The organism is Paenisporosarcina sp. TG20 (assembly GCF_000286315.1).
Classification (GTDB): domain Bacteria; phylum Bacillota; class Bacilli; order Bacillales_A; family Planococcaceae; genus Paenisporosarcina.
In genome coordinates this window covers 1-48,073 of the sequence record NZ_ALJG01000359.1, presented here as the reverse complement: position 1 = coordinate 48,073, position 48,073 = coordinate 1, and the positions used below count along the sequence as shown (strand labels likewise).

Sequence of the window (48,073 nt, the reverse complement as noted above, 5' to 3'; positions counted from 1 at the left end):
GCCTGTAACGGAAATCATACCGTAAACCAAGGTGATACTGTGACTTTCTTAAAAGGACCGGGCAAACTTAGCCTGGTTTTTTTATTTGCTCTTTTTTGGTGAAAAGTGTATATTTAAAATGAAGTGGGACATAAAATAATGTATAGGGACAAAAGGTGTCCAGGGTTTAATGCGTTTAAGTGAAATTAGACTTTAACGGAAACATATTGATCTAAACAAAGGACAATTTGTTTTTAAAGAAGGAGAATGCAATGAATCAATTACTGGGAGCTCAACAAAAACTTTTACCAGAAATGACTGTACTTCTTCAAAAAAGATATAGATTATTAATGACGATTCAGTTATCCGGGATAATAGGTCGTAGAGCATTAAGTGAAATGGTCCATGCTACTGAACGGGAGACGAGAAGAGAATTGGACATTCTTCGAGCACAGGGATTAATTGAAGTATTAGCAAATGGGATGGAAATTACTCAAGAAGGTAATAATGTGTTAGTCACATTAAAAGAATTAGTACACGAATGGTCTGGATTAAATGCTATGGAATTACAACTGGAGAAAGCTTTTAAGTTAGCTCGGGTCATCATCGTTCCAGGAGACAGTGAAGTTGAAAGTATTTCAAAATCGTTAATTGGACAGGAAGCGGCCAAGCAACTTGAACTATTATCTAAAAAAGATGACATTATAGCTGTTACAGGCGGGAGCTCAATTGCTGCTATTACTAATCACTTATCTGTTCATATCAAACCGAAGAGTTTAGTATTTGTTGCAGCACGAGGCGGTATTGGGGAAAATGTAGAACTGCAAGCTAATCATATTGCTTCAGCATTTGCAGTTCAAGCAAGCGGAACTTCTCGCACACTTTATCTACCGGATCATTTAAGTGAAAAGGCATATAAGACAATGATTAAAGAACCTGTAATTAAAGAAATGATGGACTTATATGATAATACGAACATTGTCATACACGGTATTGGAGACGCTAAAGAGATGGCTCTACGTCGAAACTCGAGTGAACAGGAGTTAGAAAAAATAGCGCAGATGCAAGCTGTTGGGGAAGCGTTTGGTTACTACTTTAACGAACAAGGAAAAGCAGTTCATCGTATTCGAACAGTAGGGATTCAATTAAAACAACTGAAACAAGCGCAACATTTACTTGCAGTAGCAGGTGGAGCGTCTAAGGCTCAAGCTATTCTTTCATACTTAAACCATGCACCTCAACAGACGGTACTAATTTCTGACGAAGGTGCAGCAAAGAAATTAACACAACTTATGCAAAAAGAAAATTAGGAGGAAATTTAAATGACATTAAAATTAGCGATTAACGGATTTGGACGAATTGGACGTGTGGTTTTTCGCGAAGCATTGAAGAATAAAAAAGTTGAGGTAATAGCAATTAACGACTTAGCTGATGCAGAGATGTTAGCACATTTACTTAAATATGATTCAGTACATGGAGTTTTTGATGCAGATGTATCTTTTGAAGGGGATTACTTAGTCGTAAATGACAAAAAGGTTCGTGTTTATGCAGAAAAAGATCCTTCTGCAATCCCTTGGGGCAAACATGAAATAGATATCGTTGTAGACGCAACAGGTATTTTCCGTGACACCGAATCAGCTGGAAAACATATAGAGGCTGGTGCCAAAAAAGTAATTATCAGTGCACCTGGTAAAAGTGGTGTGCCAACATTTGTTATGGGTGTGAACCATGAATCATATAATGGGAAAACGGATCATGTTGTATCAAACGCATCATGTACGACAAATAGTCTTGCACCAGTTGCAAAAGTACTTCATGATAAATTCGGAATTAAACGAGGTATGATGACAACAATTCATTCATACACAAATGATCAACGAATTTTGGATTTTCCACATGAAGATTACCGACGTGCTCGTGCTGCGGCTGAATCGATGATTCCAACTTCAACAGGCGCTGCTGCATCAGTGGCATTAGTCATTCCTGAATTGAAAGGCAAGTTAGATGGGATGGCAGTTCGCGTTCCTACGCCAAATGTTTCAATTGTTGATTTTGTAGTGGAATTAGAGAAGGATGTATCAATTGACGAAGTAAATGGAGCTTTAAAATTAGCAGCTGAAAATGAATTAAAAGGTTTCTTAGAATATAATGAGATACCATTAGTATCTCGTGATTATAACGGCAACCCGGCTTCATCTACTGTAGATGGATTGTCAACGATGGTTCTTGATAAAAACATGGTTAAAGTTTTATCTTGGTATGACAATGAAACAGGCTACTCGGCACGCTGTATAGACCTTGCATTACACATGTACAAAAGCATTTAAGCTTATTAAGTAACTAGGAGTAACTTCGTTAAAAAGTAATCTCCTTTTGTAGTCTTAACATAGCGATTAAATGTAACAACATCTATAATAGAGGTAAGTAATAAGGAACGGAGTAACGAACTCCGTTCCTTATTTTAAATACTGAAGGAGGAGATTCTTCATGAAACAGAAAAAAACAATGAATCAGCTAGACTTAACAGGTAAAAGGGTATTTTGTCGTGTGGATTTTAACGTTCCAATGAAAGATGGAAAAATTACAGACGACACACGAATTCGTGCGTCACTCCCGACCATTCAACAATTAATAGACAATGGTGCGAAAGTAATATTAGCGAGTCATATGGGGAGACCTAATGGGGAAGTAAATGAAGAGTTACGCTTAACCGAGGTGGGTAAACACTTAAGTGAGCTTTTACATAAGCCCGTTCAAAAAATGGACGAGTCAATCGGCGAGCTGGTTGAACAAGCAATATCTCTTATGGAAGAAGGCGACATTGTCTTACTCGAAAATGTCCGTTTCCACCCAGGGGAAGAAAAGAATGATTCAGAATTAGCCGAACAATTTGCTAAACTAGCAGATGTATACGTAAACGATGCTTTTGGAACTGCACATCGTGCGCATGCTTCAACCGAAGGAATTGCAAAACATATACCAGCAGTTTCTGGATTGTTAATGGAAAAAGAATTAGATGTTTTAGGAAAAGCATTATTTGAACCGAAGCGTCCATTTACGGCAATTATTGGTGGAGCTAAAGTGAAAGATAAAATAGGTGTTATTGATCATTTATTGGACAAGGTAGATAACCTTATCATCGGTGGTGGTTTATCCTATACGTTTCTAAAATCTCAAGGTTACGAGATTGGAAAATCATTGTTAGAAGAAGATAAAATAGACCTGGCCAAATCATTTATCGACAAAGCAAAAAATAAAGGCGTTAATTTAATGTTACCAATCGATGCTGTCATAGCTAGTGATTTTTCAAAAGATGCTGAGACAAAAGTGGTCGATGTCCATGAAATTCCTGCTGATTGGATGGGCCTTGATATTGGACCTAAGACAACTGCTCAATATGCAGATATCATTGCCAACTCACAACTAATTATCTGGAATGGACCAATGGGTGTATTCGAAATGCCACCTTTTGCAAATGGAACGAGAGGTATTGCGAATGCCATGGCAATGACACAAGCCTATACGGTAATCGGCGGTGGTGATTCGGCTGCAGCAGTAGAAAAATTCGGAGTAGCGGATAAAATGGACCATATTTCCACTGGTGGCGGTGCCTCACTAGAGTTTATGGAAGGCAAAGATTTACCAGGAGTGGTTGCATTAAACGATCAAAACTAGGAGGAATTCAAATGCGAAAACCGATTATTGCGGGCAATTGGAAAATGTATAAAACATTATCAGAAGCGAAAACTTTTGTGGAAGAAATAAAAGGTTTAGCACCGGATTACGAAAAAGTTGATACGGTTATTTGCGCACCAGCACTATTTCTAGAGCAATTAACACAGGAACTATCGGGTTCTAATATTCATGTAGGTGCACAAAATATGCATTATGAAAATGAAGGTGCTTATACTGGGGAAGTCAGTCCGGTTCAATTAGCAGACATAGGTGTTGATTACGTGATTTTAGGGCACTCTGAACGTCGTCAATATTTTAATGAAACAGACGATGGCGTAAATAAAAAAGTACTAGCAGCTTTTGCGAATTCATTAACGCCTATTGTTTGTGTTGGTGAAACGCTTGATGAACGAGAGACAGGAAACACGACATCTAAAGTAGAAGGACAAGTAGAAAAAGGACTTGCAAACTTGACTGAAGATCAAGTGAAACAAACGGTCATCGCGTATGAGCCAATATGGGCGATTGGCACTGGAAAAACCGCAACATCAGAAGATGCGAATGAAGTGTGTGGGGCTATTCGTTCAAAAGTAGAATCGTTATTTGGTCAACAAGTGGCGGATGCTGTACGGATACAATATGGTGGCTCAGTCAAACCTGAGAATATTAGAGAATTGTTAGCTATGGAACATATTGATGGTGCTTTGGTAGGTGGTGCAAGCTTACAATCATCATCATTCTTGAAATTACTAGAGGCTGGTGCCAATGTCTAAAGCTCCTGTTGCATTAATTATCATAGACGGTTTTGCACTTCGCAATGAAGTTTTTGGAAATGCTGTAGCTCAAGCAAAAAAACCGAATTTTGATCGCTACTGGCAAGATTACCCTCACGCATCTTTAATTGCTTCAGGTGAGTCAGTAGGACTCCCTGAAGGACAAATGGGGAATTCAGAAGTTGGACATTTAAATATTGGTGCTGGACGTATTGTTTATCAAAACTTAACACGCATTAATAAATCGATTGTGGATTCTGATTTCTTTAATAATGTTGCGTTTTTGGAAGCCATTGCACATGTGAAAACGCATGGTTCTAAGATCCATTTAATGGGTTTGTTATCAGATGGTGGTGTTCACTCACATTACGAGCATTTATTTGCATTATTGCAACTGGCAAAAACACATGGTCTTGAAGATGTATTTATCCATGGCTTTTTAGATGGGCGTGACGTCGGACCAAGAACTGCACTTGCTTACGTCGAAGAAACCGAACTTCAAATGTCAACAATCGGTATCGGGAAATTTGCGACTATTAGTGGTCGCTATTATGCATTAGACCGTGATCGTCGGTGGGAGCGGGTAGAAAAATCCTATCACTCCTTAGTTGACGGTGTTGGAAAACAAGCAACTTCAGCTGTTGAAGGAATACTTGCTTCTTATAAGGATAATGTAACAGATGAATTCGTAGTACCGTTCGTCATCTCAGAAAATGAACAACCTATTGCAAAAATTGAATCAGATGATGCCGTGATTTTCTTTAATTTTAGACCGGACCGAGCAAGTCAATTATCATCTATCTTAACAAATCCAACTTGTGATAATTCAGTCTCTCTGAGTGCTAAACATCCTCAGAATTTAAAGTTCATTACATTTACATCTTATAATGAACAAGTCTTTTCATCCATTGCATATGAAAATGACAACTTAGTTAATACTCTAGGGGAAGTTCTTTCAGTAAATGGGAAAACACAATTGCGAATAGCTGAAACAGAGAAATATCCACATGTGACTTTCTTTATGAGTGGCGGAAGAGAAAAACGTTTCCCAGGTGAAGAAAGAATATTAATTAGTTCACCAAAAGTTGCAACCTATGATTTACAACCAGAAATGAGTGCTTATGAAGTAACAGATGCATTAGTAGAAGCCATTGAATCCAATCGTTTTGACGGGATAATATTGAACTTTGCGAACCCTGATATGGTAGGTCATAGTGGAATGCTTGAACCTACGATTCGAGCCATTGAGGTGGTTGACGAATGTTTAGGACGAATTGTGGAGGCACTTATCGCACAAGGGGGTTCAGCCATAATCACGGCTGATCATGGTAATTCGGATGAAGTAGTAACTATTAATGGTGAACCAATGACTGCGCATACTACGAACCCAGTGCCTGTAATTGTTACAAAAAAAGGAATAGAGTTACGTGAGAATGGCATTTTGGCTGATTTAGCACCAACCATGTTACACTTATTAGGAATTAAGGCACCATTTGAAATGACAGGAAAAACATTACTAAAAACTGAGGAGACTTAAAACATGTCAATTATTACACAAATACAAGCTCGTGAAGTATTAGATTCTCGCGGAAATCCAACAGTTGAAGTAGAAGTATTTACTGAAAGTGGTGCAATTGGTCGTGCGATAGTACCTTCTGGCGCATCTACTGGCGAACATGAGGCAGTAGAGCTACGTGACGGGGACAAAGGACGCTACCTCGGTAAAGGTGTGTTAAAAGCTGTTGAAAACGTCAATGTCGTGATTGCTGCCGAACTTGAAGAAAAATTTTCTGTTTTAGATCAAGTATCAATTGATCAAGCAATGATTGAATTAGATGGTACAGATAATAAAGGTAAACTCGGAGCTAACGCTATCCTTGGTGTCTCCATGGCCGTTGCACATGCAGCAGCTGATTTCTTAGATATTCCTTTATACCAATACTTAGGTGGCTTTAACGCAAAACAACTACCGGTTCCAATGATGAATATCTTAAACGGTGGTGCTCATGCAGATAATAATGTTGATATTCAAGAATTTATGGTGATGCCTGTCGGGGCAGAAACTTTCAGTGAAGCACTCCGAATGGGAACTGAAATCTTCCATAGTTTGAAATCAGTATTAAAGGAAAAAGGATTGAACACTGCAGTAGGTGATGAAGGCGGATTTGCTCCTAACTTAGCATCTAATGAAGAAGCTATTACAACGATTTTGACAGCGATTGAAAAAGCTGGATACAAACCTGGTGAACAAATTTTACTAGCAATGGATGTAGCTTCTTCAGAATTCTTTAACAAAGAAGATGGTAAATACCACTTAGTTGGAGAAGGTATTGTGAAATCATCCGAAGAGATGGTGGACTGGTACACAGAACTATGTGACAAATACCCTATTATTTCTATTGAAGATGGATTAGATGAAAATGACTGGGCTGGCCATAAGTTATTAACTGAACGCTTAGGTGATCGTGTTCAGCTGGTTGGTGACGATTTATTCGTAACGAATACCACAAAACTTGCTCAAGGAATCAAAGAAGGTGTTGGCAACTCAATTTTAATCAAAGTTAATCAGATTGGTACCCTAACAGAAACTTTTGATGCAATTGAGATGGCTAAACGCGCAGGATATACAACAATCATTTCTCATCGCTCAGGTGAATCCGAAGATGCAACGATTGCAGATATCGCAGTAGCGACAAATGCTGGTCAAATTAAAACGGGTGCACCATCAAGGTCAGACCGTGTTGCAAAATACAATCAATTGCTACGTATCGAAGAACAACTTTACGATACAGCTCAGTACTTAGGATTGAAAACATTTTATAACCTAAATAAATAGAGTATGAAGCCGCACGGTGGTTTTGGACTATCAGCGGCTTATACCTAATTGGTTGTTTTACCCTTAAAAGAATAAAATACTTCAAAAATTCATTACTTTCATCAAAATGATAGATGATTTAAAGGTATTTTCTCCAGCTTATTGTACTTACCTGTATTATTTGGTAAAATAGTTCTTGTTGTGATGTTTCTGATCGGGAGGTGGAACAAATGCATGCGTTATTATTGACTTTACTTGTCATCAATTCGTTAGCATTAATCGTTGTTGTGTTGTTACAATCAGGGAAGAGTGCAGGTTTATCAGGTGCCATCTCTGGCGGGGCTGAACAACTTTTCGGAAAGCAAAAAGCAAGAGGAATGGATCTTGTCTTGCACCGAGTAACGATAGTATTAGCCGTTTTATTTTTTATTTTGGCAATTGCCGTAACAAAATTATAATAATCAACATTGATCCGCCTGGCCGAATGAACTGGTTAGGCGTTTTCTTATACATACTATTAATTTGTATAATGTTGGATGTCAGTATAATCTAAAAGATGGAGGTTTCTAAATGCGAATCGCGCAACCTAAACCGTTTTTCTTTGAAGTGGGTAAAAGAGCCGTACTATTACTCCATGGATTTACAGGTAATTCTGCTGATGTACGTATGCTTGGACGATTTTTAGAGAAAAATGGCTATACATCCTTAGCACCTCATTACAAAGGTCATGGAGTGCCACCTGAAGAACTAATACAAACTGGACCTAATGATTGGTGGAAAGACGTCATGCGCGGTTATGACCAATTAAAGTCAGCTGGCTATGAAGAAATTGCAGTTGCTGGATTATCATTAGGTGGTGTTTTTTCGTTGAAATTAGGGTATACCGTTCCTATTAAGGGAATTATCACAATGTGTGCTCCGATGTCGATGAAAACGACAGAAATCATGTATGAAGGCGTTTTAAAATATGCACGGGAATATAAACGTTATGAAGGAAAAGACTCCAAGGTTATCGAAGAAGAAGTAGAAGCATTGCAAAATCAGTCGATGGAGTCATTACCAGATTTGCGAAAACTTGTGTATGATGTTCGTGATCATGTGGATCATGTCTATGCTCCACTTTTCGTTGTCCAAGGACGGCAAGACAGTGTCATTGACGTATATTCTGCCAATATCATTCATGATGAGGTTGAATCATTTGATAAAAGTATCAAGTGGTACGAAGAATCAGGACATGTGATTACACTTGATAAAGAAAAAAATCAATTACATGAAGATATTTTAAAGTTTTTAGAGTCTTTGGAATGGAAAGAGTAAAATTCGCCTTAATCGCACACTCTGTATAGAAGGAGGGATGAAAGATGGAACAAAATTTAAAACAACGTTTACTTGATTTTATGCTAAAAGAAGAATACAGACCTTTAACTGTCCAAGAAATTGAAAGCCAATTTGGATTTGAAGATTCAGATGAATTTAAAGAATTAATAAAAACACTTGTCCATTTAGAAGAGAAGGGATATGTAATTCGTTCTAAATCGAATCGTTATGGTGTCCCTGAACGAATGAACCTGCTACGAGGCAAATTCATTGGACATGCAAGAGGGTTTGGATTCGTTGCCCCTGATGAAGAAGGTATGGATGATATTTTCATTCCACCTACTGAAGTTAATGGAGCTATGAACGGTGACATCGTTCTTGCACGTGTTTCAAATGCCAGCTCTGGGGACCGTCGTGAAGGAGCGGTTACGAAAATCGTACAACGCGGTATTTCAAAAGTGGTTGGTCAGTTCCAAGACAATAAAGGTTTTGGTTTTGTACTTGCAGACGATAAAAAAATCTCTATGGATATTTTCATTGCAAAAGAAGATACGCTTGGTGCAATTGATGGTCATAAAGTAGTAGTTGAAATTACAGGATGGCCAGAAGGACGAAAATCTGCCACTGGAATGGTAACACAAATTCTCGGGCATAAAAATGACCCAGGTGTTGACATTCTATCCATCATTCATAAACATGGGATTGAAACTGAATTTACACAGCCAGTTTTAGATCAAGCAAATGCAGTTCCTGATGAAATTGCTGTGTCTGATTTAGAAGGTCGACGTGACCTTAGAAATGAAGTCATTGTAACCATTGATGGTGCAGATGCAAAAGATCTAGACGATGCAGTCACTGTAACAAAGAATGCAGATGGTACGTACAAACTTGGTGTTCATGTTGCGGACGTGAGTCATTATGTTACGGACGGATCACCGATGGATTTAGAGGCGTATGATCGTGCAACAAGTGTCTATTTAACAGACCGAGTAATCCCAATGATTCCACACCGTTTATCGAATGGTATATGTTCGTTAAACCCGCAAGTCGATCGATTAACTTTGTCTTGTGAAATGATTATTGACGGTAGTGGAACAGTGGTATCGCACGAAATTTTCCAAAGTGTTATCAAGACAAAAGAACGTATGACATATACGGATGTCTATAAAATTGTAGAGCAAAAGGATGAAGCTTTAATTGAGCGATACAGAGATTTAGTTCCAATGTTTGATCTAATGGTGGAGCTAGCTGCTGTTTTACGTGAAAAACGTGCTACTCGTGGAGCAATTGATTTTGATTTTAAAGAATCAAAAATTCTTGTAAACGAGGAAGGTTGGCCAACAGATGTTGTCATTCGAGAACGAACTGTAGCTGAACGATTGATTGAGGAGTTCATGTTAGCTGCTAATGAAACAGTGGCAGAACATTTCCATTGGATGGAAGTGCCTTTCATTTACCGTATTCATGAAGATCCAAAACCTGAGAAACTTCAGAAATTCTTTGGATTCTTAACAAATTTCGGAATTGTCGTAAAAGGATCTGGTAATGAAATTCATCCTGGTGCATTACAAGACATCGTAGAATCAATTAAAGGGATGCCTGAAGAACCGGTTATCTCAACAATGATGTTACGCTCTATGCAACAAGCTAAATATTATTCGGAAAGCCTGGGACATTTTGGTTTATCAACAGACTACTATACACATTTCACTTCACCTATTCGGAGATATCCAGATTTAATCGTTCATCGATTAATACGGACCTATTTAGTGAACGGAGATGTATCCAAACCAACGATTGCCCATTGGGAGGCTGTGATGAATGAGATTGCGGATCATACATCATCACGTGAACGACGGACAGTCGATGCAGAACGCGATACAGAATCATTAAAAAAAGCACAATATATGGTGGACAAAATTGGTGAAGAATTCGAAGGTATTATAAGCTCGGTTACAAACTTTGGTATGTTTATTGAACTAGAGAATACAATTGAAGGACTAGTTCATGTCAGTAATATGACAGATGACTATTACCGATTTGATGATCGTCAAATGATGATGCTGGGTGAACGTTCTGGTAAACAGTTCCGCATCGGTGACGAAGTAACAATTCGTGTTACTTCTGTAAAACCAGAAGAGTCAGCTATTGATTTTGAAATTGTTGGGATGAATAAGGCAATCCAACGTACACGTAAAGAAACACCAAAAGTAATACATGCTCAACGAAAAGAAGGATCAGGAAGAAGTTCTTCTAAGGGTTCAAAACCTGGAGAGAAAAAAGAAGTAAAACAAAAGAAAAAATATTATGAAGGTGTTGCTAAAAAGAAGCAACAAGGTCGTAAACGAAAGAAAAAGTAAAAAAATTGAGCGGTTAATAGCCGCTCTCTCTTGAACAGAGAGGTGTAGTCATATGGCAAAAGGACAAGGGAAAGTTGTAGCACAAAATAAAAAAGCTAATCATGACTTCTTTATTGAAGACACGATTGAAGCGGGTATCGTATTGCAAGGTACCGAGATAAAATCCATTAGAAAAAGTAAAGTTCAATTAAAAGATGCGTTTGTTCGAATTCGGAACAATGAAGCATGGATTTCAAATATGCATATTAGTCCATATGAACAAGGAAACCGATTTAATCATGAACCTTTACGTTCTAGGAAACTATTACTTCATAAAAAACAAATTAATGAGTTAATCGGCTTATCAAAAAGAGATGGATTTTCAATCATTCCAATTAAAATGTATTTAAAAGATGGCTTTGCCAAAGTGTTAATTGGATTGGGTAAAGGGAAAAAGACTTACGACAAACGTGATGATTTAAAGAAAAAAGAAGCTAAACGTGATATCGAAAGAGCATTTAAATCTCGAAATCAAGAATAATTATACTTGAAGTTTGACCAATTTTGTCTTATAATAGAATTACTACTTTGCCAGATAAACATGTAGTTCACCGAACTTCCATTAAGAGTTCAAGAAGGAACAAAAATTAGCGATAGCCATTTTTTGAGTATGCCTTTTTGATCATCCTTTATTAAGGGGACGTTACGGATTCGACAGGGATAGTCTGAGCTTAAGTTGCGCGTCGGAGGGCTCGGCTCCGTATCAACGGCACTTTATAATAACTGGCAAAAACCAAAACCTAGCATTCGCAGCGTAAGCTGACGATGTTGCTTGTCTTGGCCATCACCCATGTGGTCATGTACGAGCTCACTCTTAGTGGGATACGATCGTCGGTGCAACTTGAGCCGCCGGTAAGAGATTTTCAAGTTAGCGCACAAGACGCCCGCTTGTCGGCATAATGCTGCGCGAAATCTAATAGGCAAGATACACGCGTAGAAGCTTAAGTGTTGGAGTTTCTGGACGCGGGTTCGATTCCCGCCGTCTCCATTGAAAAATGGCTGCTAAACACAGTCATATCAATGGTTTGTTACACTAGGGAGTTTGAACGGGAGTTGAACTAGGGAGGAAACTCCCTAATAAACACCCTAACGAATTTGCGACAATTGACCTTCTAATTTATTAAAATTAGGAGGTTTTTTGTATGGGCAGAAAACATGGTATTTTTTCCATTCAAACAGAAGAAGTTAACATTGCTACAAAAACAAAAGAAATAAAAAGAAGCGGGACACCTATTCCACAAGCATTAGAAACCATTTATCAGCAAATGCGAATCGCAGGAAACCGAATCAGAACAATTGAAAGCTACGACTATATTATTAATCAGTTTATAAAGTTTAATAAACTGGAATATGTAGAGGATATTAAAACAGACAGTATTTACAATTACTTAGATTCAATAGATGTTTCTAATCAAACTAAGCTAATACGTTTGAAATCCATTAAGGCTGTATTAAGTAAGTTCCATAACAACGGTTGGATTAAACAAAAGTTCTGGAGTAGCATTCACATCAAGATTGATAAGGAAGTTAAAAAAGGTGCTAAGGAAAGCGATATTGAAGCTTTACTATCACTCATAGACAAGAACACGTTTATCGGCTTTCGGGACACTGTAGCGATTCTGACAATGTACAAGACAGGTATTCGTATTCGAACAGTAGGTGAGTTGAAGGAGAGACACATTGACTTCCAAAACCTATGCTTCAACTTAGACGGCTCGATTTTAAAGAATCATAAATTTTTAAAGCTACCTATAGACCAAGAACTAGCAGACCTGTATAAAGTATTGATTAAGCAAAACGATAAAATTCGTGATTACTATAATACTGATAACACGAATATCTTCATCACTCAGAACGGCTTGCAAATTAACGATAGTAAATCATCTAGTAATGCTATAACAAAACAGTTATGCAAATATGCCAAGCGTTACGGCTTTGAGAATATCAACGCACACGCTATACGCAGAGGATACGCTAAGAGCCTATTAGACAAGGGTGCAAGCATTGCACTTATCTCAAAGGCACTAGGTCACTCAGATTTAGCCGTAACAACGCAATATTTAGATTTAGATATTGAAGAAGTGGCTACTAGTTTAAGGGACTTTTTGTAAGATGCAAATGAAGAAGAATATAATGGCAACCTTTAGTAGTGAACTTCCAATTCAATCAGATAAATTCGAAAAAATGAACGAATTATTTAAGGACAATTCTTATTGCAATGTCACAATAGTAACAGCAACAGGAGAAAAAATGGAGATGACCGTTTACAATCCTAAATTTGAGAATAGTATCGGTTAGAATAGAAAAGCACTATACTTACCTCATAAATTCAAGTTGTTTATGGGGTTTCTTTATTCTGTACTTCCAAATAATATAGTATTGTAAGAAGAAGAGGTGCTCTATGTGATTTCAAGTGAATTAATGAACAAATACAAGGTCAATAAAGTATGGTCAAGTGCTCAAAAAGAAGAAAACAACTCATTCGGGTTTATTCGTGCCTACCTTGGTGAATGTTTGGATGGAAAATGGTTGGTTGTAATAACTGATAACTCTTGGGAAGAGTCTGAGGTGTTATTAATGAATACGAGAGGCACTGCTACGAAACGAATCAGAGAACGTGGATTTTGGACTATAATGAGAAAAATATATCAAGAAGGATTAAAAGAGTAGCTATGAGGCTGCTCTTTTTTACTTGCTAAATTAGGTAAAAAGTATTTCAAGTAAGATTGATTTTGTTAGAAAATGATTAGTATTAATCCTAATTTTATTATCTAAGGTCCAGTGTATTACTGTGTTACGAATACACAGAATCTTCCGAAAAGTAATTGACTAGAAAATATTATAATAGTAATATGATTTAAAGATACGGATAAGTAATTGGAGGTAATTATGACTAAAAAAAAGACTCATAAAGAGTTTGTTCAGCAGGTACTTGATTTAACTGGAAATGAATACATAGTAATTGAACAGTTTATTGACTCTCATACAAGAATTAGATTCAAGCATAATGATGAGACTTGCCCAGAAGGATTCTCTGAGGGATTTCTAATGACTCCAGCACATTTTCTAAATGGACGGAGATGTACAAAATGTAGATATAAACGAAGTCACGAAAAAACAACAAAAACTCATGAACAATTTATCGAAGAAGTATTTCATCTTGTTCGTAACGAGTATACAGTTTTAAGTAGTTACAACGGAACAGGAAATAAGGTGAAAATGAGACACAATAATGAATCATGTGGTTATGAATATCCTGTTACGCCTCACAAGTTTCTACTTAATAGGCGCTGTCCGAAATGTTCTTATAGGAAGAGAGCCAATGATAAAAGAAAAAGCTTAGAAAAATTTAAAGAAGAAGTTTTTAGATTAACAGGTGAGGAATATAGAGTATTAAGTAGTAGCTATTCTAACAACCACACTAAAGTTGAAATTGGACACATTAACGATTCATGTAATAACCATACATGGTATATTAAGCCCAATAATTTCCTCAATGGACAGAGATGTCCTTTATGTAATGAAAGTAAAGGCGCTAGACGAATACGAATATTTTTACAAACATATAAAATATCGTTTGAAAGGGAATACACATTTGACGACTTATTAGGTGTTAAAGGTAAGGAACTTAGGTTTGATTTTGCAATATATAACGAAGATGGAAATCTTAAACTTCTACTTGAGTATGATGGAGAATTCCATGATAAACAGATACACGAAGAACATGACCTAGAAACTCAGCAGTATCATGATAAGGTTAAGGACGAATATACTGCTAAGAATAATATAAACTTGGTTAGAATAAGTTACCTTGACCAAAAAGATATAGAAAACATCCTAAGAAATACTTTCAAGCTAGAATCGGTGTGATACTAGCAACTAGTTTCAAACACTATGTTAATTTTTCTTTAACAACAGCAATAAGCAACAATAAATACTTGAAAGTAGACCTTGTGACCTGTTGGTTAAAGTGTCAATACCGTTTTTGTCGTTATATTTATCGATACTAGTTAGGTAGCACATCAATCCACACCAACACGCTGTAAAAAATATCGATACGAGACGGATATTATACTGCATTATTGTTAGTATAAGACACCAATTCCCAGTGTTTATAATCTAATCTCGATACATCTCCGTTATACGCATACATGGAGGCAGAACAGGAGAACATTCAAATATGGTAAATAAATGTAATTTATCAATTTCTATTGCATTACAAAGTTAATAGTATTACAATGGTATACATAACTATTAAAAATCAATATATCATCAAACAAATAAACTATATTAGGAGTGAACCTACATGCAACCGCCTCATTAGAGGCACACTTATATTCTGAACACCTATGAAGTACTAGTATTCATAGAGTTAGGCTAATTCATGCCTATATTGGACAGGGACAAGTGTGCATTCTTACGAGGTTGGGTTGTGTGGGGTTCACTCCTTTTTTGTGTTTTCTAAGGAGCGGCTAAGACAAATCAAATTAGTAATTCAATAGCAAAGGAGGGTTAAAACTTAGGAGAAACTAGAGAAATACTATTAATAACTAGTCAATGAAGACCCAAGCTAAAACAGGGGAATCAGCTTAAGGCGGCTATCGTTATGTTAATCCATAACGAAAGCGGGAACTTAGATTGTCTAAAATTAAAATGGATATAATCAAATGTAATTGGAATGAAATCGAAAAATATCAATCACAACTAACAAAGGAAAGCGGGTTGTACTTTTGGTATCGTTCACATAATCCGAAGGAACTGCTATATGTAGGTGAAGCAACCGACCTATACAGGAGGATGATGCAGTATCAAAAAGATAAACGAGAGGGATACAATAATCCAAACATATTAGAGTTAATTGAGTCTGAATCAGATAGTATCATGGTAGCATTTCAACCAATTGATACTCATGTTATGGATAAGAAGGAACGAAAGCGGCATCTTAAGGAAAAAGAAGCAAGTTTCATACAAGACTGGATACCGCTGTTCAATATCGAAGAGAATCCAAGATATCAAAACCATTCAATTCAAAAAGTAATTGGACAAGTTGTATTAAAAGCCAACCGAGAAGTAACATTCATTGAGATGAGAGAATATCTGTTCCGTAAATGGCGGGGGAAAGTATCCTATAAACGGCTTGATGAGGCACTTGCAAATAAGCAATAACATTTATCAAACTATTGCAAAACGAGTCAAATTAAGAAAACTCTAAATCCAAGGAAAAAGAAAACAGCATAAATTATTTGTGATGAAAATGTAATAATCAACAAAATCATGCTCAACCGATTGATGTTACTGGATAGAAGGCATGTTAGTGTATTGCTTCAATAGTAGGTTTTGAGCATGAAAGAATAATTAGTTCCGAGAAACCCAAAAACACGAACTCCCCTAAAATAAGGGGGTCAGTTCTAGAGGTTAAACATAACCCCCCTTAAATTAAAGGAGATTGTGTTCACATACTCCCCTAAAAAAGGGTGGGAAACGATACTGTAAGAAGAGAGAAGAAAGAAGAAGAAAGAAGAAGATTAAGAAGATATAAATAGGAGCGGGGTCGGGCGCAATGCTTCCTCTCCCGCACCTTTACATGAACCTGTAAATATCAAATAAATAGAAAGGAGTGTGGTGGATACATGACCCTCAGCAAGTCATGGTTAGCATAGTGCTATCATTTTGCTGAAAGAAAAGGATAATATATTGTGTCAGAGTCAGAACTACCAAAATCAATAATCGAAGAAAGTAAAGAATCATTTATCATGTTTCCCAAAAGCCTATTGAATGAGTATTTTTACGAAGGCAGAGACCTAGATATATGCCATTTAGCAATCATTAAGTCATTGGCTAATAACTTTACTAAAACAGCTATAACTAACATCAATGATTTGATGAATATAATGGGCATTAATTTCAAGAATAAAGAAGCTAGTCAGAAGGTAAGAGAGAGCATCATTCGATTACATGCTATGAAATACATTACTGTTTACACAGACAGAGCCAAGATATACATTGCAACAAACCTAAAGCCCGCTCAGACTTATTTTATCAAACCCTCTGAAATGAACGAAAATAGCTTTGTAAAGGTATTTGAAACTGATATTGAAAAGATAGTAACAATGCAATCGAAACATAAGTCAAAGTTATTCATAGTTTACATGGCGATCGTATCACACTTGTTTTACTATCATAATTCGAGCATGGAGCATAAGTCTGTGTGGGCAACTATTGAGTTACTCGCAAAAATTACAGGACTAGATAGACGAACAGTTATGAAATATGTAAGATATTTGCATGAAGCTAAAGTGTTATTTTGCATTACAATCAAGGTTCATGCTAAGAAGAATAAGAACTTCTATGGCAGATACAACCATAAAAAGTTGATTACTTCTGAGGCAATACGAGAAACAGAAACATATTATAAGTTAGAAGATATTAAGCCAGTTGTAGGAGTAGAGTAAGTAACACTCTGAGGAGGGTCTCTTAATTGAGGCTCTCCCTTTTCGTATATTGGAGCGGGTGATTGGATGTGGGACGTAATTGATAATATCGTTCCACATACTAATAAAACCCTTCTTTTATTTTGTCTGCTACAACAAAATGTATCATTCATGAATTGTTATTGAACCATTATAACTTTAACTAGTACTTCGAATTTGGCTCTTGTTATTGTCAAGGAATGTATTTAAACACTGTACCAGAAGTTAACGGGTAGTTAACTGGTCGTCAGGAGTGCAAACAATAAATATACTTTCCCTCCAAGTCATAACACACCGAATAAATTTTTTATTGAATAAAATATTCCGATTATTAAATTTTGACTTTCTATACTTAGTTGGAAGTATAATGAATAACCTGCGAATAAGGTTGCAACTAAAGATAAAATTACAGTAACTATTGTTAACCAAAATGTTCTTTTACGTAAAGAATTATTTGTTTTTATCTCAAGTAGTCTTACAGTATCATCTATAATTTTCGCGAAGTTTTGGGAGTGGTTATATGTTTTATCTATTAAGAAAATTGTATTATCTACAATGATTTCAGCCCACAATTTATCTGAAAAATTTGGTCTAGATGGTTCAAAATCACTTATGCTATTCATAATTTTCTTCTTAAGTCGTCCAAATTCACTTTCACCCATTTCATTTTTGAAGCGCTTAAGGATATGTATGTTTTGTTCCAACTCATATCTAATGTTTATCAACTTTTGATATTTCGGTTTTGCTTTTTTTATAGAGGTGAAGGTGTCCTTTTGACGAATTGAAATTTGTTTACTCAAGTCTATTACATAATTTCTCATTACTAATATTGGCAGCAAGTTCATGGAAAAACCCTGTACGTAATAAACCATTTGAAAATCGAGAGAATGAAACATTGCTTCTCTTGGTATTTCAGAATTACACGTGATTTTGACAGAACTATCTAGATGTTGGTTTCTCTCACTTGAAAACAATTGCCAATATCCATCTTTTGATATTTCATGGAAATGAAAATCGATTAATCCGATTGATTCCCAAAATTGATTTCTTTGCTCATTTTCCTCATATTTGAATTTACAAGAAGTCTGTTTTACCTTGTATACTTCAATGCTTGGAGGAACTAATTTATTACTTGTGAAGTACATATCAAAATATTTACTCATTTCTATTAAGGTTCTCCATTTTAACTCCAACAATAAGTCCTCTATAAGTCGTTCTTTAACTCTTGAACCTGGATTTGTTCTTGAACCCCAAAAGGAAAAAAATCTTTTAAATGAAGGAGTTAAAACTGTCTCATCTTCCACGTTACTCTCAACAAGTTTTTTATATTCGCTAACAAAATTGTCAGAGGGAGTGATGATAAATTGTAAAATAATCGAAGAAGAAGAAACATGAGTGCCGTGAACTTGTAATTGCTTTGCAAATCCAGATAAATCGGATTCTTCTCCCACTTCAAGAAAACCAAAGTTACTCCAACTTCCCCCATGAATACTTTGCTTAACTTCATTGCAAAAGTCATCAATACGAGAAATATCATTTGTGTTAAACCTCTTTGGTGCAAATACTTTATATACTTTCTTTAAGCCTTTATTTAATTTATCCACATTCTCAATAGGAATATATTCTGAAACATATAAAGATAATAAGTCTACGTCAACGTTTGTTGGTTTAGAGTTTGTCCATTTGTCTCTGTTCCAGTATTCAGCACTTTGTCTCAGTTGACTCAAAAACTGGGGAACATATTTAGGTTTATCGTTCCAATCCTCCATTAGAGGAATCTTCTTAATTAAAGGAACAGCCAAATCAGTGAATTTTCTTTGGAATTTCTCTTTTAATGTAAACCGTCTACGACTATATGGATTATTTATTTCAATCATTTGATTTCCCCTTAGTAAATCACTCTGTATTTATTATTCGACAAAATGTTTAGATTTACCTTTTTTCAAAAGACATCATTCTAAAGATGGAACAAGGTGTAGTGCTTGCAGGAAATCATTAAAGGCTGCGAAGTAATTATCCAGGGACATCAGATTAGGATAAGATAACATAGAGAACACCGCCCACAGACGCTCAGATTGCTTGTAGTGGTGTTTTAGATGGTCTTTTAGATTGATTGCTTAAGATTGTCCTTTAGCGATTGAAAAGAAGAGTAAGGATAGATACAATGGGAGGTTGAATATTTTGACTAGTTATCTTATTCCATATTTAGACCCGAAGAGGAACGATGGCGAAGAAGACCCATTATTTTCTGAATATACTTATGGGGATAAAGGGGGCAGGGGGTATACTTTGAAAAATAAGGTTTTCAAAGGAGATTATCTATTTTTTCATACTAGCATAAAAAATAAACGGTTCATTACTGCTTTTTATGAAGTGGAAGAAGTAATGGATATTCAAAAGGCAAGAGCAGATAAAATAATAATGATGAAATACCGAAACCCTCACTTGATTAGCACTAAAATTCAAGACAATGAAGTTATTGTTTTTGGAAATCCAATTAAATCTGTGGTACTACATACACCGCTGGAAATTAACAGGGCAGTACTGGGAGAATTATCTATTCTCTTTACCCCCTCTCCTAATCAGACTGAACTAGGAGCGCTTTCGTCAAAGTTTAGAAATTGGTCTGCGTTAACCGATGTGCAGATTAAATTGTTACTACAAAAAGTGAATGATTTACATAATCAGAGTTATCTAAGGCAAAAGCAACTTTCTAGTGATGAAATTAGACAACTTAGTGAAGCTGACATTGAACAATTTCTTGCTAATAACCCTAGTGTATTAGATAAAGACCTTATTTTTCTCGGCAGACAACATCAATTAATAGATGGTAAAAGGTTAGACCTATTAGTCAAGAATGTTAAGACTCAACAAATTTATATTGTGGAAATTAAAAAGAATGAGATAGGTCCAGAAGTTCTTAAGCAAATTAAGGGATACATAAAGAGATATGAAGATGAAGAGAATATCAAAGATGTTAAAGGTATTATTGTATGTAAAGGAATCTTACCTCATTTCGAAGCTGAAGTAGTGAAGCAGCTAACAAAAGAAAAAATACAAATATATCAATATGGTTGGATGTTCTCAATACAACCAATGTAACAGAAATTAGAAAAACACCCTAAATCCAAACTTCAAAGGATGGACTAAAATTCATAGCCTACTCTGATACAGAGATAAGCAATAAGAAAAAAGCAGCTGAGTTAAAGAAATAATTGAATTTAAATGCTAAAAGGACTAAGTTGATAAACGTAGTCCTTTTAGCATTTAAATATATACACTCAGTTTAATAGAGAGAGTGACAAAACTTAATAGTATTGACACCCCTTTTGCAATGTAGTAATATCAAGGTGTTGACAGGTGACAAAACATAGTGACATAAATGGGCAGCAAAAATGGAGGATTAAAGATGAAATATGGATATGCACGAGTGAGTACAGTAGCACAAGAACTAGCGGTTCAAAAACAGGCGTTACACTCAGAGAAATGCGAGATTATCCGTGAAGAGAAATTCACTGGCATGAAAACAGATAGACCAGTATTCAGCTTACTGCTCCGAGAACTTCAAGAGGGGGATACATTGGTAGTAACAAAACTGGATCGATTGGCTCGTAACACTAAAGAAGGTATAGAAGTTATTGAGAAGCTGTTCGAGAAGGGGGTAAAGGTTCATGTGCTTAATGTAGGATTGCTAGAAGATACAACCATGGGACACTTCTTCTTAACTACTCTATTAGCAGTGGCTCAGATGGAGCGAAACCTAATTGTTGAACGTACTCAAGAAGGCAAGGCTCTCGCTAGGCAACGTGATGATTTTAAGGAAGGTAGACCAAGAAAGCATACAAAACAACAAGTGCAACACGCTTTGCAACTGCTTGAGACTCATACATACAAGGAAGTCGAAGGGATGACAGGTATCACTAAGAGAACCCTTATCCGCAGAAAAAATGAACAAGAAGCAAATAGCCAAGGTTAAGAAATTACTTTTACAGAAAAATATTAAGTAAGTAGGGGAAAATATGGTGCGAAAGAAAACACAAGAACAATTTGTGGGAGAAGTTTTTAATAAAGTTGGCAACGAATATACAGTTATTGGTGATTACATAAATACAGGTGAAAAGTTATTAATGAGGCATAATGAATGTGGTCTTGAGTATCAGGTTTCTCCCAATAAGTTTTGGGGGGCAGAAGATGCATAGATTGCTCACGAGCGGAGGGAAAGAGAAAACAGACAAAGTCTCATGAACAGTTTGTGGGAGAGGTCTTTGAAAAAGTTGGAGATGAATTCTCCGTATTAGGGAACTACACTACAAGCAAGAAGAAGATTGAGTTTAAGCATAATGAGTGTGGAAGAGTATTTGAAATGCAACCGAGCAACTTCTTAACTGGTCAACGATGTAAGTTATGTTCCAACAAAGAATCTGCAGATAAACAACGACACACGACAGAGAAATACATAGATGATGTGCTTGATATAGTAGGAAGTGAATACTCAGTCTTAGGTGAGTACTTAAGTAATCATGAACACATATTGATGAAGCATAATGAATGTGGCTTTGAGTATCCTGTTAGTCCATCAAATTTTAAAAGTGGTAAAAGATGTCCTAAATGTCAAAGAGGAATTCAAAGAACTCCAAAAATGTATAGAGAAGAGATTCACGAGTTAGTAGGAGATGAATATACTGTTCTGGGAGATTTCAGGGTTACAAATGAGACTGTTCTTACTAGACATAATGTATGTAGTCATGAATGGGAATCGATACCTTCGGGTTTCTTAAGTGGTCATAGATGTCCAAAGTGTGCAGGTAACATGTTAAAGACTCATGAGCAGTTTGTAGATGAAGTTTTTGAATTAGTTGGGAATGAGTACGAGGTCTTAGGACTATATATTAATTCAATTGAAAAGATTATGATGAGACACAATACTTGTGGAGATGAGTTTCCAGTTGCCCCTATGAAGTTTACAGGTAAAGAGCATACAAGGTGTCCTAGATGCATGCGAATACAAAGTGCAGAAAGTAGAATGAAGACAGCGGATGACTTTAAAGAACAGTTGCGTATATTATTTGGAGATAATTATACTGTAATAGGAGAATATACAGGCAGCAAAAAAGGTATTCTTGTGAGACATAATATATGTGGGAATGAGTTTGTAAAGTCTCCAATAGCAATATTGACAAGGAATTGCAAATTCTGCTCTACGCTATCTCAAATGAAAACTCATGAGCAATTCATTGAAAACATTGCGATGTTAGTAGGAGATGAGTATACTCCTGTGGAACAATACAAGGGTGCTCATAATAAAATTAAGATGAGACATGAGACTTGTGGTCACGTTTGGAAGACAACTCCACACAAATTCGTCAGCACTGGAAGACGATGCCCAAAATGCAACGAGAGCAAGGGAGAGACAGCTATAAGAAGATTCTTAGAGTCTAATAATATTAGCTTTATCTCTCAGTATAGAATTAATGAATGTAGACTCAACAGAGTACTTCCATTTGACTTTGGGGTATTAAAGAATGGTGAGTTATCAGTGTTAATTGAGTATGATGGAGAACAGCACTTTAAACCTATTGAATCATTTGGCGGAGAAAAGGCATATAATGAACTTCAAATTCGTGATAAGGTAAAGGATAAATTCTGTATGGACAACGATATTAAATTATTAAGGATACCATATTATAGACTCAGCGAGGTTGATAGTATATTAAATGAAGCCTTGATGCACCATAGGTTATTAATGGATTCGGGGATATATATCTCTTGATATTGCATTAGGGGGACATGTTCCATATTAAAGGTATGAGGGGGCTATATTTCCACATTTTTGTAGGCTCTTTCTATGTGTACGATACATAGTAGGTCAACTCACACAATACTTCATACAGTCCATGCGATTCGAAGAATTTCGTAGAAGTTGATTGTTTTTGAATAAACCTAATAATATATTGATTTTATTAATGCAATAATTTAGATAGGTGAATACAAGAAGTAGTCTATAGGATTAAAACCCAGTGATAACGTACGTTCGTAACATCTGTAGCAGCACTGTTCTTTACTACTGAAGCGGTAGTGGCAGATATTCCTGAGTAAATGCATCAGCAAAGTCATGGGCTGCATGATGTAATTCTCACCTAACAATAAAGGTTTTTCTCTTTTTGTTTTGTCTGAAAAACGTGTTATGCTCATACTTTGTTCATGGTTTTCGGAAAATGCACATAAAAGAAGTGTATTGCATCTGTTTAGTGATTCGTTTTAATACTATAATTAACTTGTAATGTATAATTTTTGGAGGTTTAATTGATGGCAACAGCAAATTTAGGATTTGAAGAAAAATTATGGAGTATGGCAGATAAGCTACGTGGGTCGATGGATTCAGGTGAATATAAAAATGTAGTATTAGGATTACTGTTTTTAAAATATGTCTCAGATTCTTTTGAGGAGAAACATGCTGAGTTAGAGGCAGACGAATGGTCAGACTCCGAAGATGCAGATGAATATTTAGCGGAAAATATTTTCTGGGTTCCAAAAGAAGCTCGTTGGTCATATATAAAAGATAATGCAAAAAAACCAGATATTGGGCAATTGATTGATAAAGCAATGATTGCGATTGAAAAGGAAAATCCATCGTTGCAAGGGGTTCTACCAAAAGATTATGCACGTCAAGCATTAGATAAAGTGCGTCTTGGTGAAACGATTGATTTATTTTCTTTTAAAGTTGGAGATGAAGATAGTCGTTCAAAAGATATATTAGGCAGAGTTTATGAGTATTTTTTAAGCAAATTTGCAAGTGCTGAAGGGAAGAATGGTGGGGAATTCTATACGCCGTCGTCTGTTGTGAGTTTATTAGTCGAGATGCTTGAACCATATAAAGGGCGTATTTATGACCCTTGTTGTGGTTCAGGTGGAATGTTCGTACAAAGTGAGAAATTTGTGGAAGAACATCAAGGAAAGCTTGGAGATATTGCTGTTTATGGACAAGAATCAAATCCGACAACATGGAAGCTATGTAAAATGAATTTAGCGATTCGTGGGATTGATAGCAATATTGGGACTCATAATGCAGATACATTTCATAGTGATTTACATAAAGGATTAAAAGCAGACTTTATCATGGCAAATCCACCTTTTAATATCAAAGATTGGGGTGGAGATAAGTTATCTGGAGATGTACGTTGGCAATATGGTACACCACCAACTAGTAATGCGAACTATGCATGGATTCAGCATATGGTTTCAAAACTTGCACCGGCAGGTACAGCAGGTTTTGTTTTAGCAAACGGTTCGATGTCATCTAATACATCAGGTGAGGGGGAAATCCGTAAAAACTTAATTGAAAATGAGTTGGTAGAGTGTATAGTGACGCTTCCGGGGCAATTTTTCTACTCAACACAAATTCCTGTTTGTATTTGGTTCGTATCAAAAAATAAATCAAAAACAGGTAAACGCTCTCGTAATGGTGAAATTCTATTTATTGATGCACGTAAACTTGGTTTTATGGCTGACCGTACGCATAAAGAATTCGCGGATGCTGATATTGAAAAGATTACAAAAGCATTTCATACATGGCGTGGTACTTCAGATGAAACATATGAAGATATACAAGGTTTCTGTAAGGCGGCATCTTTAGAAGAAGTTCGTAATAATGACTATATATTAACGCCTGGTCGCTATGTTGGATTGGGAGAAGTAGAAAAAGATATCGAGCCATTAGAAGAGAGAATGATACGACTAACAACAGAACTTTCCGAACAATTTTCGAAATCAAAAGAGCTAGAAGAACAAATCCGCCAAGTTTTAGGGGGGATTGGGTATGAGTTTTAAAGCAACGCTAAAAGACCTTGCATTATTGAAAAACGGGAAAAAAACAGTTAAGAAAAAGTCGGGTAAATATGAATTATTTGGTGCCAATGGTTTAATTGGCTACAGTGATGATTACATATTAACTAAAGAGTCTATTGTTATTGGTAGGGTTGGAGCAAATTGTGGTTCGGTACATTATCTAGATAATTCAGCATGGATTTCTGATAATACTATTGGTGTTGTGCCCAATGAAAATGTGGATTCATACTATCTTTATTATATTTTAAAATCATTAAGATTGAACGAATTAGCTTCCGGTTCAGCTCAACCTTTAGTTAACCAATCAATTCTAAACTCTATTTCAATAAAAGTTTTATCTGAAGATAAACAAAGAAAAATCGGATATTTATTAAGAAAACTTGATGAAAAAAATCAATCTAATTTAAAGATAATTGAATTACTTGAAGAAATATCTCAAACACTGTTCAAATTGTGGTTTATTGATTTTGAATTTCCGAATGAGGAAGGGCTACCTTATAAATCAAGTGGTGGCAAGATGGTGGAGAGTGAGTTAGGGGAGATACCTGAGGGGTGGAAATTAGTTACAATAGGAGAAATGTGCGCGTCCAATAAGAAAACTTTATCAAAGCAAGATAAGTGGTCACATTTGAACTATCTTGATACAGGTAATATAACTAGAAATTGTATTGATAATATACAAAACCTAAATATTGAAAATGATAAAATTCCAAGTAGGGCAAAAAGAAAAATACAACCGAATGATATTGTATATTCTACAGTTAGACCTAATCAACAACATCATGGAATAATAAAAGAGCCACTTGAAAACATGGTAGCATCAACGGGTTTTGTAGTCCTAGGTAGTAAAGGTAAGTATTCAAATGATTTGATTTATTTATGGCTTACCCAAGAAGATATTGAAAGAAATCTACAAGCCGTAGCTGAACAAAGTACGAGTACATACCCATCTATTAAGCCAAATGATATTTTATCAATTAAAATTCTATTACCTAAGGAAAAAGAATTAAAAGAGTTAACTAATATTATTGAAACTCAAAATAATTGGGTTTGGGCTAGTCAGCAACAAAATAAAAATTTGATGCAAATTCGTGATACTCTTATCCCAAAACTCCTCTCTGGAGAAATCGATATCCCAGACGAAAGTATGGTGGATTGATATGTTTAAATATTTGGAGTCAGATTTAGAGGAAGCGACGCTTGAATGGTTAGCAGAGATGGATTATTCCATCTTGGCTGGACCTGATATTGCACATGAAGGGTATAGCCCTGAGCGTGACAGCTATCAAGATGTGGTGTTAACGGAGCGTTTACGTTATTCACTTTGTCGTATTAACCCACAAGTACCTCTTGAAGCAATTAATATAGCAGTACAAAAAGTTGAAGCTAATGAATCACCAAGTTTAGTTGTGAATAATGAAAAGTTTCATAAGATGGTGACTGACGGATTGGATATTGAGCTGCAAGGTACAGATGGTCACAATCCAACGGTCAAAGTTTGGCTTTATGATTTTGAAAATTCACACAATAATGATTTTGTGGCAGTTAATCAGTTTACTATTATAGAAGGAAATCAAAATAAGCGTCCTGATATTCTTGTTTTTGTGAATGGATTACCATTAGTAGTCATTGAACTAAAAAATGCAACAAATGAGGCAACAGGCATTTCAGAAGGCTATAATCAGCTTCAAACGTATAAGCAAACCATTCCTTCTTTGTTCCGATATAATGCCTTTTTAATCACGAGTGATGGGGTTAATGCTCGCGTTGGTTCATTAACAGCCAATGAAGAACGTTTCATGAAGTGGCGAACAATTGATGGCTTAGAATTGGCTCCTACGTCTTTATCACAATTAGAAGTATTGTTAAAAGGAATGTTAGAGCCAAAGCGGTTCATGGACATTTTACGTAACTTTATTTTGTTTCAAACCGATGGAGAGAATACGTATAAGATTTTAGCGGCGTATCATCAATTTCATGCAGTGAATAAAGCCGTGGAAAAAGCGAAGGTCGCTGTACAAGGAGACCATAAAATTGGTGTTGTATGGCATACCCAAGGTTCCGGCAAGAGCTTGTCGATGGTGTTTTATGCAGGTAAGCTTATTCAGTCAATGAATAATCCAACGATTGTCGTTTTAACAGACCGCAACGATTTAGATGACCAGCTTTTTAATACATTTTCGATTTCAGATGGTATTTTACGTCAAACACCGAATCAAGCAAATAGCCGAGATGAGTTGAGACAGCTACTATCTGTTGAGTCTGGTGGTATTATTTTTACTACATTGCAGAAGTTTTCTCCAGATGAAGAAACAGGTTTAATGCCTTGTTTAACAAGCCGTACCAATGTAATAGTAATGGTGGATGAAGCTCACCGTTCACAATATGGATTTGGAGCAACAATTCGTGGAAATGATGTAGAAACGAAGTACGGGTTTGCGAAATATGTTCGTGATGCATTGCCAAATGCTTCATTTGTTGGGTTTACGGGAACACCTGTTGAAGCAACGGATAAAAACACGCCAGCTGTATTTGGTGATTACATTGATATTTATGATATGACACAAGCAGTAGAAGATGGTTCAACCGTTAAAATATTTTATGAAAGTCGTATCATTCCGCTCGATTTACCTAGTGACTTACGTATTGATGATGAGTACGAGGAAATAACGGAAGACCAAGAGCAAACAGTGAAAGAGAAGATGAAGTCGAAATGGTCTCGTTTAGAGGCAGTTGCTGGGGCGGAATCAAGGGTCAGTCGTTTAGCCGATGACATAGTGAAGCATTATGAAGAACGACAAGATGCGATGTTCGGAAAGTCGATGGTTGTCGTGATGTCACGTCGTATTGCAATTGATTTATACAAGGAAATCAAGAAGTTGCGTCCACATTGGCACTCGGATGATGACGATAAAGGTATCATAAAAATCGTAATGACAGGGGCATCTAGTGACCCGTCAGATTGGCAACCATTCATTGGTAATAAAAAGCGACGTGAATATTTATCTAAGCGTATGAAAGATAATGATGACTCTTTAAAAATTGTTATCGTGCGTGATATGTGGCTGACAGGTTTTGATGTCCCTGCAATGAATACAATGTATATCGATAAGCCGATGAAAGGGCATAATTTGATGCAAGCGATTGCTCGTGTGAACCGTGTGTTCAAAGACAAACCTGGTGGATTAATCGTAGACTACATTGGGATTGCAGAGAGCTTAAAAGAAGCATTACATCAGTATACAGAGAGCGATAAAGATACAGCGGGTATAGATACATCGATTGTTGTAGACATACTGTTAGAAAAATATGAAGTGCTCACCGAAATGTTATATGGGCATGATTACAGTGGCTATTTGTCTGAGAAATCAACGAAGAGAATGAATGCTATTATTTCCACAATGGATTTTGTTCTAGGTCTTGGTGAGGATGAAAAACGTCGATTTATTAACACCGTAACTGAACTATCAAAGGCATTTGCATTATGTGCAACTACAGAGGAAGCACAGGAGATAAACGCTGAAATTGGTTTCTTCAAGGCGGTAAAAGCCAGCCTTGTAAAAAGCATTGGTGATGGCAGTAAGAAGAAAACAAATGCCCAAATGGAAGCCAGTATTAATCAATTGATTTCCAAATCAATCATTTCAGAAGAGGTCATTGATATTTATGAATCACTCGGTTTAGATAATCCAGATATTTCAATATTATCGGACCAGTTTTTAGAAGATGTAAGGGCAATGCCATATAAAAACTTAGCTGTTGAGCTGTTAAACCGCTTATTAAATGGCAAAGTAAAGTCGGTCCAACGAACGAATTTAATCAAGGCACGTAAGTTTTCCGAAATGCTTGAAGGGGCACTCAACAAATACAATAAGCGTGCTATCGAAACATCAAAAGTCATTGAGGAACTCATTGCATTGGCTAAGGAGATGGATGAAGCTTATAAAAGTGGTGAGAAAGCGGGACTAATTAAAGAAGAAATTGCTTTCTACGATGCCCTATCATCGCACGAAACTGCTGAACAAGTATTAGGAGACGATACACTTAAACTCATTGCACATGAGCTCACAAAATCTATTAAAGAGAATATGAGTATCGATTGGAATCTACGTGAATCAGCAAGAGCGAAAATGCGTGTGACTGTTCGTAAATTGCTGAAAAAATACGGCTATCCACCTGATTTACAGAAAGATGCAGTGGAGACCGTGGTTAAGCAAGCAGAGTTGATGGCACAAATGGAATTTGAACTAAATGTCTAATATAATTAACCCTCAACAGCAAACATAATCATACAGTTTTTTATTATTGTGCTTCGTAAGAAAACAATAATGCATGAAAAAATACTGGGATTGACTTAATATCACATCTCTCAAAAAAGAGAGTCCTTATTTTGAGGATTCTCTTCATTCTCCAACCATATGATATATACTATAATCAGAAGGTCTTTGAACCAAGTTCGTAAATATGTAATACTCCCTAGCGAATAAAACCGTCAAATAAATGAGTATGGAAGTGGCTAAAACCTAAGTGGGACTAAGCCTCGGCATAATGCTGCGCGAAATCTAATAGGCAAGATACACGCGTAGAAGCTTAAGTGTTGGAGTTTCTGGACGCGGGTTCGATTCCCGCCGTCTCCATTTACATAATTCATGTAGGTGGATAATATATTCAATCAGGCACGTCTTTCGATGAAAATCGAAAGGCGTGTTTTTGATGTCATATAGTTTCAATTAAACCTAGTCAGGAATCATACTATATCATCAAATAGCTTTGAAATTTCTCAATAGTACCATCCTTGGTTTTTTTAGGTAACGTGTTGTTTTGACATCAGTATGCCCTACCGTACTAGAACTTCTTTTAAAATGGCCACTGCTTCATAAAGGAGGTAACAGTGGGTACGACGTATTTTTATCACATTTTTAAAATTAGTAAAGTTTTATTTTTTCAATTAACCAATTGGCAATTATTAGTGCCGTTACTTCAGGTTCATCCCAATGGATCATATGGGATGAGTCTTTCACAGCTTTTATTGATATATCTTCAATGTTTTTCCTTAGCTGAAGAGCGCCTTTGGCTCTTGCCACATCCAAGTTCTCTGGATGCTTTGCATGAATCAAGAGCGTCGGCACCTTGATGAACGGATAGGCTTCTACGAAAGGTTCTTTAAAAAATGCTTTAATGATGGCTAGTACGGTAAACTTCGAGACTACTAGTTCATATTTTCCATCTTGCCTCTTATTGAAGAGAGAAGCAACATACTGTTCTTTGCGGTAATCCCATTGGTTTGTATACGTCTGATATTCCTGGAAAATTTCACTCTCATCAGGAAACACCGACTTCTCCATATAATCATTCCAACCGGAATAGGCATAATCAAACGTCATCTCTGACTGGTTTTGTGGAAAAGTAAAACCTCCATCAAGCAAAATCAGTCCCAACACATCCTCAGGAAAAAATCGAGTGAAATGCAAGGCGGCATCCGCTACCCAGGAATGACCCAAAATGTAAAAAGGGCCTTGAACGATTTTTCCTACTACATGATGAATCCATGTTGCAACATTTGAAAACAGATAGTCGTCTTCTTTAGAAAAGGCAGACGTTTTTCCATGGCCAGGACTGTCCAGAATAATTAAGTGGAATTTCTCTTTCAGATGAGGAACCAGCTCTGCAAAACTATAGAAACCATTTCCTGCAAGTCCGAGGAAAACAATTGTAGGATTTCTATTATCCCCGTATTCATAGTAATTAACTGTGCCTTCCTGCGTTGTTATTTCAAGGTTTTGCATTTTTACTTTTCCTCCGTATGTATGTCTCTTAGAGTTTTCTAAAAAGAGCGATTAGTCTTTTTCCAATCACTTATATACATGTTTCAGTGACTTTATTTTTAATGGAACTTCCATTCTTCATGATCCTATCATAACGGGAATCGATACAAAACAGGATGCCTATTGCTTTCACTCACCTAAATCTTAATAATTTAGTTGAATTCCTATTATATATGGTTTTATCTTCATCTGCCTGTTTATATGCTTCCTCCGTTTTGGTAATTAGGACTCCATTAATCGTTGTAACTAGAATCCTAGCTCTCAATCTTAAACAGACAAACATTTACATTATACTATAATATTCTCGGCATAAATTGGATTTAAATTCGTCGTTTTCGTAAATACATAATCTTCATGTTCTTCTAAAAATACGTGCACTCACCCACTTTTCCTCTTTATAAATTGTTGCTTCGAAATTACAATAAACATCACTTCAACTTCATTTTCTAGAATTATTTTTAATGGTTTTTTATACGCTGTGTTCTTTCAAAATTAGTTAATACCCCTCATCACCTTCAAAAAAGGAGTTATTTTATAGTATCAGCATATTTAGATCCTTAGATCTTAAAACGATTATCTAAAACAGGTCACTTTTGTATCTCCCGTATTCGTAAAAGGAAATACTACCTATTCTTCTTTACTATATCTAATTACTATAGTTTACCTCGACTTTAATCTCTTAATCGAAAAAATGCGTTCAAAAGTAATCCGAAACCAAAGTTCATACTGTGAAATCTCTTTTAACTGCTACTTAAATTAATTTTACCTTCATAAAGGACCGAGCAATTTTTTTTCCGGTTTTTCTTATAATATTAGAAAGTATATAAAATTGATGCGCCAAGCACTCAGTGTTCATGGTGTTATAAACATATGGAGACTAACATTCTAAAGCTTATTTATTGGGAGAAACTTTAGCTAATTCAATGAATGTGAAGGTGAGCCCCAGGTTTAGAAAGTGTAAGTTTCCTTGCGGTGGAAGTGAATTTTGTTCAGTTATATATAAATATAGGTGTGGGTACTATCATTTTATAACAATATTGTTATAACTATTGATTTTTAAAAGGTGAATGATTGTAGTGGAAGGCGGCGACTCCAACGGGAAAAGCGAGATAGACGAGACCCCGCAGGAGCTTGCGACGAGGAGGCTCGGTTGCTCGCCCGTGGAAAGCGTCCGCCTGCAACGGAAATCACTAGATCTAAATAGAAGGCTATCTTTTTAAGGGCCGGGCGTACTTTGTCCGGTTTTTTTTGTGGTCAAAATTTACTAATGATTCTAAGTTTGAAATTTTATTTTGATTCTCCTTTGAAATGAGTAGTTCAAAAGTAGTTCTGATTATGGATATGGCTGAATATAATCAAGTAGCTTTGTAGATTTGATTATGTTGTGAAGGAGGATAGAAACTGGAAAGAATTCGTTCATTATTACATGTGCCAATTGATGCATTTGTATACAAACAGTTTGGTAAACGATGTTTCGATGTATGTGTTTCTTTAATCTTACTACTTATACTAGTACCTTTGTTTCCGTTCATCGCTTTGGCCCTATATGTATTTTCAGGTACACCAATCTTGTTTACACAAACGAGGACAGGATTATTAAACCATCCATTCCAAATCATTAAGTTTAGAACAATGAATAAAATTAAAAAAAATTCAGTTAAAACTACATATGTTTGGACTGAAGGTGTACCAGACGACTTTTTATTTAAATCTTCACATAATATAGAAATTACAAAAATTGGTGCGATTTTAAGGAAAACTAGCCTAGACGAACTCCCACAACTCTTTAATGTGTTAAAAGGAGAAATGAGTTTGATAGGGCCACGACCTGAAATACCAGAAATTACAGAACACTATAGTGAAAAGCAAATGAATCGTCTTTATGCGAAGCCAGGTTTGACAGGTTGGGCACAAGTTAATGGACGATCTGATAGTTGTCATGGTCAAAAAATTGATCATGACCTATATTACGTTGAAAACTGTTCATTTCGATTAGATATGAAAATTCTCATACTCACAATTGTGATGATTTGTAATGGTAAGGGGGCCTACTAAAATTAATGAATCGTACATTGGATATCCGTGATTTAATTTACTTGATTAAGAAGAAAAAAAAAATAATTTTACTAGTCACTTTATACATTACATTAATAGGGGGATTTGCAAGTTTTGCAATTCCTCAAAAGTTTGAAGCAAAAACAGATATCCTTGTAAATTTTACGACTGCAAATGTCGTCTCTAGTGGAGAAATTGATGCGAATTTGCGCCTCATTGAAACATATAAATATTTAATGACAAGTAATAGGATCTTAAATAAAGTAAATGACTCCCTTAAAGAAACATATGAAAGAGAAGAATTGAATGGCAAAGTAAAAGTTCAATCAAATGTAAACTCACAGATTTTAACCATTTTGGCTGAAGAAAGAACACCCGAAAAGGCGACTCAATTGGTTAATACATTGGCAATTACATTTCAAGATGAAATAAAAACGCTTATGAATTTAGAAAATGTTCATATTTTAAGCCAAGCAATTGTTGGACAAGATACCAAATCAGTAAAGCCAATCACTGCTCTATACTTTATCATTTCCGCAATTGTTGGATTTTTAGTTAGTTATCTATTTGTCCTTATCCAAGAAATGTTTTTTACCATTGTGGACTCACCTGAAAAGGCTGAAAAAGCACTTGGATTACCAGTCATTGGCGTGATTCCTTATGGTGAAGGGGAACTAATTTCAGAACTCACTTCTCATGATGTCATGACTGAAATATTTCGCTCCATTCGTGCAAATTTATTGTACGTGTTCTCAAAAAAACATGCAAAGACACTTCTGGTGACAAGTGCGGAGCCTGGAGATGGCAAATCGTATGTCAGTGCAAACTTGAGTATTATATTTGCACTAGATCAAAAAAAAACCGTCTATGTTGATGCGGATTTACGTAGAGCAACTGGACGTAAACTATTTCAATTACCAAAACGTATAGGAGTCACTTCATATGTAGCAGGGTTGAACAATGATATACAAGAAATTATTCAATCTACTGAAGTGCCCAACCTTTCCTTTATTAGCTCAGGTCCGGTTCCTCCAAATCCTACAGAATTATTATCTTCTGCAAGATTTGCACAGCTGTTAGAAGAGTTGAAAAGTCAGTTCGAAGTAATAATAATTAACACCCCCCCACTACTTGTTGCTGACACACTACATGTATCGGCAATTGTAGATGGATGTTTGTTTGTGGTAAATGCAGAGTCTTCTAAACTGGAACGGTCAATCCATTCGATTGAACAGTTAAAACAGGTACAAGCACCACTAATCGGAACAATCATTAATAAGTCCAAAGGGATAATTCATTCTAATTCTTACTACTATTAAGGGGTGAACAATTTGCTAGTTGATATACACAATCATATTTTACCTGGATTTGACGATGGACCGACCACTGAATTAGAAGCGGTTATTCTCATTCAAAACGCAGCTCAAAATGGAGTAACCCATATTGTAACCACACCTCACCATCGCAATGGGGTTTTTGATCAAGATATTGAGGAAATCAAAAACTCTATTCAGATATTAAATGCATTACTTGAAGACAGGGAGATTCAGGTAACTATAATACCGGGGATGGAGGTGCATCTTCATGGGGAGTTAATTGATGAATTAACTTCAAGTATTTTGACATTAGGAGATAGTAAAAAATATGTGTTAATTGAATTTCCTACTTACCATATTCCTCATTTTACAGAATCAATTTTTTATGAACTACAGCTGAAAGGATATATTCCAATCATCGCTCATGCAGAAAAGAATACCGAAATACGTAGACATCCCAAAAAATTATTTGACTTGGTAACTAAAGGAGCCCTCGTTCAAGTAACGGCTGCTAGTGTGACAGGAGCAAACGGGAGAGACTTACAAAAATTTGTATTGAAGTTATGTCAGCATCAAGTCGTTCATTTTATTGCCTCAGATGCACACGACGTTCTTAAACGGCCATTTTTAATTAAGCAAGCTTACCATGTCATTCAACAAAAACTCGGAAAAAAGGTGGTTAGCTATTTTCAAGAGAATGCGATCCATGTTATTAACGGGACCGAGTTTCAACCGTGGGTGCCATTAATAGGGAAGTTGTAGTTCTGGTTGTAGTTTTGCAATTCTAAGAAATTGATAAATTACTTTGATAAAAGTTAGTTAAGGATTTTTTTAATAGAGTATGTAGTTTCATAAGCCGGAGGAGATTTATCATGACTGAGCGATTACCAATATGGATATTTCACTTATTATTTTTCATGATGCTCAGTAGCTCGTTTGTTTTAATTGAGCCTTCGCCATATGATTTTTTAATGTTATTGGTTGTATGTAGCTCATTATTCTTTTTTCTAACGAGCTTTACACAAAACGTGTTTATCCCAGTCATTGTCATGATGATGTTTTTAATCTTCCAATTTGTTTCATTACTATTTGCTGTAAATATGATTTTATCAATTTATTATTTAACCATTACGATTTACTTAATTATTTCATGGTTTGTATTAGTGGGTATTGGTCAAAAGTTAAAAACCCCTCTGTTACGGGTGGTCATGAATGGCTACCTAATATCAGCAGTGATTTCAGCTTTAATTGGACTATTTGCTTTTTTTCATTTCATTCCAAATAGCGATACGTTTTTGATGTATGGACGAGCCAAGGCTTTTTTTAAAGACCCAAACGTATTCGGCCCATTTCTCGTCTTGCCCTCACTATATGCACTCAGTTTGTTTGAAAAGGAACAAGTATCAAAATTCAAGAAAACAATCTATACCATTACTTTACTTATTTTATTGACAGCTATTTTAGTTAGTTTTTCTAGAGCGGCATGGGGAAACTGGTTCTTATCTTTTTTCATTTATTTCTTATTTACCAAAAAAGAAGTGCTACAAAGAAAATTTAAAACTACTGTCACTTTAGGCGTATTGTGCATTCCTGTTTTGATTTGGCTAGCACAAAGCCAACTTGTAGAGAGATTATTTCAATCAAGACTTAAATTGCAAGGGTATGATGAGTCAAGATTTGACACACAAAAAATAGCATTATTGACAGGCTTACGAAATCCATTTGGAATTGGTCCAGGACAATCTGAATATACGTTTCAAATGTCACCACATAGTTTGTATGCACGGATCTTAACTGAAAATGGAATTTTGAGTATTTTATTATTTGTCTTTATCCTATTCATCAGCATGAATAAAGCCTTTCAATCATATAAACAATCAATAGATGACTCTGCTGCATATTTCTTAGTAATTTGTGCATCCCTGGTAGGCCTTTCATTCAATAGTTTCTTCATTGATACGCTTCATTGGAGACATTTTTGGTTAGTATTAGCACTTGCTTGGTGTGCACCACGACAAAGAGGAGATGACGGATGAAGGTTGCACAAGTAATTACTAGAATGGACACAATTGGTGGAGCTCAAATTCATGTGCGTGATTTAGCCAATCATTTGGCTGCAAGTGGGTGTGAAGTGAGCATCATCACCGGAGCAGGGACATGTGTTCATAAACATGTAAATGTGTCGTATTACCAATGTCCATCGCTCAAAAGGGAACTCCATCCGTTTTACGATGTACGAGCCATCTTTGAAGTTCGTAAATTATTAAAAATAGAAAAGCCTGATATTGTAGCCACTCATTCTTCGAAAGCTGGATTAATTGGACGAATTGCCGCATGGTCACTACGTATTCCGACCGTTTTTACTGCACATGGATGGGCATTTACAGAAGGAGTTTCTGTAAAAAAAAGAAAGCTCTATGTAATTATTGAAAAAATAATTGGAAAAATAACTAACCAAGTGATTACTGTATCTGATTATGATCGGAACTTAGCTATATCCAAACATGTTTTGCCACCTCATAAAATTAAAACAGTACATAACGGTGTTCTACTTCTTAAGCAAGTAAATCAAATTGAACCAAGAGATGAATCACAAATAAACATTCTAATGGTGGCCAGGTTTGATGTGCCAAAACGGCAACTAAGTTTAATAAAGGCATGCGAAAAATTAATCCACCTGCCATGGTTTTTATCATTTGTAGGGGATGGTGGACAGTTAGAAAAAACCCAAGAATACGTCAATGCAAACCACTTACACGATCGCGTCATTTTTTATGGTGCTATGAAGTCAATTGAGATCCCATTAAGTAAAGCGGAAATTTTCGTTTTGATATCGGATTATGAAGGGTTGCCTTTATGTATTTTGGAAGCGATGCAGGCTGGATTGCCTATTATAGCTACGGATGTCGGAGGCGTAAAAGAAGCAGTAAGCAACTCGGGTAATGGATTTTTAATTCCGAAGGGGGATGAAGCATCACTACTTCATCAGCTAAAGAATCTACTAACCGACGTTTCTTTAAGAGAAGCCATGGGCACTCGGAGTAAGTTGTTATACAATGAGAAATTTACATTTGAAAGGATGTATGTTCAAACGATGCAAGTATATGAAAAAGTACTACAAAATCAACCTGAAAAGGGGAAGCATAGTTGAAAGTACTAATTACAGGTGGTGCAGGATTTATTGGTTCACATGTGGTTGAAGAGTGTTTAGCGAATAACTATGAAGTTGTCGTTATCGACAATCTTAGTACTGGAAAAAGTGAAAACATATTATCTATTTGTAAAAATTATACATTAGATATTAATGATGATAGTTTGAAACATGTTTTTGAAGTAGAAAAACCTGATCATGTAATTCACCTAGCTGCACAAGCTTCAGTGATGAAATCAATTGAAGATCCTATTTCTGATGGGGTGACAAATGTTATAGGAACACTAAGATTATTGGAGTATGCAAGAATCTATCGTATTAAAAAATTTGTAATGGCTTCGTCAGCTGCTGTTTATGGAAATCCCGACACACTGCCAGTCGATGAAAAATTCCCACTCAATCCTCTTTCATTTTACTCACTATCAAAATGGTCAGGCGAGCGGTATGTACAACTATATGAAAGTTTATATGGTTTAAGCACTTGCATTTTACGTTTTTCGAATGTCTATGGACCACGTCAAAATCCACTTGGAGAAGCTGGTGTCGTTTCTATTTTTATTAACCAATTGCTTAATCGTGAAAAGTTAGTTATTTATGGTGGTCAGCAAACACGAGATTTTGTGTATGTAAAAGACGTAGCGAAAGCATGCAGGACAGCCATTGAAAGTTCGAAAAGCGGCATATTTAATATTAGCTCAAATTCAGAAACGACAATTGATGAACTCTTTTCAACAACTTCTTTACTAGCAGGTATTACAAGTAAACCTCAAAAATATCCAATGAGAATAGGTGAAATTGAAAAAAGTGTTTTAGGTAATGAAAAAGCGTCAAAAGAGCTTAATTGGCAAGCATCACATTCGTTGCAAGAAGGTTTAAAAGAGACAATATCTACTTTTCACCAATTAACCAAATTATAGAGTTTCCATGGATACTTGTACGTGGTTGTATATAAGAATAAAATTCTTTATAAATTTAGTATTAAGGGGTGTTTTTTTGAAGGGGATTATTTTAGCTGGCGGTAGTGGCTCAAGGCTTTATCCAATTACTAAAGTAACTTCTAAACAATTACTGCCTGTTTATGATAAACCAATGATTTATTATCCATTATCTGTTTTAATGCTAGCGGGAATCAAAGAAATACTAATTATATCTACACCCGTAGATCTTCCAAAATTTGAGGAATTATTAGGAAACGGAAGTGTTCTAGGAATCAGGATTGAATATGCAGTCCAAGAACATCCAAATGGCTTAGCAGAAGCCTTTATTATCGGTGAAAATTTCATTGGTGAAGACAATGTAGCATTAATTTTAGGTGATAATATCTTTTTTGGTCCAGGGTTCCCACATCTGCTCCGAATAGCTGCATCTCTTATTGAGGGAGCCAAGGTATTTGGTTATAAAGTAAAAGATCCTAGAAGATTTGGGGTTATTGAATTTGATCAGAATTTAAATGTTATTACTGTTGAAGAAAAACCACTTAATCCAAAGTCTGATTTTGCGATAACTGGTTTATATTTCTATGATAAAAATGTTGTGGATATAGCAAAAAGTATAAAACCCTCTTTAAGAGGAGAATTGGAAATAACTGATATTAATCAAGAATATTTAAATAGAAATCAATTAAAAGTAGAGTTATTAGGAAGAGGATTTGCTTGGTTAGATACAGGCACTCATGATTCCCTCATGGAAGCATCTCTATTTATTGAAACTGTAGAAAAAAGACAAGGGTTTAAAGTAGCCTGTTTAGAAGAAATTGCATTTAGGATGGGCTATATAGATAAGACCCAGTTATTAGATCTTGCTCAACCGATACTTAAAAATGAATATGGACAATATTTAGAAGATATTGCAAATGAAGGACTAATAAACAATTGGAATTTGGTTGGTGTGAAATGAACAGAAAAACAATTTTAATTACCGGTGGATTAGGGTTTATTGGGTCAAATTTCATTAAATACTTTCTTGGTAAATACCCCGACTATGTACTAGTAAATGCTGATTCTGTTACTTATGCTGCTAATCCAAGTAATTTAGAGTCGATAGAGAAAAATCCGAATTATATATTTGAATATATCGATATTAGAGATAGAGAAAGTTTGGATGTAATTTTTGCGAAATACCATTTTACAGATATTATTCATTTTGCAGCAGAATCACATGTAGATAACTCAATTAAGAGTCCCGAAATTTTTGTGGAAACAAACATAATAGGTACGTTTAATTTATTAGAAGCCGCTCGTAACTTGTGGCTAGATAAACCATATTCATATAAAGAAGAATTCATAAATGCACGATTCCATCACATCTCTACTGACGAAGTGTTTGGTACTTTAGGGGAAACTGGTTACTTTACGGAAGAAACCCCCTATGCTCCAAACAGTCCGTATAGTGCGAGTAAAGCAAGTTCAGATATGTTAGTACGTAGTTTTCATCATACATTTGGGCTAAATGTAGTTACTACAAATTGTTCCAATAATTACGGTCCTATGCAGCATGACGAAAAACTAATACCAACTATTATTAGAAAAGCGTTAACAAATAAAGAAATCCCCATCTATGGTAAAGGTAATAATGTTCGAGATTGGTTATTTGTAGAAGATCACTGTCTAGCAATAGACATGGTGTTTCATCATGGAAAGTTAGGTGAAACTTACTTGGTTGGTGGAAATAACGAAAAGACAAATGTAGAAATAGCCAATATCATTTGCAAATATCTTGACGAAATAATACCAAAAGAGAAGAGCTATAAAAATTTAATAGGCTTCGTTGCCGATCGGTCAGGGCATGATTTTAGGTATGCAATAGATACATCGAAGATAAAAAACGACTTAAACTTTATACCAAAAGAAACATTTGAAACAGGTATTAAGAAAACAATTAACTGGTACGTAGAAAAATATAAAGGTGCTGAAGTGAATGGAAAATAACATAAACAGTTTTTCTGTAATTGGCGATGAGCGTGGCAATCTTGTTTCACTAGAGGAATATAAGAATGTTCCATTTTCAATAAAAAGAGTTTATTATCTTTACGAATTAAAAAAAGAGTTATCCAGAGGTTTTCATGCTCATAAAGAGTTACAACAAGTCCTAGTTTGTTTAAAAGGTTCATGTAATGTTCTTCTTGATGATGGGATAAAGAAACAGTTATACCTCTTAGATCAACCTCATATCAGTATTTTTATAGATCAAATGATTTGGCATGAAATGCATGACTTTTCGGAAGATTGTGTTTTATTAGTTATCGCAAGTGACTATTACAATAAGACTGATTATTTAAGAGATTATCAAGAATTTTTAAGTCATAAGTTAATAGATACCGATACCTCATTGAATAGAAAAGGAAGTGTCACTTGAATAAAAAATTAATTATCTTAGGAATTGGAAAAACAGCTGAATTAGCCCATTATTATTTTACCAATGATTCGCTATTTGAAGTAGTTGCTTTTACTGTTGATTCTAAGTATGTAGATATCGATACATTTTGTGGCCTTCCGGTTTACGAATTTGAAAATATAGAGACTAGGTTTTTAGTGGAAGATGTATATATATTTGTAGCTATAGCTAACAGTCAAATGAATAAAATAAGAGAAAATAAAATAAAAGAAGTAAGAAAAAAAGGATATCGCTTAGCAAGTTACATTAGCACAATGGCCACGTTATTTGAAAATGTAAAACTGGGAGAACACTGTTTTATTCTAGAGGACAATACAATCCAACCATTTGTTGAAATAGGTGAAAATAATATTTTATGGAGTGGGAATCATATCGGTCACCATTCAAAGATTGGTCATAATAATTTTATAACTTCCCATGTTGTTGTTAGTGGTAACACTGTTATTGGTAATAATTGTTTTATTGGTGTTAACTCTTCACTCCGAGATGGGATAGAAATTGCAGACGAATCATTAATTGGTGCAGGATCATTTATTAGTAGAAATACTGAAGAAAAAGGTGTTTATAAAGCAAAGTTTGCTGAAAAATCAAACCTAAATAGTGATCAAATAAAAGGAATGTAGTCTACCATGACATTGAATTATAATGATGAAATTTCAGTTATACAATACGAGATGAAATATCAATCTGAATGGGACGATTTTGTTGATAAATCTAAAAATGGAACCTTTCTTCATAAAATAAATTATTTTCATTATCATAAAGAACGTTTTAATGACTGTTCTTTAATAATTAAAAGAAATGATCAAATAGTTGCTTTAATGCCTGGAAATATTGAAAATGAGATTTTTTATACTCACAGCGGACTAACATTTGGTGGATTGATTACTCTAAATGATACAAAAGTCGAGGATGTATTAATCTACTTTAATATAATTAATGAATATTTAATAAATATAAAGATAAAGAAAGTAATATATAAAGCTATTCCACATATATATCCTAGCATTCCAGCACAAGAAGATGAATACGCGTTATTTAGGCTGGGTGCAACGCTAGTGAGCAGTAGAATTTCATCAGTGATTAATAGGGATGATAGGTTAAACTTTAGTTCATTAAGAAGAAGAAATATTAGGAAAGCAAAGAAATATAATTTAGAAATTAAAACTGATTCATCCTATGAAGATTTCTGGTTTATTTTAACAGAAAATTTATTGAAATCACATAAGGTTATTCCAGTTCATAGTCTATCAGAAATGATGAAATTAAAGGTGAATTTCGCGGATAACATAAAGCTCTACTGTGTTTATTTAAAGGAAGAATGTTTGGCTGGAGTAGTTATATACATTTCGGTAAATGTAGCTCATGTTCAATACATTTCTTCAAATGAAAATGGAAAAAAATTAGCAGCATTAGACTTTTTATTTGATCATTTAATAAATAATGTCTATAAGGATATTAAATATTTTGATTTAGGAACTTCTGTCGAAGATCAAGGTCTTTATTTAAATCAAGGATTGATATTTCAAAAACAAGGTTTTGGTGGCAGGGGTGTTTTATATCAACAGTTTGAATATGACGTTAAAAATATCATTTTTAATAAAAAGGAAAATTAATCATGATTACTTTTTTAAATCTCAAAAAAGTAAATGCACAATATGAAAACGAATTAAAAGAAGCGGCAGCAAGAGTAATAGATAGTGGTTGGTATATTCTTGGACAAGAAGTCAAAGAGTTTGAACAAGAGTTTGCAGATTACTGTGGTGTAAAACATTGCATCGGAGTTAGTAACGGACTTGATGCACTAAAATTAATACTTAAAGCATACGGATACGGTCCAGGAGATGAAATTATTGTACCTTCAAACACATATATTGCATCTATTCTCGCTATATCAGAAGTAGGCGCAACTCCAATTTTAGTTGAACCCAACTTTAATACGTATAACATAAATCCATCACAAATCGAAAAATTCATAACTAAAAATACAAAAGCAATCCTAGTAGTTCATCTTTACGGAAGATCTGTTGATATAGATACAATACAGAAGATTGCTGATCGTTACCACTTAAAAGTGATAGAGGACTCCGCTCAGGCACAGGGAGCAATATATAAAGGCAGAAAAACTGGAAGTTTGGGAGATGCAGCAGGTTTTAGTTTTTATCCCGGAAAGAATCTTGGAGCTCTTGGAGATGCTGGAGCAGTAACAACAAATGATTCAAAACTAGCAAATGATATTTACACACTTAGAAATTATGGTTCTCATAAAAAATACGAAAATATTTATAAAGGGTATAATCATCGATTGGATGAAATGCAGGCAGCTTTTCTCCGTGTTAAATTAAAGTATTTGGATAAAGAAAATCAAGTAAGAAGAGAAATTGCAAAAGAGTATCTTACTTCAATAAATAACCCTTTGATTACTCTGCCATCTGTATCAAAGCATATGTTGGAAAATGTATGGCATGTATTTGTAATTAGAACAGCTGAAAGGGACAGGTTGCAATCATATCTTACGAACCAGGACATCCAAACTGTTATTCATTATCCAAAACCACCCCATTTACAGGAAGCTTATAAAGAAATGAATAGTAAGAAGTATCCTATATCAGAACAAATGCATAAAGAATTATTAAGTTTGCCTCTTTCTCCTGTGCAGTCTAAAGTTGATACAAAAAAAATAATAGAGGTGGTCAATCATTTTAGATAAATATTGGTTACTAAATTATGAACTTAATTAAAACTATTATGCTTTCTGGAGTTTCTACCATAATTAAACTTTTATCATGGTTAGTTATTAATAAGATTATTGCGGTGTATATAGGCCCCTCTGGAATTGCTTTAATAGGGCAGTTTCAAAACTTTTTAAATATTGTAATCACATTTGGAAATGGAGCAATTAATACTGGAATAACGAAGTATGTTGCTGAATATGGACAAGAGGAGACAAAGAAAAAGGAAGTAATCAGTGCCGCGTTGATAATCGCTTTAATATTCTCTCTGATAATAGGGCTTATAACTTTTATAGGGAGCTCAAATTTTTCATTATGGATATTCAAAACGAGTGAATACCATCTTATAATAAAACTTTTAGCAATAACTTTAATTTTAATCAGTATTAATACTACATTACTTTCAATAATTAATGGGTTAAAAGAAATAAAGCTATTTATTGGAATAAATATAGTTAATAGCCTATTGTCACTCATTATTACATCCTTCTTAACAGTAATGTATGGAATATTTGGAGCTCTATTGTCTCTAGTAATTGTACAATCAATTATATGTTTCATAACAGTACCATTAGTTTGGAGAAAAATTGATTTTACACGTATTTATATTACTGATATAGGAAAGTCACACTACCGTAAACTATTAACATTTTCATTAATGACTATAGTTTCTGTTATTTCAGTTTCAGTTACCCAAATCATAATAAGAAATTATGTCATTAAACATTTATCTATCGAACAAGCAGGCTATTGGCAATCTGTTTGGCTGGTTTCTTCAATGTATTTAATGATATTTACAACAGCTTTTTCAACATATTATCTTCCAAGGCTTTCAGAATTAAAAAAACATGAAGATTTAAGAAAAGAAATATTGGTGGGTTATAAAATTATTTTACCTTTAATATTAATCTCATCATTTAGTATTTACTTACTTAAGGATTTTATAATTGAAAATTTATTTACACTTGAATTCAGTGCAATGAGATCACTATTTGCATTTCAACTAATCGGTGATTTTTTAAAGATGTCTAGCTTTAGTCTAGCTTTCTTAATGATTTCCAAGGCCATGACTAAGACTTTTATAATAACAGAGATTATTTTTTCAATATCATTTTATCTGCTTACTATATTTTTTGTGAAAATAAACGGGCTAGAAGGTGTTACACATGCTTATGCAGTAAACTATTTCTTCTACCTTTTGACGATGGTCTTGTTGTTTAAGCACATTATTTTTATTAAGAAGAACAAGTCAGGTGAATTTGATTGATTTAAAAATAATGTTAAAAGATAGTTTACTTTTCTTAACACTATTCTGAGCTGTTGCTTCGCAAATAAATAATATTCATTCTATATATGAAGAAAGGATGTAAATATTGTCTGAAATACTTCTCTTAGGTGAATTCAGTGGATTGCATACAAATTTAAAAGAAGGACTTGAAGAACTTGGTCAAAGTGTTCTCCTTGTTTCGTCTGGTGATGGGGAAAAGAATATAAAGAGGGATGCAGATATTTCAGTAGAATATAGCAATTTTCCAGGGAAAATAAAGAAATACTATAGTAATAGACAAATTTTAAAGAACCTAAAAGGTTATGATGTAGTACAGTTCATAAATCCTTATATAAAGCCAAAGTCTACACTGTTTAGCTATGTAGACATAATAAATAATAATAAGAAAATTGTTTGTTTAGCATGTGGAGATGATATATATGTAAGTGATTTTGTGAAAAACGGTGGAATGCATAAATACTCACCTTTTGATGATGAAATAAAAAATAACAAATCACTTCCTTATGATTCATTAATTCATAAAATAATACAGAAAAAAATATTAAATAAAATGGACTTAATAATACCAACAATTTATGAATACGCAGCAGCTTATAGAAAAAGTGATTTAAAAAATAAAATCTCTAAAACGATTCCATTTCCAATTAATACAAAAAAAATCGAATATATTCAAAATAAAGTAAATGGGAAAATAATTATATATCATGCAAGCAATAGACCAATCACTAAGGGTTCGAGCTATATTATTGAGGCTATGAAAATAATTAAAAATAAATACCCAAATGATGTAGAAATTATATGTGCAGAGTACTTACCTCTCAATGAATATTTAGAAACGATCAACAAAGCACATATTATTATTGATCAATGTAGATCTTACTCTTATGCAATGAATGCTTTATATTCTATGGCAAAAGGAAAAATTGTTTTAAGTGGTAATGAAGATGAATGTCTTAAAGAATTAGGTCTAAATACTTCTCCAGTAATTAATATAACCCCAAATGTTTTCCAAATTGTTCAGCAGTTAGAACATATAATTGAAAATAAGAGTGAAATAGAAGAAATGGGAATTAAATCAAGAAAATTTGTTGAAAAAAATCATAATCATATTGAAATTGCTAAAAAGTACCTAAATGCTTGGAACATATAATTTTTTATTATTGTTTAAGAAACATTGTTAAAAATTTTCTTTGATCAATAGTATGCAGCTAAGACATTACTAATATTTGTAGATTTGTAAACGGAGGATATTAATGATATTTCTATATTTAATATTAATTTTAGAATCTATAATTTTTTATTTTATAAAAAATTTTTTATTATATTCAGGAAATCTTGAATTAGCCGTTTTTACATTAATTACTATTAATTCTGTATTAATCATTTTTATTATTGCAAATACATTTAAACTTGAAGAAAAAGAAATTTTTATTATAATTTTAATCTCATATTTCATAAGATTAATTTTTTTATTTATAGACATTTACGGTAGAGATTATTTTTTATTTCCAAATAGTGGAATCGACTCTGAATCTTTTCATTCTAAGGCCATTCAATTTGCTGATTTTAATAGCGATACTTCAGGATATCCATTAATAGTAGGGTATATTTATAAGGTATTCGGTCCAGAAAGACTTATTGCACAATATTTAAATATTATTTTTAGTATTACAGTTATTTTTTATTTAATTAAATCTATGAATTTACTTGAGATAGGCAATAAAATAAAAAAATTAACAATATTTATAATTGCATTTATTCCAAACTATATAATAATGTCTTCAATATTGCTTAGAGAATCATTATTAATTTTATTTTTAACTATTTCCCTTTACTTCTTTATTAAGTGGTGGAAGTTTAATTCCATTTATTCTTTGTTTTTTTCTTTTTTCTTTGTATTAATTGCTGCTTATCTTCATTCTGGTGCAATAGTTAATGCATTAGTTTATCTAATAATATTATTAATTTATAGTCCTACAAATCAGAGATATAAATTAAAAACGCTTAACTTAATAATTGGGTTTTTAATAATTATTGGATTCTATTTAGTAAATTATTTTTATAATGATATGTTTTTTGGATATTTTGAAGGGAAGGATTCAATCGATAGTATCAATACAAATGTTAATAACTATTCTGAAGGAGATTCAGTTTACGTTGTAGGAGATGGACAAATTAATTCGATTTTAGATTTAGTTGTATATACACCAATACGGATGGTTTATTTTATTTCTTCTCCACTCCCTTTTCAATGGAGAGGTATAAATGACATAATAGCATTTTTATTTAGTTCAATGTTTTATATAATTACCATAAGTTTAAGCATCAAAGCTTATATAAGCGGATACAATAAAAATATTATTTTGGTATTCCTCATGTTAGCAGTTAGTAGTGCATTTCTTTATGGATGGGGTGTCTCTAATGCAGGATCAGCTTTAAGACATCGAGATAAATTCATTATTAATTATGCTTTAATGTTAGCAATATCCTTAGATACAATTCATAAACACAGATATAAATTAAAATAACAAATCTGTTAAATTAGGTGCAACATTTAGCTCATAAACTTTGCGTATTCCAAAGTCTGAATATGAAGGAAGCAACTGAAAAAATACAACTTGTGAATAGCTAACCTGCCTACTAAGATAAATTAGTAGGTTTTTTTTATTTATTAATGAACCTTTTGATTCGTCCTAAGTCTAATGTAATAGCAAGTATGAAAAGAGGTGTCAATTTGGAAGATATAGAAATCATTAAACAAGCGATAGCAGGTGATGATGGGTCATTTTTAATTGTTATGCACAATCAAAAAGAAGCACTTTATCGAACTGCTTTAGCATTTTTGAAAAATGAGCATGATGCACTTGAAGCTATACAAGAAATTACATATCGAGCTTATAAAAAAATTCATACTGTTAAAGAACCAACCTATATGAAAACATGGTTAACCCGAATCATGATGAACTATTGCCAAGATCAATTGAAAAAACAGAAACGTTTCTCTAATACTGAACCAGTTAACCCGACTTTCGGCAGTTTT

At 34.5% G+C, this 48,073-nt stretch carries 42 protein-coding genes, 1 tRNA gene and 1 other RNA gene; 41 read left to right on the top strand and 3 right to left on the bottom strand.

Translation table 11 applies throughout. The features are described from left to right. Positions 1-251: 251 nt before the first annotated feature. The 17 genes from B371_RS0119085 to B371_RS0119010 all read left to right on the top strand — a co-directional run bounded on the left by B371_RS0119085 (position 252) and on the right by B371_RS0119010 (position 17,410). Complete coding sequence (locus B371_RS0119085) at positions 252-1,289, top strand: sugar-binding transcriptional regulator (protein WP_019415927.1); 1,038 nt, start codon at positions 252-254, stop codon at positions 1,287-1,289. 12 nt (positions 1,290-1,301) lie between these two features. Then, a complete protein-coding gene (gene gap / locus B371_RS0119080) occupies positions 1,302-2,306 on the top strand; it encodes a type I glyceraldehyde-3-phosphate dehydrogenase (RefSeq protein WP_019415926.1) in 1,005 nt (334 codons plus the stop codon). Positions 2,307-2,466: 160 nt separating this feature from the next. Beyond that, positions 2,467-3,654, top strand: a complete 1,188-nt coding sequence (pgk, locus tag B371_RS0119075) for a phosphoglycerate kinase (RefSeq protein WP_019415925.1) — start codon at positions 2,467-2,469, stop codon at positions 3,652-3,654. Between the two features lie 11 nt (positions 3,655-3,665). Further along, positions 3,666-4,427 (top strand): triose-phosphate isomerase, encoded by a 762-nt coding sequence (gene tpiA, locus B371_RS0119070; protein WP_019415924.1) that lies wholly within the window; start codon positions 3,666-3,668, stop codon positions 4,425-4,427. Further along, complete coding sequence (gene gpmI, locus B371_RS0119065) at positions 4,420-5,964, top strand: 2,3-bisphosphoglycerate-independent phosphoglycerate mutase (protein ID WP_019415923.1); 1,545 nt, start codon at positions 4,420-4,422, stop codon at positions 5,962-5,964. The genes tpiA and gpmI overlap by 8 nt, the downstream gene beginning before the upstream one ends. Positions 5,965-5,967: 3 nt before the next feature. Next, entirely contained in the window at positions 5,968-7,263 is a 1,296-nt protein-coding gene (gene eno / locus B371_RS0119060; protein WP_019415922.1) for a phosphopyruvate hydratase, read from the top strand. A gap of 209 nt (positions 7,264-7,472) precedes the next feature. Beyond that, the gene (gene secG, locus B371_RS0119055; protein ID WP_019415921.1) at positions 7,473-7,700 is read left to right on the top strand and encodes a preprotein translocase subunit SecG; all 228 of its coding nucleotides are present in this window, start codon (positions 7,473-7,475) and stop codon (positions 7,698-7,700) included. A 112-nt stretch (positions 7,701-7,812) separates the two neighbouring features. After that, the gene (locus B371_RS0119050) at positions 7,813-8,559 is read left to right on the top strand and encodes a carboxylesterase (protein WP_019415920.1); all 747 of its coding nucleotides are present in this window, start codon (positions 7,813-7,815) and stop codon (positions 8,557-8,559) included. Between the two features lie 44 nt (positions 8,560-8,603). Further along, entirely contained in the window at positions 8,604-10,919 is a 2,316-nt protein-coding gene (rnr, locus tag B371_RS0119045; protein WP_019415919.1) for a ribonuclease R, read from the top strand. Between the two features lie 52 nt (positions 10,920-10,971). Next, a complete protein-coding gene (gene smpB / locus B371_RS0119040; protein WP_019415918.1) occupies positions 10,972-11,439 on the top strand; it encodes an SsrA-binding protein SmpB in 468 nt (155 codons plus the stop codon). A 155-nt stretch (positions 11,440-11,594) separates the two neighbouring features. Continuing rightward, positions 11,595-11,949: a transfer-messenger RNA gene (gene ssrA / locus B371_RS23135) on the top strand. 151 nt (positions 11,950-12,100) lie between these two features. Next, on the top strand, positions 12,101-13,069 hold the full coding sequence (locus B371_RS0119035) for a site-specific integrase (protein WP_019415917.1): 969 nt from the start codon (positions 12,101-12,103) through the stop codon (positions 13,067-13,069). 7 nt (positions 13,070-13,076) lie between these two features. Then, positions 13,077-13,256, top strand: coding sequence for a hypothetical protein (locus B371_RS0119030; protein WP_157185247.1), 180 nt, complete (start codon positions 13,077-13,079; stop codon positions 13,254-13,256). A gap of 105 nt (positions 13,257-13,361) precedes the next feature. Beyond that, complete coding sequence (locus B371_RS0119025) at positions 13,362-13,628, top strand: hypothetical protein (protein ID WP_019415915.1); 267 nt, start codon at positions 13,362-13,364, stop codon at positions 13,626-13,628. 219 nt (positions 13,629-13,847) lie between these two features. Continuing rightward, complete coding sequence (locus B371_RS22565) at positions 13,848-14,828, top strand: hypothetical protein (RefSeq protein ID WP_019415914.1); 981 nt, start codon at positions 13,848-13,850, stop codon at positions 14,826-14,828. A gap of 768 nt (positions 14,829-15,596) precedes the next feature. Continuing rightward, positions 15,597-16,124 carry a GIY-YIG nuclease family protein gene (locus tag B371_RS0119015; protein WP_019415913.1) on the top strand — a complete coding sequence of 176 codons (528 nt, stop codon included), beginning with the start codon at positions 15,597-15,599 and terminating at the stop codon, positions 16,122-16,124. Positions 16,125-16,654: 530 nt separating this feature from the next. Beyond that, positions 16,655-17,410 (top strand): hypothetical protein, encoded by a 756-nt coding sequence (locus B371_RS0119010; protein ID WP_019415912.1) that lies wholly within the window; start codon positions 16,655-16,657, stop codon positions 17,408-17,410. A 302-nt stretch (positions 17,411-17,712) separates the two neighbouring features. Here the strand turns inward: B371_RS0119010 and B371_RS0119005 are convergent, their stop codons facing one another. Further along, on the bottom strand, positions 17,713-19,305 hold the full coding sequence (locus B371_RS0119005; RefSeq protein WP_019415911.1) for a hypothetical protein: 1,593 nt from the start codon (positions 19,303-19,305) through the stop codon (positions 17,713-17,715). A 304-nt stretch (positions 19,306-19,609) separates the two neighbouring features. Here B371_RS0119005 and B371_RS0119000 point away from each other — a divergent pair, with 304 nt between their 5' ends. The 8 genes from B371_RS0119000 (at position 19,610) to B371_RS23635 (ending at position 29,910) form a co-directional block, all read left to right on the top strand. Next, entirely contained in the window at positions 19,610-20,530 is a 921-nt protein-coding gene (locus B371_RS0119000) for an endonuclease NucS domain-containing protein (RefSeq protein ID WP_019415910.1), read from the top strand. 307 nt (positions 20,531-20,837) lie between these two features. Then, the gene (locus B371_RS0118995) at positions 20,838-21,404 is read left to right on the top strand and encodes a recombinase family protein (RefSeq protein ID WP_019415909.1); all 567 of its coding nucleotides are present in this window, start codon (positions 20,838-20,840) and stop codon (positions 21,402-21,404) included. A gap of 46 nt (positions 21,405-21,450) precedes the next feature. Beyond that, entirely contained in the window at positions 21,451-21,627 is a 177-nt protein-coding gene (locus tag B371_RS23640) for a hypothetical protein (RefSeq protein ID WP_019415908.1), read from the top strand. Continuing rightward, entirely contained in the window at positions 21,606-23,198 is a 1,593-nt protein-coding gene (locus tag B371_RS22560; RefSeq protein WP_192811916.1) for a hypothetical protein, read from the top strand. Before B371_RS23640 ends, B371_RS22560 begins: the two co-directional genes overlap by 22 nt. Before the next feature lie 536 nt (positions 23,199-23,734). Then, positions 23,735-25,255, top strand: coding sequence for a class I SAM-dependent DNA methyltransferase (locus B371_RS0118980; protein ID WP_019415906.1), 1,521 nt, complete (start codon positions 23,735-23,737; stop codon positions 25,253-25,255). Continuing rightward, complete coding sequence (locus tag B371_RS22555) at positions 25,245-26,432, top strand: restriction endonuclease subunit S (protein WP_019415905.1); 1,188 nt, start codon at positions 25,245-25,247, stop codon at positions 26,430-26,432. The genes B371_RS0118980 and B371_RS22555 overlap by 11 nt, the downstream gene beginning before the upstream one ends. A 1-nt stretch (position 26,433) precedes the next feature. Next, on the top strand, positions 26,434-29,532 hold the full coding sequence (locus tag B371_RS0118965; RefSeq protein WP_019415904.1) for a type I restriction endonuclease subunit R: 3,099 nt from the start codon (positions 26,434-26,436) through the stop codon (positions 29,530-29,532). A 300-nt stretch (positions 29,533-29,832) separates the two neighbouring features. Next, positions 29,833-29,910 (top strand) — tRNA-OTHER (locus B371_RS23635). Positions 29,911-30,198: 288 nt separating this feature from the next. On the opposite strand, the gene B371_RS0118960 is transcribed toward B371_RS23635, so the two are convergent. Beyond that, positions 30,199-31,059, bottom strand: a complete 861-nt coding sequence (locus B371_RS0118960) for an alpha/beta fold hydrolase (RefSeq protein ID WP_019415903.1) — start codon at positions 31,057-31,059, stop codon at positions 30,199-30,201. A gap of 1,394 nt (positions 31,060-32,453) precedes the next feature. Next, positions 32,454-32,717 (bottom strand): hypothetical protein, encoded by a 264-nt coding sequence (locus B371_RS24195; RefSeq protein WP_237721562.1) that lies wholly within the window; start codon positions 32,715-32,717, stop codon positions 32,454-32,456. Here B371_RS24195 and B371_RS0118955 point away from each other — a divergent pair. The 16 genes from B371_RS0118955 to B371_RS0118880 all read left to right on the top strand — a co-directional run. Beyond that, positions 32,617-33,153 (top strand): sugar transferase, encoded by a 537-nt coding sequence (locus tag B371_RS0118955; protein WP_237721561.1) that lies wholly within the window; start codon positions 32,617-32,619, stop codon positions 33,151-33,153. The genes B371_RS24195 and B371_RS0118955 overlap by 101 nt on opposite strands. A 5-nt stretch (positions 33,154-33,158) precedes the next feature. Continuing rightward, the gene (locus B371_RS0118950) at positions 33,159-34,472 is read left to right on the top strand and encodes a polysaccharide biosynthesis tyrosine autokinase (protein WP_019415901.1); all 1,314 of its coding nucleotides are present in this window, start codon (positions 33,159-33,161) and stop codon (positions 34,470-34,472) included. Between the two features lie 12 nt (positions 34,473-34,484). Then, positions 34,485-35,231, top strand: coding sequence for a tyrosine-protein phosphatase (locus B371_RS0118945; RefSeq protein WP_019415900.1), 747 nt, complete (start codon positions 34,485-34,487; stop codon positions 35,229-35,231). A gap of 110 nt (positions 35,232-35,341) precedes the next feature. Continuing rightward, complete coding sequence (locus B371_RS0118940; RefSeq protein WP_019415899.1) at positions 35,342-36,505, top strand: O-antigen ligase; 1,164 nt, start codon at positions 35,342-35,344, stop codon at positions 36,503-36,505. After that, positions 36,502-37,620, top strand: coding sequence for a glycosyltransferase family 4 protein (locus B371_RS0118935; RefSeq protein ID WP_019415898.1), 1,119 nt, complete (start codon positions 36,502-36,504; stop codon positions 37,618-37,620). The genes B371_RS0118940 and B371_RS0118935 overlap by 4 nt, the downstream gene beginning before the upstream one ends. Further along, positions 37,617-38,537: an NAD-dependent epimerase/dehydratase family protein gene (locus B371_RS0118930; RefSeq protein ID WP_019415897.1), complete on the top strand. Its 921-nt coding sequence runs from the start codon at positions 37,617-37,619 to the stop codon at positions 38,535-38,537. Before B371_RS0118935 ends, B371_RS0118930 begins: the two co-directional genes overlap by 4 nt. A 76-nt stretch (positions 38,538-38,613) precedes the next feature. Further along, positions 38,614-39,516 (top strand): glucose-1-phosphate thymidylyltransferase RfbA, encoded by a 903-nt coding sequence (rfbA, locus tag B371_RS0118925; protein ID WP_019415896.1) that lies wholly within the window; start codon positions 38,614-38,616, stop codon positions 39,514-39,516. After that, a complete protein-coding gene (gene rfbB, locus B371_RS0118920) occupies positions 39,513-40,547 on the top strand; it encodes a dTDP-glucose 4,6-dehydratase (RefSeq protein WP_026023135.1) in 1,035 nt (344 codons plus the stop codon). The genes rfbA and rfbB overlap by 4 nt, the downstream gene beginning before the upstream one ends. After that, the gene (locus B371_RS0118915) at positions 40,537-40,974 is read left to right on the top strand and encodes an FdtA/QdtA family cupin domain-containing protein (protein WP_019415894.1); all 438 of its coding nucleotides are present in this window, start codon (positions 40,537-40,539) and stop codon (positions 40,972-40,974) included. The genes rfbB and B371_RS0118915 overlap by 11 nt, the downstream gene beginning before the upstream one ends. Then, complete coding sequence (locus tag B371_RS0118910; protein ID WP_019415893.1) at positions 40,971-41,636, top strand: acetyltransferase; 666 nt, start codon at positions 40,971-40,973, stop codon at positions 41,634-41,636. Before B371_RS0118915 ends, B371_RS0118910 begins: the two co-directional genes overlap by 4 nt. Positions 41,637-41,642: 6 nt before the next feature. Beyond that, on the top strand, positions 41,643-42,629 hold the full coding sequence (locus B371_RS0118905; protein WP_019415892.1) for a GNAT family N-acetyltransferase: 987 nt from the start codon (positions 41,643-41,645) through the stop codon (positions 42,627-42,629). A 2-nt stretch (positions 42,630-42,631) separates the two neighbouring features. Then, complete coding sequence (locus B371_RS0118900; protein ID WP_019415891.1) at positions 42,632-43,723, top strand: DegT/DnrJ/EryC1/StrS aminotransferase family protein; 1,092 nt, start codon at positions 42,632-42,634, stop codon at positions 43,721-43,723. Positions 43,724-43,740: 17 nt separating this feature from the next. After that, the gene (locus B371_RS0118895; RefSeq protein ID WP_019415890.1) at positions 43,741-45,012 is read left to right on the top strand and encodes an O-antigen translocase; all 1,272 of its coding nucleotides are present in this window, start codon (positions 43,741-43,743) and stop codon (positions 45,010-45,012) included. Between the two features lie 106 nt (positions 45,013-45,118). Continuing rightward, complete coding sequence (locus B371_RS0118890; protein ID WP_019415889.1) at positions 45,119-46,183, top strand: glycosyltransferase; 1,065 nt, start codon at positions 45,119-45,121, stop codon at positions 46,181-46,183. Between the two features lie 103 nt (positions 46,184-46,286). After that, positions 46,287-47,561: a hypothetical protein gene (locus B371_RS0118885; protein WP_019415888.1), complete on the top strand. Its 1,275-nt coding sequence runs from the start codon at positions 46,287-46,289 to the stop codon at positions 47,559-47,561. A 206-nt stretch (positions 47,562-47,767) separates the two neighbouring features. Further along, positions 47,768-48,073 (top strand): sigma factor (locus tag B371_RS0118880; RefSeq protein WP_019415887.1); only part of this gene is annotated, 306 nt, incomplete at its 3' end.

Bases quoted from the DNA above. Each gene is read 5' to 3' on its own strand.
- B371_RS0119050 (WP_019415920.1), top strand. From the start codon at position 7,813: ATGCGAATCGCGCAACCTAAACCGTTTTTCTTTGAAGTGGGTAAAAGA.
- B371_RS0118940 (WP_019415899.1), top strand. From the start codon at position 35,342: ATGACTGAGCGATTACCAATATGGATATTTCACTTATTATTTTTCATG.
- gpmI (WP_019415923.1), top strand. From the start codon at position 4,420: ATGTCTAAAGCTCCTGTTGCATTAATTATCATAGACGGTTTTGCACTT.
- B371_RS0118935 (WP_019415898.1), top strand. From the start codon at position 36,502: ATGAAGGTTGCACAAGTAATTACTAGAATGGACACAATTGGTGGAGCT.
- rfbB (WP_026023135.1), top strand. From the start codon at position 39,513: ATGAACAGAAAAACAATTTTAATTACCGGTGGATTAGGGTTTATTGGG.
- B371_RS22565 (WP_019415914.1), top strand. From the start codon at position 13,848: ATGACTAAAAAAAAGACTCATAAAGAGTTTGTTCAGCAGGTACTTGAT.
- B371_RS0118980 (WP_019415906.1), top strand. From the start codon at position 23,735: ATGGCAACAGCAAATTTAGGATTTGAAGAAAAATTATGGAGTATGGCA.
- secG (WP_019415921.1), top strand. From the start codon at position 7,473: ATGCATGCGTTATTATTGACTTTACTTGTCATCAATTCGTTAGCATTA.
- B371_RS0118885 (WP_019415888.1), top strand. From the start codon at position 46,287: ATGATATTTCTATATTTAATATTAATTTTAGAATCTATAATTTTTTAT.
- B371_RS0118905 (WP_019415892.1), top strand. From the start codon at position 41,643: ATGACATTGAATTATAATGATGAAATTTCAGTTATACAATACGAGATG.
- B371_RS0118960 (WP_019415903.1), bottom strand. From the start codon at position 31,059: ATGCAAAACCTTGAAATAACAACGCAGGAAGGCACAGTTAATTACTAT.
- rnr (WP_019415919.1), top strand. From the start codon at position 8,604: ATGGAACAAAATTTAAAACAACGTTTACTTGATTTTATGCTAAAAGAA.
- pgk (WP_019415925.1), top strand. From the start codon at position 2,467: ATGAAACAGAAAAAAACAATGAATCAGCTAGACTTAACAGGTAAAAGG.
- B371_RS0119030 (WP_157185247.1), top strand. From the start codon at position 13,077: ATGAAGAAGAATATAATGGCAACCTTTAGTAGTGAACTTCCAATTCAA.
- smpB (WP_019415918.1), top strand. From the start codon at position 10,972: ATGGCAAAAGGACAAGGGAAAGTTGTAGCACAAAATAAAAAAGCTAAT.
- B371_RS0118950 (WP_019415901.1), top strand. From the start codon at position 33,159: ATGAATCGTACATTGGATATCCGTGATTTAATTTACTTGATTAAGAAG.
- B371_RS0118895 (WP_019415890.1), top strand. From the start codon at position 43,741: ATGAACTTAATTAAAACTATTATGCTTTCTGGAGTTTCTACCATAATT.
- B371_RS22555 (WP_019415905.1), top strand. From the start codon at position 25,245: ATGAGTTTTAAAGCAACGCTAAAAGACCTTGCATTATTGAAAAACGGG.
- tpiA (WP_019415924.1), top strand. From the start codon at position 3,666: ATGCGAAAACCGATTATTGCGGGCAATTGGAAAATGTATAAAACATTA.
- B371_RS0119085 (WP_019415927.1), top strand. From the start codon at position 252: ATGAATCAATTACTGGGAGCTCAACAAAAACTTTTACCAGAAATGACT.
- B371_RS0118915 (WP_019415894.1), top strand. From the start codon at position 40,537: ATGGAAAATAACATAAACAGTTTTTCTGTAATTGGCGATGAGCGTGGC.
- eno (WP_019415922.1), top strand. From the start codon at position 5,968: ATGTCAATTATTACACAAATACAAGCTCGTGAAGTATTAGATTCTCGC.
- B371_RS0119005 (WP_019415911.1), bottom strand. From the start codon at position 19,305: ATGATTGAAATAAATAATCCATATAGTCGTAGACGGTTTACATTAAAA.
- B371_RS0119035 (WP_019415917.1), top strand. From the start codon at position 12,101: ATGGGCAGAAAACATGGTATTTTTTCCATTCAAACAGAAGAAGTTAAC.
- B371_RS0118995 (WP_019415909.1), top strand. From the start codon at position 20,838: ATGAAATATGGATATGCACGAGTGAGTACAGTAGCACAAGAACTAGCG.
- B371_RS0118900 (WP_019415891.1), top strand. From the start codon at position 42,632: ATGATTACTTTTTTAAATCTCAAAAAAGTAAATGCACAATATGAAAAC.
- B371_RS0118965 (WP_019415904.1), top strand. From the start codon at position 26,434: ATGTTTAAATATTTGGAGTCAGATTTAGAGGAAGCGACGCTTGAATGG.
- B371_RS24195 (WP_237721562.1), bottom strand. From the start codon at position 32,717: ATGATTTGGAATGGATGGTTTAATAATCCTGTCCTCGTTTGTGTAAAC.
- gap (WP_019415926.1), top strand. From the start codon at position 1,302: ATGACATTAAAATTAGCGATTAACGGATTTGGACGAATTGGACGTGTG.